The organism is Streptomyces arenae (genome assembly GCF_022343545.1).
Lineage (GTDB): Bacteria > Actinomycetota > Actinomycetes > Streptomycetales > Streptomycetaceae > Streptomyces > Streptomyces humi.
In genome coordinates this window covers 1-56,835 of the sequence record NZ_JAKQYH010000052.1, presented here as the reverse complement: position 1 = coordinate 56,835, position 56,835 = coordinate 1, and the positions used below count along the sequence as shown (strand labels likewise).

50 protein-coding genes and 3 pseudogenes (1 of these 53 only partly in view) are annotated in these 56,835 nt (G+C 68.9%); 22 read left to right on the top strand and 31 right to left on the bottom strand.

The genetic code is table 11. The annotated features are described in order from the left end of the window. The 8 genes from glnT to MB828_RS22650 all read right to left on the bottom strand — a co-directional run. Nucleotides 1–512: the beginning of a type III glutamate--ammonia ligase gene (gene glnT / locus MB828_RS22685; protein ID WP_301649806.1), read on the bottom strand. 817 nt of this gene lie to the left of the window's left edge; only the first 512 of its 1,329 coding nucleotides appear in the window; it begins with the start codon at nt 510–512; the stop codon falls past the left edge of the window. A gap of 716 nt (nt 513–1,228) precedes the next feature. Beyond that, nucleotides 1,229–1,906 (bottom strand): 4-carboxy-4-hydroxy-2-oxoadipate aldolase/oxaloacetate decarboxylase, encoded by a 678-nt coding sequence (locus MB828_RS22680; RefSeq protein WP_301649805.1) that lies wholly within the window; start codon nt 1,904–1,906, stop codon nt 1,229–1,231. Beyond that, nucleotides 1,903–3,114: an aspartate transaminase gene (locus MB828_RS22675; RefSeq protein WP_301649804.1), complete on the bottom strand. Its 1,212-nt coding sequence runs from the start codon at nt 3,112–3,114 to the stop codon at nt 1,903–1,905. Before MB828_RS22675 ends, MB828_RS22680 begins: the two co-directional genes overlap by 4 nt. Before the next feature lie 4 nt (nt 3,115–3,118). Continuing rightward, entirely contained in the window at nt 3,119–3,862 is a 744-nt protein-coding gene (locus MB828_RS22670; RefSeq protein ID WP_301649803.1) for an SDR family oxidoreductase, read from the bottom strand. A gap of 40 nt (nt 3,863–3,902) precedes the next feature. Then, on the bottom strand, nt 3,903–5,216 hold the full coding sequence (locus tag MB828_RS22665) for an MFS transporter (protein WP_301649802.1): 1,314 nt from the start codon (nt 5,214–5,216) through the stop codon (nt 3,903–3,905). Nucleotides 5,217–5,293: 77 nt separating this feature from the next. Next, nucleotides 5,294–6,289: a biotin-dependent carboxyltransferase family protein gene (locus tag MB828_RS22660; protein WP_301649801.1), complete on the bottom strand. Its 996-nt coding sequence runs from the start codon at nt 6,287–6,289 to the stop codon at nt 5,294–5,296. Next, nucleotides 6,282–6,995: a 5-oxoprolinase subunit B family protein gene (locus MB828_RS22655; RefSeq protein ID WP_301649800.1), complete on the bottom strand. Its 714-nt coding sequence runs from the start codon at nt 6,993–6,995 to the stop codon at nt 6,282–6,284. Before MB828_RS22655 ends, MB828_RS22660 begins: the two co-directional genes overlap by 8 nt. Next, the gene (locus MB828_RS22650; RefSeq protein ID WP_301649799.1) at nt 6,992–7,780 is read right to left on the bottom strand and encodes a LamB/YcsF family protein; all 789 of its coding nucleotides are present in this window, start codon (nt 7,778–7,780) and stop codon (nt 6,992–6,994) included. The genes MB828_RS22655 and MB828_RS22650 overlap by 4 nt, the downstream gene beginning before the upstream one ends. Nucleotides 7,781–8,038: 258 nt before the next feature. Between MB828_RS22650 and nac the strand changes: the two genes are divergently transcribed. The 4 genes from nac to MB828_RS22630 all read left to right on the top strand — a co-directional run bounded on the left by nac (nt 8,039) and on the right by MB828_RS22630 (nt 11,895). Beyond that, a complete protein-coding gene (gene nac, locus MB828_RS22645) occupies nt 8,039–8,989 on the top strand; it encodes a nitrogen assimilation transcriptional regulator NAC (protein ID WP_301649798.1) in 951 nt (316 codons plus the stop codon). Nucleotides 8,990–9,068: 79 nt separating this feature from the next. Next, nucleotides 9,069–10,061 (top strand): 2-hydroxyacid dehydrogenase, encoded by a 993-nt coding sequence (locus MB828_RS22640; protein ID WP_301649797.1) that lies wholly within the window; start codon nt 9,069–9,071, stop codon nt 10,059–10,061. Then, nucleotides 10,058–10,828 (top strand): SDR family oxidoreductase, encoded by a 771-nt coding sequence (locus MB828_RS22635; RefSeq protein ID WP_301649796.1) that lies wholly within the window; start codon nt 10,058–10,060, stop codon nt 10,826–10,828. Before MB828_RS22640 ends, MB828_RS22635 begins: the two co-directional genes overlap by 4 nt. Nucleotides 10,829–10,866: 38 nt before the next feature. Further along, nucleotides 10,867–11,895, top strand: coding sequence for an L-idonate 5-dehydrogenase (locus tag MB828_RS22630; protein ID WP_301649795.1), 1,029 nt, complete (start codon nt 10,867–10,869; stop codon nt 11,893–11,895). A gap of 75 nt (nt 11,896–11,970) precedes the next feature. On the opposite strand, the gene MB828_RS22625 is transcribed toward MB828_RS22630, so the two are convergent. Next, entirely contained in the window at nt 11,971–12,096 is a 126-nt protein-coding gene (locus MB828_RS22625) for a hypothetical protein (RefSeq protein WP_301649794.1), read from the bottom strand. A 304-nt stretch (nt 12,097–12,400) separates the two neighbouring features. On the opposite strand from MB828_RS22625, the gene MB828_RS22620 reads away from it, so the two are divergent. After that, nucleotides 12,401–13,297: an IS5 family transposase gene (locus MB828_RS22620; RefSeq protein WP_301649960.1), complete on the top strand. Its 897-nt coding sequence runs from the start codon at nt 12,401–12,403 to the stop codon at nt 13,295–13,297. A gap of 31 nt (nt 13,298–13,328) precedes the next feature. Here the strand turns inward: MB828_RS22620 and MB828_RS22615 are convergent, their stop codons facing one another. The 8 genes from MB828_RS22615 to MB828_RS22580 all read right to left on the bottom strand — a co-directional run bounded on the left by MB828_RS22615 (nt 13,329) and on the right by MB828_RS22580 (nt 20,636). Further along, nucleotides 13,329–13,724 (bottom strand): contact-dependent growth inhibition system immunity protein, encoded by a 396-nt coding sequence (locus MB828_RS22615; protein WP_301649793.1) that lies wholly within the window; start codon nt 13,722–13,724, stop codon nt 13,329–13,331. A gap of 269 nt (nt 13,725–13,993) precedes the next feature. Further along, nucleotides 13,994–15,679, bottom strand: a complete 1,686-nt coding sequence (locus MB828_RS22610; RefSeq protein WP_301649792.1) for a ribonuclease J — start codon at nt 15,677–15,679, stop codon at nt 13,994–13,996. A gap of 190 nt (nt 15,680–15,869) precedes the next feature. After that, on the bottom strand, nt 15,870–16,259 hold the full coding sequence (locus MB828_RS22605) for a hypothetical protein (RefSeq protein ID WP_301649791.1): 390 nt from the start codon (nt 16,257–16,259) through the stop codon (nt 15,870–15,872). 364 nt (nt 16,260–16,623) lie between these two features. Beyond that, on the bottom strand, nt 16,624–16,950 hold the full coding sequence (locus tag MB828_RS22600) for an SCO5918 family protein (RefSeq protein ID WP_301649790.1): 327 nt from the start codon (nt 16,948–16,950) through the stop codon (nt 16,624–16,626). A gap of 50 nt (nt 16,951–17,000) precedes the next feature. Beyond that, nucleotides 17,001–17,402 (bottom strand): CBS domain-containing protein, encoded by a 402-nt coding sequence (locus MB828_RS22595; protein ID WP_301649789.1) that lies wholly within the window; start codon nt 17,400–17,402, stop codon nt 17,001–17,003. 45 nt (nt 17,403–17,447) lie between these two features. Then, nucleotides 17,448–18,944 (bottom strand): DEAD/DEAH box helicase, encoded by a 1,497-nt coding sequence (locus MB828_RS22590; protein WP_301649788.1) that lies wholly within the window; start codon nt 18,942–18,944, stop codon nt 17,448–17,450. 348 nt (nt 18,945–19,292) lie between these two features. Next, nucleotides 19,293–19,496 (bottom strand): cold-shock protein, encoded by a 204-nt coding sequence (locus tag MB828_RS22585; protein WP_301649787.1) that lies wholly within the window; start codon nt 19,494–19,496, stop codon nt 19,293–19,295. Between the two features lie 390 nt (nt 19,497–19,886). Beyond that, on the bottom strand, nt 19,887–20,636 hold the full coding sequence (locus tag MB828_RS22580) for a glucose 1-dehydrogenase (protein WP_301649786.1): 750 nt from the start codon (nt 20,634–20,636) through the stop codon (nt 19,887–19,889). A gap of 271 nt (nt 20,637–20,907) precedes the next feature. Here MB828_RS22580 and MB828_RS22575 point away from each other — a divergent pair, with 271 nt between their 5' ends. Then, nucleotides 20,908–21,495, top strand: a complete 588-nt coding sequence (locus MB828_RS22575; protein WP_301649785.1) for a TetR/AcrR family transcriptional regulator — start codon at nt 20,908–20,910, stop codon at nt 21,493–21,495. Nucleotides 21,496–21,727: 232 nt separating this feature from the next. On the opposite strand, the gene MB828_RS22570 is transcribed toward MB828_RS22575, so the two are convergent. Together MB828_RS22570 and MB828_RS22565 are read right to left on the bottom strand one after the other, a co-directional pair. Next, nucleotides 21,728–22,555, bottom strand: coding sequence for an alpha/beta fold hydrolase (locus MB828_RS22570; RefSeq protein ID WP_301649784.1), 828 nt, complete (start codon nt 22,553–22,555; stop codon nt 21,728–21,730). A 290-nt stretch (nt 22,556–22,845) separates the two neighbouring features. Beyond that, nucleotides 22,846–23,178 (bottom strand): type II toxin-antitoxin system PemK/MazF family toxin, encoded by a 333-nt coding sequence (locus MB828_RS22565; protein WP_301649783.1) that lies wholly within the window; start codon nt 23,176–23,178, stop codon nt 22,846–22,848. A 166-nt stretch (nt 23,179–23,344) separates the two neighbouring features. Between MB828_RS22565 and MB828_RS46920 the strand changes: the two are divergent. Beyond that, nucleotides 23,345–23,992 (top strand): annotated as a pseudogene (locus tag MB828_RS46920) (transposase). A 192-nt stretch (nt 23,993–24,184) separates the two neighbouring features. Continuing rightward, complete coding sequence (locus MB828_RS22555; RefSeq protein WP_301649782.1) at nt 24,185–24,709, top strand: GNAT family N-acetyltransferase; 525 nt, start codon at nt 24,185–24,187, stop codon at nt 24,707–24,709. A gap of 345 nt (nt 24,710–25,054) precedes the next feature. Here the strand turns inward: MB828_RS22555 and MB828_RS22545 are convergent. After that, nucleotides 25,055–25,338 (bottom strand): annotated as a pseudogene (locus MB828_RS22545) (IS256 family transposase); the annotation flags it as partial. Nucleotides 25,339–25,443: 105 nt separating this feature from the next. On the opposite strand from MB828_RS22545, the gene MB828_RS22540 reads away from it, so the two are divergent. Next, nucleotides 25,444–26,058: a hypothetical protein gene (locus MB828_RS22540; RefSeq protein ID WP_301649781.1), complete on the top strand. Its 615-nt coding sequence runs from the start codon at nt 25,444–25,446 to the stop codon at nt 26,056–26,058. A gap of 362 nt (nt 26,059–26,420) precedes the next feature. On the opposite strand, the gene MB828_RS22535 is transcribed toward MB828_RS22540, so the two are convergent. Together MB828_RS22535 and MB828_RS22530 are read right to left on the bottom strand one after the other, a co-directional pair. Then, nucleotides 26,421–27,149, bottom strand: a complete 729-nt coding sequence (locus tag MB828_RS22535) for a DUF2625 domain-containing protein (protein WP_301649780.1) — start codon at nt 27,147–27,149, stop codon at nt 26,421–26,423. Nucleotides 27,150–27,989: 840 nt separating this feature from the next. Continuing rightward, nucleotides 27,990–28,634: a TetR/AcrR family transcriptional regulator gene (locus MB828_RS22530; protein ID WP_301649779.1), complete on the bottom strand. Its 645-nt coding sequence runs from the start codon at nt 28,632–28,634 to the stop codon at nt 27,990–27,992. A 355-nt stretch (nt 28,635–28,989) separates the two neighbouring features. Here MB828_RS22530 and MB828_RS22525 point away from each other — a divergent pair, with 355 nt between their 5' ends. Continuing rightward, the gene (locus MB828_RS22525) at nt 28,990–30,168 is read left to right on the top strand and encodes an alpha/beta hydrolase (protein WP_301649778.1); all 1,179 of its coding nucleotides are present in this window, start codon (nt 28,990–28,992) and stop codon (nt 30,166–30,168) included. Nucleotides 30,169–30,883: 715 nt separating this feature from the next. On the opposite strand, the gene MB828_RS22515 is transcribed toward MB828_RS22525, so the two are convergent. Beyond that, nucleotides 30,884–31,411, bottom strand: a complete 528-nt coding sequence (locus tag MB828_RS22515) for a winged helix-turn-helix transcriptional regulator (RefSeq protein WP_301649777.1) — start codon at nt 31,409–31,411, stop codon at nt 30,884–30,886. Between the two features lie 190 nt (nt 31,412–31,601). Between MB828_RS22515 and MB828_RS22510 the strand changes: the two genes are divergently transcribed. From MB828_RS22510 to MB828_RS22495, 4 genes are all read left to right on the top strand, one after another. Continuing rightward, nucleotides 31,602–32,348 carry an NADPH-dependent F420 reductase gene (locus MB828_RS22510; protein WP_301649776.1) on the top strand — a complete coding sequence of 249 codons (747 nt, stop codon included), beginning with the start codon at nt 31,602–31,604 and terminating at the stop codon, nt 32,346–32,348. Nucleotides 32,349–32,547: 199 nt separating this feature from the next. Next, complete coding sequence (locus MB828_RS22505; RefSeq protein WP_301649775.1) at nt 32,548–32,904, top strand: nuclear transport factor 2 family protein; 357 nt, start codon at nt 32,548–32,550, stop codon at nt 32,902–32,904. A 36-nt stretch (nt 32,905–32,940) separates the two neighbouring features. After that, nucleotides 32,941–33,792, top strand: coding sequence for an SDR family NAD(P)-dependent oxidoreductase (locus MB828_RS22500; protein WP_301649774.1), 852 nt, complete (start codon nt 32,941–32,943; stop codon nt 33,790–33,792). 218 nt (nt 33,793–34,010) lie between these two features. Next, nucleotides 34,011–35,120: a DNA alkylation repair protein gene (locus MB828_RS22495; RefSeq protein ID WP_301649773.1), complete on the top strand. Its 1,110-nt coding sequence runs from the start codon at nt 34,011–34,013 to the stop codon at nt 35,118–35,120. A 280-nt stretch (nt 35,121–35,400) separates the two neighbouring features. Here MB828_RS22495 and MB828_RS22490 read toward each other — a convergent pair whose 3' ends face one another. The 3 genes from MB828_RS22490 to MB828_RS22480 form a co-directional block, all read right to left on the bottom strand. Continuing rightward, entirely contained in the window at nt 35,401–36,066 is a 666-nt protein-coding gene (locus MB828_RS22490) for a fasciclin domain-containing protein (RefSeq protein ID WP_301649772.1), read from the bottom strand. A gap of 97 nt (nt 36,067–36,163) precedes the next feature. After that, the gene (locus tag MB828_RS22485; protein WP_301649771.1) at nt 36,164–37,795 is read right to left on the bottom strand and encodes a molybdopterin-dependent oxidoreductase; all 1,632 of its coding nucleotides are present in this window, start codon (nt 37,793–37,795) and stop codon (nt 36,164–36,166) included. A 338-nt stretch (nt 37,796–38,133) separates the two neighbouring features. After that, nucleotides 38,134–38,706, bottom strand: a complete 573-nt coding sequence (locus MB828_RS22480; RefSeq protein WP_301649770.1) for a phosphatase PAP2 family protein — start codon at nt 38,704–38,706, stop codon at nt 38,134–38,136. Between the two features lie 244 nt (nt 38,707–38,950). Between MB828_RS22480 and MB828_RS22475 the strand changes: the two genes are divergently transcribed. Together MB828_RS22475 and MB828_RS22470 are read left to right on the top strand one after the other, a co-directional pair. Further along, complete coding sequence (locus MB828_RS22475) at nt 38,951–39,730, top strand: DUF4142 domain-containing protein (protein WP_301649769.1); 780 nt, start codon at nt 38,951–38,953, stop codon at nt 39,728–39,730. A 185-nt stretch (nt 39,731–39,915) separates the two neighbouring features. Next, a complete protein-coding gene (locus tag MB828_RS22470) occupies nt 39,916–40,347 on the top strand; it encodes a hypothetical protein (RefSeq protein ID WP_301649768.1) in 432 nt (143 codons plus the stop codon). A gap of 330 nt (nt 40,348–40,677) precedes the next feature. On the opposite strand, the gene mscL is transcribed toward MB828_RS22470, so the two are convergent. The 3 genes from mscL to MB828_RS22455 all read right to left on the bottom strand — a co-directional run bounded on the left by mscL (nt 40,678) and on the right by MB828_RS22455 (nt 42,507). Beyond that, on the bottom strand, nt 40,678–41,121 hold the full coding sequence (gene mscL, locus MB828_RS22465) for a large conductance mechanosensitive channel protein MscL (protein WP_301649767.1): 444 nt from the start codon (nt 41,119–41,121) through the stop codon (nt 40,678–40,680). Nucleotides 41,122–41,305: 184 nt separating this feature from the next. After that, nucleotides 41,306–41,821: a hypothetical protein gene (locus MB828_RS22460; protein ID WP_301649766.1), complete on the bottom strand. Its 516-nt coding sequence runs from the start codon at nt 41,819–41,821 to the stop codon at nt 41,306–41,308. Between the two features lie 407 nt (nt 41,822–42,228). Continuing rightward, complete coding sequence (locus MB828_RS22455; RefSeq protein ID WP_301649765.1) at nt 42,229–42,507, bottom strand: hypothetical protein; 279 nt, start codon at nt 42,505–42,507, stop codon at nt 42,229–42,231. Between the two features lie 219 nt (nt 42,508–42,726). On the opposite strand from MB828_RS22455, the gene MB828_RS22450 reads away from it, so the two are divergent. Both MB828_RS22450 and MB828_RS46670 read left to right on the top strand, forming a co-directional pair. Continuing rightward, nucleotides 42,727–43,275 carry a GNAT family N-acetyltransferase gene (locus MB828_RS22450; RefSeq protein ID WP_301649764.1) on the top strand — a complete coding sequence of 183 codons (549 nt, stop codon included), beginning with the start codon at nt 42,727–42,729 and terminating at the stop codon, nt 43,273–43,275. Beyond that, nucleotides 43,241–43,465, top strand: a pseudogene (locus MB828_RS46670) (hypothetical protein); the annotation flags it as partial. The gene MB828_RS22450 and the pseudogene MB828_RS46670, both read left to right, overlap by 35 nt. A 168-nt stretch (nt 43,466–43,633) precedes the next feature. Here MB828_RS46670 and MB828_RS22445 read toward each other — a convergent pair. Both MB828_RS22445 and MB828_RS22440 read right to left on the bottom strand, forming a co-directional pair. Then, complete coding sequence (locus MB828_RS22445) at nt 43,634–48,376, bottom strand: hypothetical protein (RefSeq protein WP_301649763.1); 4,743 nt, start codon at nt 48,374–48,376, stop codon at nt 43,634–43,636. Nucleotides 48,377–48,397: 21 nt separating this feature from the next. Beyond that, the gene (locus tag MB828_RS22440) at nt 48,398–51,343 is read right to left on the bottom strand and encodes a hypothetical protein (RefSeq protein ID WP_301649762.1); all 2,946 of its coding nucleotides are present in this window, start codon (nt 51,341–51,343) and stop codon (nt 48,398–48,400) included. Nucleotides 51,344–52,092: 749 nt separating this feature from the next. Between MB828_RS22440 and MB828_RS22435 the strand changes: the two genes are divergently transcribed. The 4 genes from MB828_RS22435 (at nt 52,093) to MB828_RS22420 (ending at nt 56,707) form a co-directional block, all read left to right on the top strand. Further along, complete coding sequence (locus MB828_RS22435) at nt 52,093–53,358, top strand: hypothetical protein (protein WP_301649761.1); 1,266 nt, start codon at nt 52,093–52,095, stop codon at nt 53,356–53,358. A 141-nt stretch (nt 53,359–53,499) separates the two neighbouring features. Continuing rightward, entirely contained in the window at nt 53,500–54,435 is a 936-nt protein-coding gene (locus MB828_RS22430; RefSeq protein ID WP_301649760.1) for an ADP-ribosylglycohydrolase family protein, read from the top strand. Nucleotides 54,436–54,678: 243 nt separating this feature from the next. Then, the gene (locus MB828_RS22425; protein WP_301649759.1) at nt 54,679–55,584 is read left to right on the top strand and encodes a DUF6424 family protein; all 906 of its coding nucleotides are present in this window, start codon (nt 54,679–54,681) and stop codon (nt 55,582–55,584) included. A 13-nt stretch (nt 55,585–55,597) separates the two neighbouring features. Continuing rightward, on the top strand, nt 55,598–56,707 hold the full coding sequence (locus MB828_RS22420) for a DUF2235 domain-containing protein (protein WP_301649758.1): 1,110 nt from the start codon (nt 55,598–55,600) through the stop codon (nt 56,705–56,707). Nucleotides 56,708–56,835: the final 128 nt, after the last annotated feature.

The following is a 56,835-nucleotide window of genomic DNA, read 5'->3' as shown; positions in this document are numbered from 1 at the left end:
TGGTCGTACATCCGGGTCAGCCCGCGCGCGTCGTAACACGGCTGCGGCGCCGTGTCCCTGACGTCGGCGACGCTGAGCACGCCGTGCTCGTCCCGGTTGACCAGGAAGTACTCGACCTCGGCGCCCACGGACAGCGACAGGCCGTGGCCCGCGGCCCGCTCCAGCAGGCTGCGCAGGATGACGCGCGGTGCGTACGGCCACGGTTCGCCTTCCACGTGCGGGTCGCAGTGCACCAGGGCGAGGCCCGGCTTCACGAAGGGGATCGGGGTGTACGAGGCGGCGTCGGGCCGGGCGACGACGTCCGGGTCGCTGGGCTGCTGACCGAGCGCGCCGGCCGCGTACCCGGCGAAGCCGACGCCCTCGTCACGCAGTTCCTCGACGGCCTGCGCCGGGACGAGCTTGGCGCACGGCTTGCCGGTCAGGTCGACGAAGACGGCGAGGATGAACTCGATGCCGTCGGCGCGGACCAGCTCGGCGAGATCGGGTGCGTCCGTTTCCAGGTGGGTCGTCATGGGGCCCTCCTCGCTGGTGGACACCTAGCGTCCACTGATGAGAATCATCGTTTCATGCAAGTGGACCCGCTGGGTGTTACGGCGATATGACTGCGAGGAAAGCTCCCTGTAAGGAGAGGCGGTCCGGGCCTGCGAGCCGAAAGGCCGGGACTCGCCCGGGAGACAGGACCCGGCCTCGGCATACCGTCAGGCCGTGACCCGCAGGCACCTCCACCCCGCAGGCACCTCCGCCGCCGCCCACCGGAACTCGCCGACCACACGGAGCACTCGCAAGTCAGCCCTTGTTGAGAGACCTGGACATATGGTGCAAGTCGATATGAACCCGCGTAGCCGCATCGCCACAGTCGTGCCTCAGAAACCCTGGAGCCGCGACCACGGCCTTGACCTCGACGTACGCGGTGGCAGTCCGAGTTTCCCGACCTGTCCAAACGGCTCGCCCACCTCCGTCCGCCCGTCCCTCCAGGTGAGGGCGGAGACCGAAGGTGTCGCTGACACCGCGGGCGCCGGCCAACACCCCGCGTCCGCACTGACCGACCTGCCGGGTCGACGAGCGGGAGAAGGCCGACAGCCCCGCCCGCCGGCCCGTGCCGCTCCAGCGGCTGCTGGTCGACGACACCTGGGCCCGCGTTCGGCCGGGGACGTCAGGGGGGAGTTGGCCGTCGAGCGCGAGCAGCGTCTGAAGTGCCTGGCCAACCCGGACGGTTGAGCGTTCTCCCTCAGTCCTCGTCGATCACCAGACCCTTGGCGGCGAGGAGCGGTGTCAGGTTGCAGATGTCGATGACGGTCCTGCCCGCCCGGTAGGCGGAGATGTAGCCGTCCTCGGCGTCGACCCGCTCCTGGGACGCCACCGCCACCTCCGCGGCGTCCTCGCGGCGCACGACCACGACACCGTCGGCGTCCGCGCGGATCACGTCGCCGGGGCGGACGAGCTGGCCGCCGACGGTGATGGGCTCGCACATGGGTCCGACGGTCTCCTTGACGGTGCCCTTGATGCAGACGCTGTGGGAGAAGACCGGGAAGCCGAGGGCCCGCAGGTCCTCGGTGTCCCGGACGCCGGTGTCGGTGACCAGGCCCGCGATCCCCTTGGACTGGCAGGCGTTGGCGAGGACGTCGCCGAAGGAGCCGGCCTCGCGGTAGGCGCCGGCGGAGACGACGATGACGTCGCCGGGGCGGGCGTAGGCGATGGCGGTCTGGAGCATGAGGTTGTCGCGGGGTGCGCACTGGACCGTGAAGGCGGGGCCGCAGACGGACATGCGGTGGTCCACGGGTTTGATGGTCGAGTCGAGGGCGCCGAGCCGTCCCTGTGCCTCGTGGATGGTGGCCGAGGAGTAGGCGCCGAGGCGTTCGACGAGTTCCGGGGCGGGGCGGTCGAACTTGGTGCTGACGCGGATCATGACGGCCTCTCGGACAGGGTGGCGCAGGCGGCTGTGATCCGTGCGCAGGCTTCGGTGAGGATCTCCGTGGAGGTGGCGAAGGAGATCCGGAAGTAGCCGGGGGCTCCGTACGCGGATCCGTGGATCACCGCCACCTGCTGGTCCTCCAGAAGGTGGCGGGCGAAGTCCTCGTCGTTCTCGATCCGGGTGCCCGCCGGGGTGAACCTGCCCAGGTACGGCCGGCAGTCGACCAGGACGTAGAAGGCTCCGCTCGGGGTGGTGCAGCTCAGGCCCGGTGTCTCGCCGATGAGTTTGACGGTGGTGTCGCGTCGCGTCCGGTAGACGTCGACGGTCTCCCGTACGAAGTCCTGCGGACCTGCCAGCGCGGCGGCGGCCGCGGCCTGGCTGACGGAGGACGGGCAGGAGGAGATCTGCGACTGGAGGGTGTTGATCGCGGCCACCAGATCGACGGGGCCCGCGCCGTAGCCGATGCGCCAACCCGTCATGGCGTAGGTCTTGGAGACGCCGTTGGTGAGGAACACCCGGCCGGCCAGGCGGGGTTCTGCGGCCGCGAGCGACGGGTGGTCGCCGTCGTCGTACCAGATCTCGTCGTAGATCTCGTCGGTGAGGACACGGACGTGCGGGTGGTCCAGCAACACCTCGGCGAGTGCGCGGAGTTCGCCGGTGCTGTAGGCGGATCCGGTGGGGTTTCCGGGGGTGTTGAGGACGACCCAGCGGGTGCGCTCGGTGAGCGCCCCGCGCAGCCCGTCCGGGGTCAGCTTGAAGCCGTCCGACTCCGGGCAGTCGACGATGACGGGCGTGCCGTCGTTGGCGCGGACCATGTCGGGGTACGACACCCAGTACGGGGCCGGGATCACGACCTCGTCGCCCTCGTCCAGCGTGGCCGTCAGGGCGAGGAAGATGACCTGCTTGGCCCCGCCGCCGACCGTGATCTGCGCGTCGGTGTACACGAGGCCGTGGCGGCGCCGGAGCCGGTCGATGATCGCGGTGCGCAGGGCCGTGGTGCCGTTGACGGGGGTGTACTTGGTCTCTCCCGCCTCGATCGCCCGGATCGCGGCGGCCTTGACGTGCTCGGGGGTGTCGAAGTCGGGCTCGCCGACGGTCAGGTCGTGGATGGCCAGACCCTGGCTCTTCAGTTCCCTCACCCGCTGCGCCGCCGCCACGCTGGGCGAGGGGTTGATCCGGCGGACCCTCTTGGCCGTATCCATGTGCTCAGCCCTCCCGGCGCTCGAAGTTCAGGCCGCCGGGGACCTGGAAGGTGGGCAGGATCTCGATGTGGCCGATGTTGACGTGCCGGGGTGAGTCGACGGCGAACTCGATGGCGTCGGCGATGTCCTCGGGCTTGAGGGACTCGTAACCGTCGTAGAACTGCCGCTGTGCCTCCTCCATGTCGCCGAGGAGCCGGCCGAAGATCTCCGTCTCGACGCGGCCGGGGCAGATCTCGGTGACGCGGAGCCGCTTGCCGTACCCGTCGACCCGCAGCTGGCGGGAGAGGGTGTGCACGGCCGCCTTGGTGGCGTGGTAGATCGTGTTGCCGCCGAAGTTGTAGACGCCGGCGATGGAGCTGATGTTGACGATGTGGCCGAGGTCGCGCTCCACCATGCCGGGCATGAGCAGGCGTACCAGGTGCAGGACCGCCTGGATGTTGACGGCGATCTGCTCGTCGACGGCGAACTCGTCGGCGGTCAGGATGTTGCCGGTACGCGAGACGCCCGCGTTGTTCACCAGGACGTCGATCTCCAGGCCGTCCAGAACGGCGGCCAGCGCTTCGGTGTCGGTGATGTCCACGGCGTGCGGAACGCAGCCGGTGGCGTCGGCGAGGGCCGCCAGTCGTTCGGCGTTGCGGGCCACAGCGTGGACTTCGAGTCCACGCTTGGCCAGGCGTTCCACAACCGCGGCTCCGATTCCGGTGGATGCTCCCGTGACGAGGGCGGTCCTGTAGTCGGAGATGGGCATGCGGGTGCTCCTTGTTCTGTGGGGGTTTCCTTGCGGGCGGTCAGACGTCGCGCAGGGGCAGGTGGGCCCGGTCCTTGACCCGTGAGACGGCGACGAGGGTGCCGAGCGCGGTGAGGACGGCGTAGTAGGCCGGCACGTGGACGTCACCGGTGCGGGCGATGAGGTAGGTCATCAGCAGCGGGGCGGTGCCGCCGAAGAGGGCGGCGGAGACGTTGTAGCCCAGGCCGTAGGCGGAGTAGCGGACCCGGGTGGGGAAGAGTTCGACGAGCAGGATGTGGATGACACCGGTGTGCCCGGCGAACACGGCGGCCATGAGACACGCGCCGAGGACGGCGAGCGCGACGTTGCCGGTGCCGATGAGGAGGTAACAGGGGATGCCGACGACGGCCATGGCGACCGCGGCACCGGCGATGACCTTCTTGCGGCCCAGCCGGTCGGAGAGCCGGCCCATGTACGGGATGGCCAGACAGATCACGACCAGGCTGGAGGCGGTGACGAGGAGGCCCTGGACCTTGCTGAAGTGCAGCTCGGTGCTCATGAAGGTGGGCATGTAGGTGAACAGGACGTAGTAGCCGGAGCCGTTCATCAGGGGGATGAACAGGGCCAGCAGCATGGCGCGGCGGTGCTCGGCGGAGGTGAAGGCCTCCTTGAGGGGGTTCTTCGACAGGCCGCCCTCTTCTTGCAGGCGGGTGAAGTTGGGCGTGTCGCTGATCCGCTTGCGGATGTAGATGCCGGTGATGCCGAGCGGTACGGCGAGCAGGAAGGGGATGCGCCAGCCCCAGGACTCCATGCGTTCGGCACCCAGTCCGCTGGTCATGGCGGCGGCGATCAGGGTGCCGGTGAGCAGGGAGAGGAAGGAGGCGATCTGGGCGTAGCTGGTGTACAGGCCGCGCTTGCCCTCGGGGGCGTGTTCGGCGAGGAAGCTCATCGCGCCGGACGCCTCGCCGCCGACGGAGAAGCCCTGGGCGACGCGGAGCAGGATGAGCAGTGCGGGGGCGGCGATGCCGATGCTCGCGTAGGTGGGCAGGATGCCGATGGCGGCGGTGGCGAGGCTGATCAGCATGATGACGAAGACCAGCATGCGCTGGCGGCCTATGCGGTCGCCGAGGTGGCCGCAGATGAGGCCGCCGAGCGGGCGGAAGAAGAAGGAGACGGCGTAGCCGAGGAAGACGAGCTGGACGGCGTTCTCGGAGCCGGGGAAGAAGACGGCGGCCAGGGTGCCGGCCATGAAGCCGAAGATGCCGTTGTCGTAGAGCTCGGCGAAGATGCCGACGCAGCCGGCGAGGGTGATCTTCCTTGCTGTACTCGGATCGACGGTGTTGGGAACGGGTTGAGCGGCGGCCACTGTGCTCATGGCGTCTCCTGACGTGTGCAGGGCGGGGATGAGGGGGCTCGGCTCGGTGCGGGCGGGCCGTTGGGGGCGGCTGGGTGTCAGCCGCTGACGGGGACGGGGATGCGGAGAGTGTCGAAGACGGTGCGGACACGGACCGTGAGTGCGTCGATGGCGGTGCGCCGGGCGCGGTGGGCGGCGACCGCCTGGGCGAGGGTGCGGTGGCGGAAGCGGACGCTCTGGCCGGGACGGACCTGGCCGAGAGCGGACAGGCCGGTGGCGGTGACGACGGCGAGGACGGGGTAGCCGGCCGTGACACCGCGGCCTCGGTGCAGCACGAGGAGTTCTTCCCCGGTGGGCACCTCTACGGCGCCGACGGGCACGCCGCGGGAGAGGACCTCGCCGCTGGTGGTCCGGCGGGGCAGCGGGGTGTCGGTGCGCAGCCGCAGGCCGATGTGGTTGCTCTGCGGGCTCACGGTGAAGGGTGTGCCGTACAGGCGGGAGGCGCTGTCGCCGAAATCGGCCCGGTCGGGGCCGTCGGTGACGTCGATGGTCCAGCCGCCGTCGGTGAACGGGGCGGCGGGGGCCCGCAGCCTGAAGAGCGGGATGCGGGAGTAGGGGTGGTCCAGGGGCGGGCAGGCCGTGCGGAGGGTGAGTTCGTCGCCGGCGCGCAGGGCGGGGCCGAAGCCCAGGACGGTGTCGGGGGCGCAGCTGCCCTGGAGGTAATCGGCCTCGAACGAGCCGAGCACGGCCAGGTAGACGCGCAGCCCGACGCGGATGTCGCTGACGCGAAGGGTCTCGCCGGCCCGGACGGACACCGGCTCCCACTGGGAGTGGTCCGTACCGTCGACGGTGAGCCGTGCGGGCGCCCCGGTGACGGCGACGAGGATGTCGGTGGACGGGGTGCAGGCGAAGTCGAGTGCCGTGATCTCCAGGAGCGGGACGCGTTCGTCGTTGCCGCACAGGACGTTGGCGACGCGGGCCGAGTACTGGTCGAGGGCCCCGTTGACGGGCAGGCCCTGGTGGGAACGGCCGACGCGGCCGAGGTCCTGCACCGTGGCGAGGCCCGAGGCGTTGATGGTGAGGGTGTCAGCCATGGCAGGCCGCCAGGGGCAGGTCCACGAGGTCGTCCCACTGGTCCGGGGTGATGGGGACGAACCGGAAGGTGTCGCCGGGCCGGTAGGGGGTCAGCGGATCGTCGTGCAGGTCGAGGACGCGGACCGGGGTCCGTCCGAGCAGGGGCCAGCCGCCGGGCGAGGGCATCGGGCAGATCACCGCCTGCCGGCCGGCGACGGCGACCGAGCCGGGATCGACCCGGGTGCGAGGCGAGGCCAGGCGCGGCACGGGTACCGGGAAGGGCGGTCCGTCCATCATGGGCGATCCGGCGGGCGCGCCGAGGCAGCGCACGGTGAGATCGGATCCGGAGTGGAGTTCGACGACCTCGCGCTCCGTCAGGCCGAGTTGAGCGGCGACCTCGGGCAGATCGGGGCCGAACGCGCCGCCGTAGACGACGGGGACCAGGAAGCGCCGGGGCGCCGCGGCCGACCGGGGGCCGGTGCCGAGGCGTCCGGCCTCGTGCCACAGGACACGGCGGACGGTGTCGTGGTCGATGTCGGCGCAGTCGAACTCCACGAGCAGGGCGTCGTACGTGGGGACGAGGCCGTGCACACCGTGGAGCCGTAGGGTGTCGAGGGCGTCGGCCAGGCCGTGGACGAGTCGCCAGGCCGGCTCGGCGTCGAGGCCGACCGCCTTCGCGACAAGGGCGGAGTCACCGCAGTCCGTGATGGTGAGGTGACCGTTCACCCGCGGAGCCCCGTCCCGCTCAGTACGTCGTCGAGCCGGGCGAACTCCACACCTGCCGCGAGGAGTTGCTCGCGGATCCGGCGGGCGAGCGCGAGCGCTCCCGGAGTGTCCCCGTGCAGGAGGACGGTGTCGCAGTCGATCGGCAGGTCCGTTCCGTCCGCACTGCGGATCACGCCTTCGGTGACCATGCGCACGGTCCGCAGGGCGATCTCGTCCGCGTCATGGATCACGGCTCCGGGTTCGGAGCGCGGCACGAGGGTGCCGTCCCCGCGGTAGGCGCGGTCGGCGATCCCCACGACGCCCACGCGCAGTCCGCGTTTCCGCGCCGCGTCGGCGAGTTCGCCGTCCTGCGCGAGGACGATCAGCGACTCGTCCAGCGAGGCGACGGCGTCCACGACGGCCTCGGCGTAGTCGGCGCGTACGGCGACCAGGTTGCCCAGGCGGCCGTGCGGGGCGACGTGCCGCACCCGGGTGCCGTGCGCGACGGCGAACGCCTGGAGCGCGCCGACCTGGTACAGCACGTCCGTCCGTACCTCGTCCGGCGTCAGATCCATCGCGCGGCGGCCGAAGCCCACGAGGTCGGGGAAGCTGGGATGGGCGCCGACGGCCACCTGCTTCTCGACGCAGGTCCGGACGGTGGTGTCCATGATGCGCGGATCGCCGGCGTGGAATCCGCAGGCGACGTTGGCGGAGGTCAGCAATTCCAGTAGTGCTTCGTCGTCGCCCATGGTGTAGGCGCCGAATCCCTCGCCGAGATCGGCCACGAGATCGACCATGCGGGTCATGACGCCCTCCAGGGAAAGGAAATCAAAAAGGATCAGCAGCGTCTTCGCAGCGACGCCTCGCCGGGAAAGAATGAATTCCCGGTACCTGAGCTTCTCCGGTGGTACCGGACCGGCCCAGCGGGATGTTTCCCACAACGTAGTGCGCCGCTCACCAGGCCACCAATACACGTTTACTTTGGCGTTATCGTGGACCGCTATGACACCGCTCACACCCGCGGCTCCCTACGATGAGGCTCCGCTCGACCGAAGGGCCCCCGCATGGACACCAGACGTCTCTACTCCTTCATCAAGATCGTCGACGCGGGGAGCATCACACGCGCGGCCGACATCCTGCACATCGCGCAGCCGGCGCTGAGCCAGCAACTGTCGGCGCTGGAAGCGCAGTTCGGACAGCAGTTGCTGATCCGCAGCAAGCGCGGGGTCGCGCCGACCGAGGCCGGCCGGGCGCTGTACCGGCATGCCCAGCTGATCCTCAGGCAGGTGGACCTGGCGCATGCCGCCGTCGGGATCTCGGGCCGGGCGCCCGCGGGCAGCGTGTCGGTGGGGCTCGCGCCGTACAGCATGGGCGCGGCGCTCGCGCTGCCACTGCTGAAGAGCGTGCGCGAGCGGTACCCCGACATCCTGCTGCACATCAACGAGAACTTCGGCGGTGTGATCAGCGAGGCGATCATGACCGGGCGGATGGACATGGCCTTCATCTACGGCGCCGGACCGCTGCGCGGCGTGCAGTTCGAACCGGTGCGCTCGGAGGATCTGTTCCTGATCGGCGCGCCCGGCGGCGCGGTGCCGCACGGGGAGGGCGAGGTGAGCCTGGCGGACCTCGCGGAGGTGCCGCTGCTGCTGCCGAGCCGGATCCACACGATCCGGCAGGTGGTGGACTCCGCCTTCCAGCAGGCGTCGATCGGGCCGCGGGTGGTCGGTGAGGTCGAGTCCGCCCTGACCCTCGTGAACGCGGTGGACGCGGACCTCGGTGCCACCGTCCTGCCCTGGTCGGCGGCCCGGGCGATCCTCGACCTGCGCTCGCTCGTGGTACGGCGGATCGTGAGTCCGGTGATCCGGGTGCAGCTTTCCATGGTGACCTCGGACAACCAGCCGCTTTCCGAACCCGCGCTGGCCGTGCACGACCTTTTCCTGGAACTAGTCACCGCATTCGACGCGCCCACCGACGTACCCACCGAATCCGGTCCGGACGATAAGGAGAACCAATAACGTCACATCGAACCGCTATTTGTTGCCTTCGCGTTTCGTCGTTAGCTTCCTCTCCATGGTTCTCTCCGCAGCTCCCTCCATGAATAAGCGTGTGCTCCTCACCCGTGCGAATCTGCCCGGCCACGGCCCGGCCCGGCTGTCCGAGGCGGCGGACGTGGTCGCCCTGCGGGGAAGCGACAAGCCCTCCCCCGCGCAGCTCGCCGAGTCGGCGCCGGGCGTCGATGCGATCCTGGCGCTGGGCAACGACCCCGTCGACGCCGCGCTCATGGACGCCGCTGGTCCCTCGCTGGAGGTGGTCGCGCTGGCGAGCATGGGCTTCGACAACGTCGACCGGGCCGCCGCGGCCGAGCGCGGCATCGTGGTCACCCACACCCCGGGAGTGCTCGCGGAGACCACCGCCGACCTCACGTTCGCCCTGATCCTGGCCGCCCGCCGCCGGCTCCCGGCCGCAGGCGCGAGCCTCGCCGCAGGCTCCTGGGACGTGTTCCGGATGGATGACTATCTCGGCCTCGACATCCATGGCGCCACCCTGGGTCTGATCGGCTACGGCCAGATCGGCCGCGCGGTGGCCCGCCGCGCCCGGGGCTTCGGCATGCGCGTGCTGCACCACGACCCGTACGCCACGGGCGGCGAGGAGTTGTCGACGGCGGTGAGCCTGGCGACGCTGCTGGCCGAGTCCGACGTCGTCTCGCTGCACGTGCCGCTCACCGAGCAGACCCGACACCTCGTCTCGGTCCGGGAGCTGGCCGCCATGAAGCCCACGGCCACCCTCGTCAGCACCGCACGCGGCGGTGTCGTGGACGAGCAGGCCCTGCTGGACGCCGTACGGTCGGGCCGGCTGCACTCCGCCGGGCTCGACGTCTACGAACGCGAGCCGATGGGGCGGGAGTTGTCGCCGCTGGTGGCCGAGGAGCGGATCGTGACACTCCCCCACATCGGCTCGGCGACGGAGTCCACCCGGACCGCCATGGTCGACCTCGCCGTCGACAACATCCTGGACGTCCTCGCCGGCCGTCCCGCACGCACCCCGCTGCCCGGCACTCCGGCCTCCCCCGCGAAGGTACGAGTATGAGCCATCGCCTCTTCGACATCTCCGGAAAGACCGCCCTGGTCACCGGTTCCAGCCGCGGCATCGGCAAGGCCCTCGCCAAAGGCCTGCTGGAAGCCGGCTGCACGGTAGTCCTCAACGGCCGCCACGGTACGGCCCTCGAAGCGGCCCGCAAGGAACTCGCCGTCGACTTCGGCGACCTGGTCCGCACGGCGGCCTTCGACGTCACCGACTCGGCGCAGGTCCGGGCGGGCGTCGCGCGGGTCGAGGACGAAGTCGGGCCGATCGACATCCTCGTGAACAACACCGGCGTCCAACACCGCGCCCCGCTCCTCGACTTCACCGACGAGGACTGGCAGCGGCTCCTTGCCACCAACCTCACCAGCGCGTTCCTCGTCGGCCGCGAGGTCGCCCGGCGGATGGCTCCCCGGGGTCACGGCAAGATCGTCAACATCTGCTCGCTGCAGAGCGAGGCGGTCCGGCCGGGCATCGCCCCCTACTCGGCCACCAAGGGCGGCCTGAAGATGCTCACCAAGGGCATGTGTGCCGATCTCGGCCCGCTCGGCATCCAGGTCAACGGCATCGGCCCCGGCTACTTCGACACCGAGCTGACCTCGGCGCTCGTCGCCGACGACGAGTTCAGCGCCTGGGTCCGGGGGCGGACCCCGGCCGGCCGCTGGGGCGACGTCGGCGACCTCGTCGGCGCGCTGATCTTCCTCGCCTCTCCCGCCTCCGACTTCGTGGGCGGGCAGGTGCTGTACGTCGACGGCGGCATGCTCTCCGTCCTGTGACCTGTTCTGCGCCCCTTCCTGCGACCTCTAGGAGCCCCATGCACGCGTGTGTCGTCCACGGAGCCGGCGATCTGCGGATCGAGGAGCGGCCCTACGACGGTCCCGGACCCGGTGAGATCGCGGTCACCGTCGCCCTCGGCGGAATCTGCGGATCCGACCTGCACTACTACCGCCACGGCCGTGTCGGTGACTTCGCCGTCCGCGAGCCGATGGTGCTCGGCCACGAGATCGTCGGCCACGTCGCCGCCCTCGGGCCGGGCACCGCGGGACCCGCCGTGGGCACCCCGGTGGCGGTCCACCCGGCCACCCCGTGCGACCAATGCGCCGAATGCTCCGCGGGCCGCCGCAACATCTGCGCGAACGCCCGCTACCTCGGCAGTGCCGCCCGCACGCCGCACGTCCAGGGCGGCTTCGCCCGGCTCATCACCGCGCCCGCCGCACAGATTCGCGTGCTGCCGCCCGAACTCGCCTTCAACCGAGCGGTATTGGCCGAGCCCCTGTCGGTGGCCCTGCACGCCGTGCACCGGGCCGGCGACGTGGCCGGCAGGCGGGTGCTGGTCACCGGGGCCGGGCCGATCGGCTGCCTGGTGACCGCCGTCCTGCGCCACCGCGACGCCGCCGAGGTGGTCGTGAGCGACCTCCTTGACACCCCGCTGCGCATCGCCGCGGCCTCGGGGGCCACCGCCACGGTCCGGGCCGACGCGCCCGGGGGCGAAGCCTGGGCGGAGCCGTTCGACATCGCCGTGGAGGCGTCCGGAGCACCCGCGGGCCTGCGGACCTGTGTCGAGCGGGTGCGCCGCGGCGGCACGGTCGTCCTCCTCGGTCTGCTGCCACCCGGTGAGGTCCCTCTGCTCGGCAACGTCGCCGTGACCCGCGAACTGGAGTTGCGCGGCGCATTCCGCTTCGACACCGAGTTCGACGAGGCGATCGCTCTGCTGGCCCAGGGTCTGCCCGTCGACGCGATCGTGACCCACACGTTCCCGCTCGCCGAGAGCAGAGCCGCCTTCGACATCGCCCACGACCGGGCCATGGCCTCCAAGGTGCTGCTGGACCTGAGCGGGGCGTGAGCGGGACTTCCGCAACCCCGGGTCGCTTCCAGGGCGATCCCATCCGGTCCAGCAGCAGGGCCGCTACGGAGGGCATCAGCCGCCGCGGAGGTTGGTGAAGGTGTACGCCGAGGCGCGGCCGAAGCAACGCAGTTCGATGGGACAGGGCTCCGCGAAGAGCGCGGCGAGCTTCACCGCTGCCCGCAGGGAGATCCTGAACATACTGCGCCGGGGCGGCAAAGCAGCCGAGGACAGCCTGATCGCAGGGTGCGGCGCGGCTGTTCTCCGCCGCGCCGCACCCGACGTCCGGGGCAGGAGACCCATCGCGCGGGCCGCCCTCCCGTGGCCCAGCAGCATGACATCTCTGCACGTACGAGGAAGCCGGCCGACTCGTCTCCGCACCTGCCCCAGGCCCTTCAGCGGCCTGACGGGCTTTCAGCCCGTGCGCCATTCGTGCGTCACGCCACAAGAGCCAACGGGCTCCGTCACCGTCACGCGCCCCTCCCCCTCAGACCGCGTTTGAGATCTGCCGTGCCCCGTTGCTGGAGTGGTCGTTGAGCATGCGGTGAGCGGTGCTGGGGATGGGTATCCGTCGGACTTGACGGACGAGCAGTGGGCGTTGGTGGAGCCGCTGCTGCCGCCGGCGAGGGTGGGGCCGAAGGGCGGACGGCGGGAGAAACATCCGCGGCGGCGGATCGCGGATGCGATCTTCTATGTGATGCGGACCGGGTGTGCCTGGCGGCAGCTGCCGAAGGACTTCGCGCCGTGGCCGACGGTGTACTGGTACTTCACGTGGTGGCACGACGATGGAACGGTCGAACGCATTCATGACGCCCTGCGCGCAAAGGTCCGTGAAGCAGAGGGCCGCAACGCCGAACCGAGCGCGGGCCTGATCGACTCGCAATCCGTTCGTACTGCCGACACCGTTCCCGCCTCCACCAGGGGATTCGACGCGGGTAAGAAGGTCAAGGGCCGCAAGCGGTTCATCGTCACCGACACCCTCGGTCTGCTGCTGGCCGTGCACGTGGTCGCGGCGAGCGTCCAGGACCGCGACGGCGGCCGCCGTCCGCTGCTGTGGACCCGGCTCGACCACCCCGGTGTCAGGAAGATCTGGGCGGACCAGGGCTTCGCCGGCCGCCTGGTCGACTGGACCACCAGCATGCTCGGCCGCCAACTGGAGATCATCCGGAAAACCCCCGGTCAGCGGGGCTTCCAGGTGCAGCCGAAGCGGTGGGCGGTTGAGCGCACGCTGTCGTGGATCACCGCACACCGTCGCCTCGCCCGCGATTACGAGGCCAGTCCTGCCTGCTCCGAGACGATGATCCGCTGGGCGATGATCGGCATCATGGTTCGCCGTCTGACGCGCGGTTGCCCCGCGAAGCGGCCGGGACCACGCCTCCTCACGCGGCAGCCGCCCTCGTAGAAGGTGCGATCACAACGGCCGCGCCGAGCGCCTATAGGGCCAGGAATCTTCCGGTCTCCTGCGTCAAGGACGGCGGCAGATCGGTCAACTCCGAGACGATCACGCCCAGTTCTCGGCCGAGCTCGGGCCACTCGTTCCAGACGGCTGGGCTTCTGGTCACAACGGCGGACAGTAGATCGCCCTCGTACATGTCGCCCTCGGCCATCGGATCGTCGCGCAGAACCTCCAGCGCAAGCGGCAGCAGATAGCCGAGTCCCACGTCCTGCCCGATCAGCAGACGCATGCCCTCAACGGTCAGCTCGCCGATCGGCCGACGCCGCAACTCATGCACCGTCGAAACGAGACGACTTGCATCAGCCGGCGGGGCCGGCCAACAGTTGCGCTCAAGCTCCTCCAAGGAGCGGTCACGGTCTACGAGTCGAGTCACCGGTCGATCGTCCCACGCTGCAGATCTCAAACGCGGTCTCAGACGAATGCGCAGGTCACACGTCGTCGTCCACCCTCATCTGTTCCCACCCCACGAAACAGGTCGAGCCGACGAAAGAGATCAGAAAACCGCAGGTGAGCGTCAACCGCCCACCGGGCCGGCCGGGCGGCCGGTGGGCGGTTGATGAGCTGGGCATCAGGACCGACTCGTCGCGGAGTTTCACCTCGTGCACATCGGCGTCCGCCCCCGGACGCCTGCCCGGGTGCGGCTCAGGCGTCAATGATGACGGGGATGATGAGGGGCTTGCGGCGGTGGGTACGGAACGCCCAGTTGGCGACGGCCCGGGCGAGGAGCTGTTCGAGTTGGCGCGCGTCCCCGACGCCTTCCTCGGCCGCGGTGGCCAGGGTCTTCTCGATGACTGGGATGACCGGCTCGAAGGTGGCGTCGTCGTGGACGAAGCCCCGGGCCAGGAAATCGGGGGCCTCGGCGAGGGCGCCGGTGTCCGCGTCGACGATCGCCACCACCGTGACCACGCCTTCGGCGGCGAGGGTGAGGCGGTCCTTGAGGGACGCCTCGGTGGCACCGCCGACTTCCATGCCGTCCACGTAGACGTTGCCGGCGGGGACCTTGCCGGTGACGGACGCGCGCCCGTCGACCAGGTCGACGACGACGCCGTCCTCGGCGATGACGACCCGGTCGGGGTCGACACCGGTGCGGATGGCGAGGTCGGCGTTGGCCCGCAGGTGGCGCCATTCGCCGTGCACGGGCATGACGTTGCGAGGCTTGACGATGTTGTAGCAGTAGACGAGTTCGCCGGCGCTGGCGTGCCCGGAGACGTGCACCTTGGCGTTGCCCTTGTGGACCACGTGGGCGCCCCACCGGGTGAGTCCGTTGATCACCCGGTAGATGGCGTTCTCGTTGCCGGGGATGAGGGAGCTGGCGAGCAGGACGGTGTCGCCCTTGCCGATACGGATCACGTGGTCGCGGTTGGCCATCCGTGACAGCGCGGCCATCGGTTCGCCCTGGGAGCCGGTGCACACCAGAGTGATCTTGTGGTCCGGGAGCTTCTCCAGCTCCTTCGTGCTCACGACCAGACCGGAGGGGACCTTCAGATAGCCCAGGTCACGGGCGATGCCCATGTTGCGGACCATCGACCGGCCGACGAAGGCCACCTTACGGCCGTGCTGGTGGGCGGCGTCCAGAACCTGCTGGATGCGGTGCACGTGGCTGGCGAAGCTGGAGACGATGACCCGGCGCGGCGCGGTGCGCATCACCTGCTCGATGGCCGGGTTCAGCTCACGCTCGGAGGTGGTGAAGCCGGGCACTTCGGCGTTGGTGGAGTCGGTGAGGAACAGGTCCACGCCCTCCTCGCCGAGGCGGGCGAAGGCGCGCAGGTCGGTGATGCGGTCGTCGAGAGGGAACTGGTCCATCTTGAAGTCGCCGGTGTGCAGCACCATCCCGGCCCGGGTGCGGATCGCGACCGCGAGGCTGTCGGGGATGGAGTGGTTCACCGCCACGAACTCGCAGTCGAAGGGCCCGAAGCCACGCCGGTCGCCCTCCCGCACCCGCACCGTGCGCGGCCGGATGCCGTGTTCCTTGAGCTTGGCCTCCAGGAACGCCAGCGTCAGCTTGGAGCCGACGACGGGGATGTCGCGCCGTTCGCGCAGGAGGTACGGCACGCCGCCGATGTGGTCCTCGTGGCCATGGGTGAGGACGATGCCCACGACGTCGTCCAGCCGGTCACGGATCGAGGTGAAGTCCGGCAGGATCACATCCACGCCGGGCTGGGTCTCCTCGGGGAACAGCACGCCGCAGTCGACGACGAGCAGCTTGCCCGCGTGCTCGAAGACGGTCATGTTGCGGCCGATCTCACCCAGGCCGCCCAGGGCGATGACCCGCAGCCCTCCTTCGGGAAGGGGCGGGGCGGCTTTCAGTTCAGGGTGCGGATGACTCATACCCTGACGGTACCGGAGAGCGGGAAAGGTGATCCATTACCTCCTCCCGACAGGGTCGGGGCACCACAACGGATGTCCGGCGACGATCCGATCGCGCCGGCGGCCGGACAGCGAGGGGTCGAGGCGTGGTCCAGCCAAGGTGAGCTCAAAAGACGCCACGAAATGATCTTGGAGCCCTGAAGGCGGTGGGTCAGGATGCGGTAGGCATCGCGCGGGCGAACGGCGCCGGATTTCCGTACAGGGCGGCGTGCAGGGCGGCTGCGAGTTCGCAGGCCCGGCTCTCGTCTGCCACGTCGTGCAGTACGAAGTAGACCGGCCCCGTGGAGGAGCCCGAGGGGATCTCGCCGGCGCGGATCATGTGGATGACCGCGGCGCGGATGGCGTCGTACACCGAGTCGGCGACGGCGTGCTGCGGGACGGTGATCATGTCGGTCTTCACCGTCCAGTGCTCGCCCGGAGACTCGACGGCAACGAAGGCGGCGTCCTGGTCCTTCGCCTGCCGGTACGCCGCTTCGAAGGCCGCCGTACCCGTCGCGTCGGGCATGAGGTCGGCGGGGCAGGGAGCCGGCAGCGGCTGCATGAGAACCATCGTGCCAAGCGCGCGGGACGGCACGGACGTCGACACGGCAGGCGTGTGCCTCACTGGGACTGGCAGGCCGCCGAGGCAACCGGCGCGCCGGCAGGGCTCCGGCCCGGGGCCGGTGGAACCGTCTCGGACGGAGAAGGACCTCGGACACCTGCGCCAGGTTCCGGCAGCGCCCAGGGACGGTCACAGCAGGCGGCCGACCGGATCTCCGCCGGAGTCGTCGGCCAGCACGCTGGCGGCCCGGTGACCAGCTCGCTGACGGCCAGCTGGGGGGGTGCCCATCGCGCGGTCGAAGTCCAGGATGCCGTGTACTGCCTGTACGTCGGTCAGGAAGCGGCGGGTCGCTCTGCGGCTCGGCTCACACCTGTCCGTACGTCAGGCGGACAGGCGGAGTGCCGAGCGTTGCAGAAGCCGGCCCGTACAGGCCGGCCAGGGGCGCAGATGCGGCGGCAGGGCGGACGCCGCAAGTGAAGCCGAGTTGGGTCATGGCCCTGAGGACTTCGCCGGTGCTGAAATCACGCCGGTCCTGGCGGGTGACGACCTGGCCGACCTGCTTGGCGGGATAATGGCGTCGTCCGATGATGACGAACTCACCGGTGCCCAGCTCAGGTCTGACGCCCCTCATCGATTCCTCCACGCCGCTCATGGTCAGGTCGAACGGGAAGCGAGCGATGACACAGCGCACGATGCCTCCAGGGAAAAGAGAAGACGGGCCCGGACAGGGGTGACGGCGGTTCAGCGAGAGAGGGCGAGGACGCCCGGAACGTTGCCGTGTCCGTCGCCCCCGGGCGGGGCCCCGAGTCGGCGGCGGCGCATCGCACGCTCGGCTTCGGCCCTCGTGGCCAGCGGCGACGCGAAGGGCCCGATGACGTCGGCGATGTCACGCAGGCGGATCCGATCCGTGTATCCGGCACCGTCACGTACGGCCGTCAGCCCGTCCCGGGTGACCAGGCCGGTGCCCATACCGTCCTCGTCACAGACGACCAGCTGACCTGTACGGGCGGCGGCCATCACGGACAGTGCCACCTCCACGGTCATGTCCTCCCAGACCTGCGGTCCGGCCGCGTCCGCGGGATCGGCCGCCGTCTGCACGGTGTCGGTACGTGTTGAACGGAACTGCGTCTGGTCCGGCGTCAAAGGGTGCCTCCTGCGAAGTTGGGCGGGCTTCCTGACACGAAGGTTCTATGCCGCCGCACCGGCGGTGGACTGCCGTGCGGACGCGCCGCGGCCCGCCGAGACGGGGCGGCGCCGACCGCGTGAGGTGGCGCCGCGCTTCTTGGGGCGTTCGACCACCGGTGCGGTGATGACGACCGGGATGCCGGAGGGGGCCTGGGCGCCGGTGATGCGGTGCAGGGCCTCTTCGCCGAGACGGACCTGGGTGGTCTGCGGGACGATGCCGGCCGCTGCCATGAGGCGGGTCATGCCGCGGCGCTGGTTGGGGGTGACCAGGGTGACGACGCTGCCGGACTCTCCTGCGCGGGCGGTACGGCCGCCGCGGTGGAGGTAGTCCTTGTGGTCGGTCGGCGGATCGACGTTGACGACGAGGTCGAGGTTGTCGACGTGGATGCCGCGCGCCGCGACGTTGGTCGCTACCAGCACGTTGACGTGTCCGGTCTTGAACTGTGCCAGTGTGCGGGTGCGCTGCGGCTGTGACTTCCCGCCGTGGAGGGCGGCGGCCCGTACCCCGCTGTTCAGGAGGTGTTCGGTGAGGCCGTCGACGGCGTGCTTGGTGTCGAGGAACATGATCACGCGGCCGTCGCGCGCGGCGATCTGGGTGGTTGCCGTGTGCTTGTCGGCGCCGTGAATGTGGAGCACGTGGTGCTCCATCGTCGTGACCGCGCCGGCCGAGGGGTCGACGGAGTGCACGACGGGGTCGCTGAGGTAGCGGCGCACGAGCAGGTCGACGTTGCGGTCGAGAGTGGCGGAGAACAGCATGCGCTGGCCTTCGGGGCGGACCTGGTCGAGGAGGGCGGTGACCTGCGGCATGAAGCCCATGTCGGCCATCTGGTCGGCCTCGTCGAGGACGGTGATGGAGACCTGGTTCAGTCGGCAGTCGCCACGGTCGATGAGGTCTTTGAGGCGTCCCGGCGTGGCGACGACGATCTCGGCGCCGGCGCGCAGCGCGCCCGCCTGTCGGCCGATCGGCATTCCGCCCACCACCGTGGCCAGCCGCAGCCTGACCGAGCGGGCGTACGGGGCGAGGGCGTCGGTGACCTGCTGCGCCAGCTCACGCGTGGGTACGAGGATCAGCCCCAGCGGCTGCCTGGCCTCGGCGCGCTGCCCGGCCGTACGGGCCAGCAGCGCCAGCCCGAAAGCGAGGGTCTTGCCGGAGCCGGTACGGCCACGGCCCAGTACGTCCCGGCCGGCGAGGGAATTCGGCAGGGTCGCGGCCTGGATCGGGAAGGGTACGGTCACGCCTTGCGAGCTGAGCGCGCCCAGCAGCGCGCCGGGCATGTCGAGATCGGCGAAGCCCTCCACGGCGGGGAGCGCGGGAGTGATCGTCTTGGGCAGCGCGAACTCCCCCTGGACCGCGGCGGGCCGGCGGTCGTAACCACTGGAACGGCCCGGGCCGCCGGAGCGGCTCCTGGCCGGCGAACCGAATCGGCTGCCGCCCCTTCCGGATTCGGCACTGCCGTTACGGGTGCGGGCGGAGCGGTCGTTCGTGCGTGTGCGGTTCATGCGGAACCTTCCTCGATGCGGCACATATCAAGGAATTACCGCAGCGATCAGCAGCGACGGAGAATTGCAAGAATGGACCGGTGTAATACGAAAGCGAATCTGACCGACGAAAAATCCGTGCGGCGCAGGAGCTGGAATGAGTGGCGCGAAGCGGACGACGTGTTCGGCCGTCCGCCGCGATGAAGCTATGAAGGGATGCGTGCACCGGTGAAGGATGCCTCGTATGCGGTGAGCCGACAGGTTTCCAGGTTGTCGTCTGCAGGCGAAACCGCTTCGGAAAAATGCGAGTAGCTGGGGCCCGCACCCCGAAGGACGCGGGCCCCAGCTACGACTACGCGACAGTCAGCGTCAGGCGACAACGATGTTCTCGGCCGTCGGGCCCTTCTGGCCCTGCGCGATGTCGAAGGTCACCTTCTGGCCCTCCTGCAGCTCACGGAAGCCCTGGGCGGCGATGTTCGAGTAGTGGGCGAACACATCAGCGCCGCCACCGTCCTGCTCGATGAAGCCGAAGCCCTTTTCCGCGTTGAACCACTTCACAGTACCAGCAGCCATGTCATTTCTCCTTTGGGGCAGTGCATCGGGATCCGCACCGCACGGACCCCGCGTCGCCGTGATGATCACCCCGTCCGGAAAAAGACCGGATAGCAAAAGTGCTTCCAGTGGCACAGGCGCCGCCCGGAGGGCACTTGAAGTTTTGGGAACCACAACTGCAACTGAGATCGACAGTAGCACGCCGAAGCGGCCTGTGTACGGTGCAGAATCCGACTCCACTTAATCCGGTAGGGAATCTGTCTGCCTGTGCCGTTGAAATCTCAGGTCGCGGGCACAGATTTTGACCAAGCCGGAGCGCATCGTTTCGGGAAAATTCGGGGGCGCCCCCAGCCTTAGGGCTGCTCCCCAAGGGATGGTGGGGGCGCAGCAGCGTGCCTCTTTCAGCTGCGATCAGATCTGATTGAGTCCGCCGTCCACGAACAGTTCGGACCCGGTGACGAAGCTGCTCTCACTGCTGGCGAGGAACAGCGCGGCAGCAGCGGCCTCGTCCGGGTGCCCCATCCGGCCCAGCGGAACCTGGCTCGCGAAGTCGTCCCTCATCTTTTCGGCCTGGTCGGCGTCGGCGGCCAGGCCGGTGATGCCCGGGGTGACGATGGGGCCGGGAACCAGAGTGTTCACTCGGATCGCGCGACCCCTGAGTTCGTTGGCCCAGGTGCGGGAGAAGGAACGGACCGCGGCCTTGGAGGCGGCGTATACACCGAAGGCGGCGCCGCCTGAGGTGGCGGCGGTCGATCCGGTCAGGATCACCGAGGCGCCGTCGTTGAGCAGCGGGATGGCCTTCTGAACGGTGAAGAGCATGCCCCGCACGTTGATGTTGAAGGTGGCGTCGAAGTGCTCCTCGGTGACCTGCTCGAGAGTGGCGAACTCACCGCCGCCCGCGTTGGCGAACAACACGTCGATGGGCCGGCCTCGTTCGGCCACAGCCGCGTAGAGGCGATCGATGTCCGCGAGGTCCGCGACGTCACCCCTGACGGCGGTGGCTTCGCCGCCGATCTCGGCCAGCGCGGCGTCGAGAGCCTCCTGCCGTCGGCCGGTGATGAACACGTGTGCGCCTTCACGCGCGAATCGCCTGGCGGTGGCCAGCCCGATTCCGCTGTTGCCTCCGGTGACGACTGCCGTCTTCCCGTCAAGCTGTCCCATGATCGTTACCCCTGTCCGGTGCGAACGCCAGAAGTCGTGCACCAAGTGTCACTGCGGTGTCAGAGCCCGAACCGGACGGCTCCGGGCTACTTATGGACCATACGGTAAAGAACCCCGTTATGGACCGCACGGACAAAAACGTGACCGCACACACATCTTCGAGGCGCGACGCAACCGCCACTGCCGACTCACGGGTTGCGCACCGCCGCCGTCCGGCAGACATCCCTCACGATCTGGACCGATAGGTCAAGAAGAACGTATGCTGTTTGACATGGGACGACCTCGGAAGTTCGACCAGAACCAGGTCTTGGAGTCTGTGCGGGAGCAGTTCTGGAACCAGGGCTATGCGGCCACGTCACTGCAGGACCTGACGGACGCCACCGGACTGGGCAAGGGAAGCCTGTACGGAGCCTTCGGCGACAAGCGGCAGCTGTTCTTGCACGTACTGGACGGCTACCGCGACGAACAGCTGAACGGCGTACGAGCGGTCCTCACCGGCCCTGGTACCGCCTTCGAACGCCTGACCACCCTCGTCGAGGGGGTGGCCACGGGATTCACGGAGGACCCGCAGCGGCGCGGCTGCCTTCTGGTCAACAGCACATCCGAACTGCACAGCAACGATCCGGATGTCGTCTCCCGGGCCCGGACCACCTATCAAGCGGTCGAAGATCTTCTGATCGCCTGCGTGAAGGAAGCCCAGGACGACGGGACGGTCGAGCCGAGCGCGGACGCCCAAGAACTCGGGCGACTGCTCCTCGCCGTCATGCAGGGCATCGAGTTCCTCGCCAAGACCGGCATGGGCGGCTCAGCTCTGCTGCAGATAAGCCACGCCGCCCTCAAGCAGTTGTCCCGACACTGACTCATCCCGCGGGCCGGCACCGTCCACAGATGTTGCGCGCCACCGGCCGCCGCGGCTGCGCAGCCCGGGTCCGCGACAGCCGACCGGAGAGGCCCTGCACACGCATCCAAGGCGCGCGGTCATGGGCGGCTCTCCCGGGCGGCCAATTCACAGCGCCGCTTCCGAGTGGCGCCCTCGCCGGGCGGCGGTGCTGCCAGATGCCCCGTTCGCGGAGGCGCGTGCCCGCCCGCCGCTAACTGCGCGCGAACTCGAGCAGATCTTTGTTGAAGATCTCGGCGTACTTGGGCACCATCGCAAGGCCATGCGGTGCGCCCTCGTAGACCTTGTACTGTGCGTCCTTGACGATCTTGGATGATTTCTCGCCGGCGGCGACGATAGGAACGATCTGGTCGTCATCGCCGTGCACGATCAGGGTCGGCACATCGACCTTCTTCAGATCTTCGGTCGTGTCCGTCTCGGAGAACGCCTTGACGCAGTCGTAGGCGCCCTTGATGCCGACGGTCATGCTCCACAGCCAGAATTCGTCACGCGTGCCCTGGGACACAGTCGAGCCCTCACGGTTGGCACCGTAGAACGGCGCGCTGAGGTCCTTGTAGTACTGCGAGCGGTCCGTGAGCACACCCTGCCGGATCTCGTCGAACACCTCGACCGGCAGACCCTCCGGGTTGGCTTCCGTCTTCAGCATCAGCGGCGGGATCGCGCCGAGCAGGACCAGCTTGGCCACCCGTGCCGTACCGTGCCGGCCGATGTAGCGGGTGACCTCGCCGCCGCCGGTGGAGTGCCCGACCAGGATGACATCGTGCAGGTCTTCGGCTTCGATGACCGCGGCGAGGTCGTCGGCGTACGTGTCGAGGTTGTTGCCGTCCCAGGTCTGTCCGGAGCGGCCGCCACCGCGCCGGTCGTGAGCGATGGCGCGGAATCCGTTGTCCGCCATGAGCTTCAGCTGGGGGTCCCAGGCGTCGCCAGTGAGGGGCCAGCCGTGAGAGAAGACCACAGGCTGGCCGGAGCCCCAGTCCTTGTAGAAGATCTGAGTGCCGTCCTGGGCGGTGGCGAAGGGCATGATTGCATTCCTCTCGAAGTCCGCTCGCGGCATGGCACACGTTCCGGAGATGGGACGGAAGCGGCACCGCAATAGCTCCATGTAACCGCAGAGGAGCCGACTCAGCGCGTTGGGAATCAACGCGCTGGTGGGAGTGGAACAGCCTTGCGTGACAGGCGAAGAAGTGGCCGCTAATACTCCAGCCGTAGATCGTGGTCCCGATCATGAAGGACGCCGAGGAGACAGGTGGTCGGCGTCGATCATCTGGACGAGATCGACCACGCCATCAGGAGCGTCCGTTCCTTCTCCGCCTAGCCGAGTCCACCGAGGCGGAGGGCATCCTCTAGCTCGCTGAGCTTCGCGAAGGACAGGACCCCCGCTCGCTCGATCAGGTCGTCCCGGGACACTGTGGTCAGCCACGTGCAAGGGGTAAAGCCTGGACGCGGGAACGCGGTCCGCAGCACGCCTTCAAAGGGCAGTCCTTCCATGGCGCCTACTGCCACTTCGACGCCCAGACCGCTGATGTCGACGCCCGCCGGAGCGACGACCTGCATCACCCGGATCCCGGACGCGTCGTCTCCCGACAGCAGTACGACCGGCCGCCGCTCGTCGAACGCGACCCACCAGACTTCGCCACGTTGCACATGTCCTCCTGACACAGGACGGCAGACGGACGCTGCGCGACCCTGACGCGTTGGGGAGACGGCTGCGGCCACCATTGATCACCGGTGTGTGAAGACTGAAGCCCATGCGGTGGCCGCGGGTCACAGCGTAGACCCTGCCCGCTGGCAGGAGGCGTTCAAGGTCCTGATGGGCCGGACAGCGGGCGGGTTCGCGCGGGTTGAACCCCGGCGCCGGGGATGGAACTTGGTGCTGGGACTGCTGTCAGACCTGCCGCGCAAGAACTGCTGGAGTATCGCCGAGTGGGCCGGGGAGGCCAGTCCGGACGGCATGCAGCACCTGCTCGGCCGGGCCAAGTGGGACGCCGACACCGTACGCGACGATGTGCGCGAACACGTACTGGAGCAACTGCGCGACGAGGATGCGGCGCTGGTAGAAGCTGTCGGCCGAGGACGGCGCCAAGGGACACCGCTTCTACGACTGGGCCGTCCTCGGCCTGGCCGAACCAGCAGCCGGCAGTCACCAGCTGCTGATCCGCCGCAACCGCACCACCGGCGAACTCGCCTACTACCACTGCTGGTCGCCCGCCCCGGTGCCCCTGGCCATGCTCGCCCACGCCTTCCTCGCCGTCGTCCGCGCCGACGAACACGCTCGCCATATCCCACCCCGGACAGGCTGATCCCGCTCGCCTGCAACGAAATCCAGCAACTGTGCACAGCACTCGTCCGGCCCATGCGCGACGTGGCCCACCGGCTCGGCTGGTCCGCCTGGCGACGGCGCCATCAGGCCCGAACTCAAGCCAGCCATTACCGCAAGCAAGCCGCGAATCAGACATGAAGATCACGATCTACGGCTGGAGTACTAACCTGCATCTCCAGTGGCGGACGACAGCAAGATTGTCGTCGGTGCTGGTCCAGCGGGACCGCTGCTCGCAGGCGACCTGGCCGAAGCCGCGCCGCACCGTTGTGGAACGGAGGCCCCCTTGCGGCCGGTCGATGCAGGGGCGTACGCCTGTGCGAAGATCGCGGCGTGAAGGATCTACGCTTCCGTCTCGCTGACGACGCTGATCTTGCCGCCGTCGTGCGTCTGCGCGACGACGCGTCCCGCTGGATGCTTGCCCAAGGCGTCACTGGTCAGTGGCACCCTGGTGAGCTGGGCGTGGACCACTTCCGCCGGATCATGGAGAGCGGAGAGGTATGGCTTGCGGAGGCTGCCGATCGTGTGGTCGGGGCCTGGGAGCTCTGGTGGGAGGACGAGGACGCCTGGGGGCCGCAGCCGCCGACGGCCGGGTATGTGCACCGGCTGATGGTGGACCGCAGAAGTGTCACGCCCGGGACAGGGCGGCAGCTTTTGCGAGTCGCGGAGCGACGTGTGGCGGAGGCGGGACGACCGTTGGTTCGTCTGGACTGCCTGGCCACCAACGCCCGCCTGAGTGCGTACTACCTCAACGCCGGCTATCGGGTCGTGGGACGCAAGGAGGGCAAGCCGCAGCCGGGCGGTACGCCCAAGTCGTTCACGCTCCTGGAAAAGTCTGTACGGGATGAGTTGAGATAGGTCAAGCGGCGCGGGCTCCGGGACGCTCAACGAGCTGGCCGCGCTCGAAGCGGGCTCCGGCGCGGACGAGGGCAACGAGGTGGGGTCCGTTCACGGCCCGCCAGCGAGCCTGGGCGGACTCGACGAGCTTGAAAGACCATGACCAGGGCCGAGACCGCATTGTCGGCGCCTCGGGTGACCTTCGGCGTCCGTCCGACAGCTCAGGCGACCGTCACCATGGGCATCCGGGCCGCACCGCTCTCAGTGGAGGCCCCAACGGCCAGGGCCCAGAAAGGCGTTGCAGTCCCGCGCTCGAACAGTCCGACGCAGGTGTGGTCCCCGCTGCTGGAGCTGTCCACAAGGAATTAGGTAGAGCAGCGGCAACACCTGGCTGATCTACGGGACTTGCGGCACCATGACGGCAGGATCGACGAGGCAAACCTCTTGCGCTCGCGCGTGGCCTCGTCGACGCGCTTGTCGTTCACACGCGGAGCCTGCACCTCGACCACCCCGGCCGCCGTGGTGACGCCCCGCGGCTGCTGGTGGCCGTTGCGGACCACCAGGCGCCGGCCGTTCTCGTCTCGCTGGTCAGCCAACTCGGCTGCGTATGCGCTGACCTCGGCCTCCAGCGCGACGGCCAGCATCCTGCGCTGCCGATGTCAGCAGCAGAGGCCCACAGTGACTTGACTGAGCGGCCAGGCACAACAATCGCTCCCCACTGGCGACGCACAACGATCGGCCAGCAGAATCACGCCATGGACGCAGGACTTGCAGGACTCCTCGGCGGCGTCATCGGCGCCGCCGTCGGCGCAGTCGGCGCTACGGCATCCGCGTGGATCACCGGAAGGAAAGCAGAGCAACAGGCCAAGATCCAGTCTGAGACACAGTTGGGGCAAGCCCGCCTTCAGATAGACGCTGAACGGACTCGTGCTCTTCGAGAAGCGCGCAAGAGTGCCTACCTGGCCTTCGCCGAAGGCTGGAGCCAAGTACACGGGACGTTGGGTGAAGCAGCCGTCAAACTTGGCGGCATTGCAGCAAGCGACCCTCCTGAAGAACGCGAAGAGCGCCGCCAAACCGCCCGCCGCCTCTGGAACGAGGCACGTGCTCTGCACAGCCACCTCAGCCGCCTGATGCACGTCGTTTTCGTGGAAGGCCCCTTGCGGATGGCCGATGCGGCGCAAGTGGCAAGTGGCGCCTTGGTGTCGGATTTCAGCACAGTCATCGACTGGCTGCATGCGGTTGACGATGAAACAGAAACGCCGCAACACGGGGCAGAACAGGAAAGAGCGCACGGCGACGCATACGGCAAGCTCCTGGAGTTCCTCTATGCCGCCTCGGACACCACCTTGCCGGACATCCAGGACCGGTGAGCCCGGGGTGTTCGGGAAGTTTCGATACTTGCACGCGCCTTCGGGATCCCGTGCATTCATGAGCACGCATGCATCAGATGCGCGCTCCTTCGACCTGACCCGGCCCAGCGCGCACGGCTTACTGAGATCCGCGACAACTTGCTCGCCCGAATCACGGAAGCCGACCACGAAGGCCGGCTCGGTGAGGTCGAAAGACTCCATGTCAGCCTCGCCGGAGCCGAGGACAGGCTCGCCCACATGAACCGCAGGCCCCGTAACGGCCCTGCCGTCGACCTTGGCCTGCCTACCCTCCGAGATCAACAGGGTGAAGCGCCATGACCTCCCAGCCGAAGACAGTTCGTCGAACGGGTCAGCCCACTGACCTATACCGCACCAAGGAATCCCGGATCGATCGGGCCCATCTGTCGGGCGAAGTCGGCGGCAAGTCCATGGACTTCACGCATCGGCACGCCACGGCGACTGGTGGCCGCAAGATCCGCCTGAGCCTCCTGCGACCACAAGAACGGAATCACCGAGATGCCCTGCGAGAAGGACAACGAGGCCGCCTCCGCACGCCAGCCTGGCCAGCGCAGCCCTTCATAGAACTTCTCCAGCCGACCGGACAGCATCCAGGAGATCCATACCGAGTGACCCATCTCCATCGCTTCCCACTCCAACGTATCGGGGGCGAAGTAGGTCATCTGTCCTGGGACACCGGGTCGGCCCACCGCCTCCGGTTCGTGACCGTTCAGCGCGAACACCCCGCCCAACACGTCGTGGCCGACGACCAGGCCTCTCGTCGGATGCCAGGCAGGATCGAAATTGGCCGGGAACGCATTGACCTTGGCAAGGCTTGGCAGACTGCCGTCGTCTTCGCCCGACCCGCCGCCGAACACACGCACCCATCCGTCATCGAGGACCAGGCCGCCGCTGTTCAACGCCACGGCGCCGAGCACTGATCGCGCCGTGACTTGCATCTGCAGCAGGCACCGACGGCTCTCGCCCCGGTCAACGGGCAGCACCTTCACCGGAACAGCGCTGGCCGCGAACAACTCCTGCAGCTCGGGCCAGGCCGGGTCGTCCACGTTGATCAGCTCATCAGTTCCACGCACCCGATGATGATCCCAGTGCTGCCCGACGTGTCCTACGCCAGGCCCGAGGGACAGATTCCCATGGACGGTGGGCGACGCAGGATCCCGAAGTTCAGAGAAGCCTGCGTCCGCTGCCGGGGCGGAGGACAAACTCGCCCAGCTCGACCGCCGCCGCGGCAACCACATCGTTGTCGACCTCGGCACCCCCACTCCGCGCAAGGCGGCGGTCAACCAAACAGAACAGTGACCCCGCGTTGATCAAGCACAGGGAGCGTCAGTTCACCCGGGACCGGTCATGACTCGCACGGGGCATTGCCGCCCGAGTCCACTGGACAAGGCGGTCAAGAACCGCCAACACGACTTCTTGGCGCTGAGACGGAAGAAAGGGCCACGTCAGCCACGCCGGCGCGGACAACAACACGACCGTCAGGAGAGGAAGCAGGAACAAAGCAACGAGAAGCGGGCGCGACAGCCACATGGGCATGCGTCAACCTCCAGGACTCCACCCGGAAAGGGAACCGTGCTGGATGGCGACGCAAACTGGGCACGCCAGGCGCACACGCGCATGGAATCTCCGGCCAGAGCCGACATCCAGATATCGCTCGGACCATACCCTCAACTTTAGGTACACAAACGCGATTTCAGAGAGTATGGCTTCGATGCCTTCTACTGCCAGCCTGGCGTGGACGCCGCCCATGAAAAGGGCGGGGTCGAGCTTGGGGGCGGCCGGTTTCGCCAGTCTCACCCGGTTCCGGTTCCCGAAGTCGACACCCTGGCCGACCTGAGGGAGCAGCCCGGGCGGGCGTCGACATTACCGCGCGGGGCCCGGCTGGCGGGCCTGGCCGGGCGGCTGCGATGAGGCTACTGGGCGCCTGCGCTGTCCCGGGCGTTGCGGACGCCCGCCGCGTCGATCGCGTCGAGGACGGCACCGTCGTCGTCCAGGCGCGGCAGCGGCGCGATGTCGGGCCGGGCGCGCAGGCCGTCCAGCAGCAGGTGCAGGTAGCGGCGCCACAGGTCGGGGTGCCCGGTGTGGTCGGTGACCGCGGCGACCATCAGCTGAATCATGGGCATGTCGATCGGGTGGGCATCGGCCCTCAGTGCGCCCTGTTCCTTGGCGCGCTCGATCAGTGCATCGACGGTCGGCGCGATCCTGGCGCGGACCTGCTCCTGGCGCTGAGGGCCGCGCCCGGTGCCCAGGGTCACTTCCCGTAGGCCGCGGTCGAAGGCCTGGATCTCGCAGACCTTCTCCAGGCTGGTGGCCAGCCCCTGCCAGGCGTCGGGATTGGCGGCGGCCTCGTGCGCGAGCTCCTCGACTCTGTCGATCATGTCCTCGACGAGTGCGTCGACGAGCGCTTCCTTGTTCGCGAAGCGGCGGTAGACGGTACCGACTCCGACGCCGGCGTGGGCGGCGACGTCGTCGAGGGTGGCGCGCATCCCGTGCTCGCGGAACACCTCGTGGGCGGCGGCGATGATGCGCTGCCGGTTGCGCTCGGCATCGCGCCGCAACGGCCGTGTTCCGCGGGGCGAGGTCATATCGGCGGTCGAAGCTCCCGAGTGTGGGGATGTCGTCTCCGCTTAATGCTACAGACCCCCGGCGCGCCGGATCCCCTGGTCCAGGCCGCGGAGCGCACCTGGGGCGGGCTTCTTGGCCCGGCCCAGCGGCCTGCGGACAGTGAGTGGTCTCCGGATTTCCGGCCGAGACAGCACGGGCCGGGCAGCTTATCCGGAGATGCGATCTCCGCTTCCGTGTTACGGTCGAGCTATAAGCGGAGATCACATCTCCGGTTGATGGCGGGCGGCACAGTGCCGCCCTCGGCGGGGCTCACCTCCCTCCCCGACACCTCCAGGAAAGAGGAACGTCATGGCAAGACTCCGCATGGTCCCGATGCTCGCCGGGGCTGCCGTCCTGGGGCTTACCCTCACCGCCTGCTCGACCGGCAGCGGCAACGGCTCCTCCAGCGCTACCGGCGCCGAAGCGGCCACCGCCACACCGGCCAAGGCCTGCCCGAGCCCAACGGGCATGCAGCCGCCTGGGAAAGCGCCGCAAGGCGATGCGCCCGGCGGGGACGCCCCATCCATCCCGACAGCCACATCGGTCGCCAAGAGCGACACCAGCACCAGCGAGGTGGTCACGCCCGACGGGCCGCAGATCCAGTGCGGCGCGACCGAGGTGAAGACCTACAGCGACCTCACCTTCTCCACGCCGACCACCAACGGCAAGAAGACCGAGCTGAAGCTGGACGTCATCGTGCCCCGTACCGCCGGCAAGAAGCCGCTGGTCATCTACATCCCCGGCGGCGGCTTCGTGATGGCCGACAAGGACGGCTCGCCCGAACTGAGGACCTACATCGCCGAGCAGAACTACGTGGTGGCCGGCATCCAGTACCGCACCACGATGAACGGCGCCACCTACAAGGACGGCACAGCAGACGTGAAGTCCGCCGTGCGCTACCTGCGCGCTCACGCCGCCGAGTACGACATCGACACCGACAAGGTCGCCTTGTGGGGCGAATCGGCCGGCGGCTACCTCGCCGCGATGGCAGGCACCACCAACGGCGTCAAGGAGTTCGAGACCGGCGACAACCTGGAGCAGAGCAGCGACGTCCAGGCCGTGATCGACAAGTTCGGCGCTTCCGACCTCTCCAAGCTCGGTGACGACTTCGACGCCAAGGCCAAGGAAGAGAACATGGCACCGGGCAACGCCCTCGCCCAGTTTGTCTATGGGCCGGGCACGAAGAAGTCCGTCGAGGACTACACCGCCGAGGTCAAGGCGGCCGACCCTGCCACCTACGTGGACGGAGACGACCCGCCCTTCGCCTTCTTCCACGGCGACGACGATCGGCTCGTCTCGCCGAGCCAGACCCTCCTCCTGCACAACAAGCTGCAGAAGAGCGGTGTGGACAGCACTCGCTACGTCATCAGCGGCGCCGGCCACGGCGACCTGGCCTTCATGGGCGACCCCAAGGCCGGCCTGCCCTGGACGACGCAGAAGGTCGCAGGCGACATGGTCAGCTTCCTCGACAAGCACCTCGGCAACTGACGGGCGGCCCCATCCGGCGGCTGATTTCCACGCCCGGCACGCCGCCTGCCAACACCGGTACTTGATGGCCTGCGGAACTCAGCCTTCGAGCCCCACCGGGTGGCGGCGCCTACAACACGGCCGGGGACACGCGTGATCACTCGTGTCCCCGGCCGTTGTCATCTTCCGGACCAGAAAGACCAGCATGGTGCACCGCAACGCACCCCTGGCCGAAACCGGCCGCCTGCGCCTGGCCCAGTGCGTCAGGTACTGGGCCGTCAGGCCGGCCGCAAGGGACCAGGCACACGGTCACGAGGCGGCGCTGCTCAGCCATCAGCTGCCGATCTGGATCCTGCGGTCGTGCGTGGAGGGGGCGAGGCCGTGCATCTACTGCTGGCGCATGGCGAGTCGGGCTGGATCACCGACAGGGACGTTCCGGACACCGGAGGCCATGGTGGGGGCTTGTCGTCGGCCGGCTGTGTGTGTTCGACGGCCGAGGGGGCGATGGAGCCGAAGTCCTCGCCGTCCGGGCGCGCCCCGCAAGGACGCGGGGCGACGGGCCGCAGGTGGATGCGGGCGTCGAGGACGGTCCCGGGTGTGGGGTGGAGGGTGATGGAGCGGACCGAGGAACTCGATGCCGCGCGGGCGGCTGACCGGGAACTGACCCGTGCACTGAACCAGGCCCGTTGACGCATCTGCGGCAGAGCGCCGGCAGATCACTCAGCTGCCCTCAGGACTAGACCGACTCACGCTCGCTGTGCTCCGCGCGCCGTCGGTGATCGAGCTCGTCGTAGCGGGAACGCATTGCCTCACTGGCGGCCGGGCCGGCGGTGAACACGTACGCGGCACCGTCGTCCAGGCGCTTGCCGGTGCGTGCGTCGACCACGACCGGTTCGGCCTCCTCGCCAGTGGCGGCGTCGACCAGGATCATGGCGCGGTCCTGCGGAGCGAGTTCCTGGTTGCCCCACGCGGCCAGGGCGACGATCACCGGTCGCAGCGACCGGCCGCGCTCCGTCAGTACGTACTCGTGGCGCACCGGGTTGGTCTGATAGGGCCGCCGCTCCAGCAGACCGTCGGCCACCAGTGTCTTCAGCCGGGTGGTGAGCATGCTGGTCGAGATGCCCAGGCTCTGCTGGAACTGGTCGAAGCGCGTATAGCCGTCGAAGGCGTCATGCAGGATCAGCAGGGTCCACCACTCGCCGACGTGCTGCACCGTCGTCGACAGCGGACACTCCCGGTCCTCCAGCCGAATCCGGCTCGCCATGACACCTCCCAAGTCACTTCGATTATAGAAGCCAGGGGTCACCACGATAGCAGCAGCGGTGCGGCCTGTGCGAAATGCCATCCCAGGGCGTTACTGCTAGATTGAAAGTGACTCGCTTTCGTTTTGGAAGTCACTCGGGTGCCCGGACCTCCGGGGCCGGCCGCCCGTCATGCCGTGAAGGGAAAAGGCAATGCCTCAAACACTCGGACTCATCGGCAGCGGAGCGATCGGCTCGACCCTGGCCCGACTGGCCGTCGCCGCGGGAATCGATGTCGTCCTGAGCAACTCGCGCGGGCCCGAGAGCCTCGCCGACCTCGTGGCGGAGCTCGGCCCGCGGGCCGGCGCCGCCACCCCTGAGCAGGCCGCCCGCGCCGGCGACCTGGTCGTGGTGACGATCCCGTTGATCGCCTACGACCGGCTCCCCGCGGATGCGCTCGCGGGCAAGACCGTGCTGGACACCATGAACTACTACCCCCAGCGTGACGGCCTGATGGACGAGTTCGAATCCGACCGGATCACCTCCAGCACCCTGGTGCAGCAGCACCTGGCCGGCGCCACCGTGGTCAAGGCCTTCAACAACATCGCCGCCCACCAGCTGGGCACCCTGGCCCGCCCGGCCGGAGCACCCGACCGCAGCGCTCTGCCCGTCGCCGGGAACGATGCGCAGGCCAAGCGTGACGCCGCCCGCCTGATCGACCGCCTCGGTTTCGACACGGTCGACATCGGCACGCTCGAGGACAGCTGGCGCAGCGAACCCACCACCCCGGTGTACGTGGCGCCGTACCAGGGCACGCCCCCCACCGGCCTGGGCGAGGCCGAGCGGTTCCACTGGGGCCTGCAGGCCCCTGGGGTGCCGGTCCCTGCCGCGACGGTGCTCGAACTCGTCGGAATGGCCGAGCGCGGGCCGGTACGTGCCGGCATCGTCCCCGGCGTGTGACTGCCGGGTCGCCGCCGCGCCAGTGGCTGCTAATATAGAAGTCAGTCACTTCTGATTTAGAAGTATCTAGCGGCGCGAGCCTCCACCCCTCTGGGCGGACCGGCCAAGACGCCACTTCGCCTCCGGCGACCCCGTGCCCCTCCCTCCGCAGTGGACCACCGGGGCCTCCCCCACCCGATCAACTCGCGTAAGGCACGACATGACCGACAGCACCGTCCCTATCGACATCACCGAACTGCCCGCCGTCATCCAGCAGTTCCTGACCGTGCTCGACACCCGGGACCCCACCGGAGTAGCCGGGATCCTGACCCCGCAGGCGAGCGTGACCGATGAGGGCCACACCCACACCGGCATCCCCTCGGTCACCGACTGGATCGCGAACGCCGCATCCGAGTTCACGTACACCACCACGCCGGTGGCCGCCGAGCGCACCGGCACCCACGGGTTCACCCTCACCCAGCACCTGGAGGGCGACTTCCCCGGCGGCAGCGCCGACCTCAACTACCGCTTCACCCTCGAGGGCGCACTGATCAGCAGCCTGGTCATCGCCCCCTGACCTGCTGTCGCCTCGCACACGCCAAGGAAAAGCATCATGAAGACATGGTTCATCACCGGCGGTACCGGCGGTTTCGGCAGGGCCTTTGCCGACGTCGCACTGGAGCAGGGCGACAACGTCGTGCTGACCGCACGCCGACCCGGACAGCTGAAGGAATGGGCCGACCTGCACGGCGCCGAGGCGCGTGAGCGGATCCTGCTGCTGGAGCTGGACACCACTGACCCTCAGCAGGTCCGGGACACGGTCCAGGCCGCGGAAGCGCACTTCGGCGGGATCGACGTACTGGTCAACAACGCCGGCCGCGGCTGGTACGGATCGGTCGAGGGCTCCCCGGAGGCAGATGTACGCCGAACCTTCGAGCTGAACTTCTTCTCCGTCGTCGACCTCGTCCGCGCGGTGCTTCCCGGAATGCGGGAGCGGCGCAGCGGCTGGATCGTCAACATGTCCTCGGTCGCCGGGATCGCGAGCGTGCCCGGTTTCGGCTTCTACAGTGCCGCCAAGTTCGCGGTGGAGGGCATGACCGACGCGCTGCGCACCGAGGTGGAACCGTTCGGTATCCAGGTCCTCGCCGTGGAGCCGGGGGCCTTCCGCACCCAGGCCTACGCCGGCTTCGCCGAGGAGCCGGTGACCGAGACCGTTGAGGCCTACCGGGCGTTCGTGGAGACGGTGCGGGTGGACATGGTCAGCCAGGACGGCCGCCAGCCCGGCGATCCCCGCCGCGGAGTCAAGGCCGTGGTCGACGCCATGCGGCAGGACTCCCCGCCCCGCCGCGTCGTCCTGGGCAACCGCGGCTACGACCGCGTCCACGACCAACTACGCGGCGCCCTGGACGAACTGCGCGCCCAGGAGACCGCCTCCCGGGCCGCGGACTTCCCCGAAGCGGCCTAGCCCGGAGCGGCCTAGTCCGAGTGTGCCGGGCGCGCCGGGCACGCACCCTGCGGCGGCCCGGCGCACTGCGGATATGGTCCGTCGAGGGGTTGGTCGTGGCGGCGGAACATCCGTTGCCGCAACCAACCCTTCGATGTGCTCGCACCCTGCCACGCCCAACGACCCCCCGCACGCCTGCCTGAACATCCGACTCACATCTCATTCCGCCTGGAGGACCAGTGCCCACCGCCGACGAGCTGATCAGCCCCGGCAGCATCCGCAGCCTGGCGTCGATCCTCCAGGAGACCTCACCCGGGACCTCGTCGTGGCAGACCGTCGCCGAGAGTGCACGGACGCTGGCATCGCTCGGCCTAAGCGACCGTGCGCGTACGGTCGGTGAGGCGCTGCTGGCCGACGCCGGCCACGACTACCGCCGCCTGTCCCGCGCGGTCCGCGCGGCGCTCCCCCGAGAAGATCTGACCGGCTGGATGGTCTGGCCGGTCACCGAGGCCGTCGCCACCGCGGCCACCGGCTCCGGCACGGGCAAGGACCTCGACGACGGCCTGACCCTCATGGCCGCCCTCACACCGCGGCTGACCAGCGAATTCGCGCTACGCACCTTCCTGAACGCGGACCTGGAACGCACCCTTGCCGCCGCCCGGACCTGGACCGCCTCACCCGAGGAGGCCGTGCGCCGACTGGCCAGCGAAGGCACCCGGCCCAAACTGCCCTGGGCGCGCCAGGTCCCCGCCCTCAACCACAACCCCGCCCTGAGCATCCCGATCCTGGACGCCCTCTACCCGGACAACTCGGCGTTCGTACGCCGCTCGGTCGCCAACCACCTCAACGACGTCTCCCGCCTGGACGCCGGCCTCGCCGGCCGCACCGCCGCGCGCTGGGCCGAAAACCCGGAAGACACCACACCGGCCCTGATCCGCCACGCGATGCGCACCCTGGTCAAGCAAGGCGACTCGAACGCCCTGCGCCTGGTCGGCTTCCACGGCGGCCGCGACGATTTCACGGTCGTCGGACCGCTGCCGGAAGAGACCGACATCCCGTTCGGAGGCGCGCTCATCTTCACCGCCCGGATCACCAACATCTCCGGGCGGCCGATCACTCTCTCCATCGACTACGTCATCCATCACATGAAGGCGAACGGCAGGACCGCCCCGAAAGTCTTCAAGCTTGCCAAACGCACCCTGGACCCCGGCCAGTCGACCGAGCTCACACGCGAGCACTCGTTCCGGCCGATCACCACCCGCGTCTACTACCCAGGCGCCCATCAGGTCCAACTCCAGGTCAACGGCCACCAGTTCGACGCCGCCGACTTCCGGCTGCTGCAACCCTGACAACACAAACGCACGGGCCCCCTGCTGATGACCGAGACCCTTGTAGCACCACAGGCACCACAGGCACCACCGGGGCGGTACCGCCGATCTCAGCGGCGCCGCCCCGGCCGCGAGCGTGATGTCTCCCTCCCCCAACGGGTGAAACCCTTGGATGAGGGGCATCCGCCAGGCCCTGCCGGTGGGGTGGCTGGCGGATGCCCCGGATGGGAGGACGCGCGCCGCCCGACTCGCTCCCGTCGAGGCGGCCGGGCGGGGCGTGTGTCCTCGGCCCGTGAAGGAGTCAGCTCTTGGGCATCAGGACGGTGTCGATGATGTAGACGTTGGCGTTGGCGGTCTTGACGTTGCCGCAGACGACCTTGGCGGAGTCGTTGACGGTGTAGGACTCGCCCGAGCCGGAGGTCGTGACCTTCGACTTCTCCAACGTGTCGAAGGAGCCGTTCTGAAGGTCCGTGGGGGTGAGCTTCTGGCCGACGACGTGGTAGGTGAGGATCTTCGTCAACTGGGCTTTGTCGTTGAGGACCTTGTCCAGGGCGGCCTTCGGGATCTTGTTGAAGGCGTCGTTGGTCGGCGCGAACACCGTGATGTTCTGCGCGTTGTTGAGGGTGTCGACCAGGCCGGCCTTCTTCACCGCGGTCACCAGGGTCGACAGGGCCGGGTTGTTGGAGGCGGCGGTGGCGACCGGGTCCTTGGCCATGCCGTCGAAGGAGCCGGCACCGTTCTTCGGCACGGAGGCACAGGCAGGGCCGAACGGCTGGTCCACGCTGCTCGCGTTGCCGCTCGAGCCGCCGCCCATGTCGTCGCTGCTCCTGGTGGCCGGAGCCGACGCCTTGTTCGAGGAGTCGGACTTGCCCGAGTCGCTGCTGTCTTGGGAGCAGGCGGTCAGGGCCAGGGGAAGTACGGCGGCCGCGGCGAAGAGTCCGGCGGTACGGCGGATACGGGTGTTCATCATGTTCTCCTGTTGGAAGATGCAGCGTGATACGGCTGCGTCGGGGTGTTGCGGAAGGGTGGTTCAGGGGAAGGGCGCGGTGCCCATGTGGTGGGGGTCAGTCGACGGTCACGACGACGGAGTGCCATCCGCTGGCGCCGTCGGGGATCGTGCGCGTGCGTTTGTCGCTCTGCACGGCGCCGGTCCGGTCGGTGGCGCGGACGGTGAGGGTGTGGCCGCCCGTGGCGGCCTGCCAGGGCAGCGACCACTGGCGCCAGGTGTCGCGCGTGTCCTCGGCGGCCAGGTCGGCTTCTTGCCAGGGGCCGTCGTCGATACGGACCTCGACCTTGTCGATGCCCCGGTGCTGGGCCCAGGCGACCCCGGCGATCATCACCGCGCCGGCCTTGGGCCGGGCGAACGGCTTGGGGGTATCGATGCGTGAGGCGGTCTTGATCGGGGCCTTGCGGGCCCAGCCGCGCTTGACCCAGTACGGGTCGTAGGAGTCGAAGGTGGTGAGCTCGATGTCCTTGATCCACTTGCAGGCGGAGACGAATCCGTACAGGCCCGGCACGACCATCCGGACGGGGAAGCCGTGGTCGAAGGGCAACGGCTCGCCGTTCATACCGAGGGCGAGCATGGCGTCGCGGCCGTCCATGACGTCCTCGACCGGGCTGCCGATCGTCATGCCGTCCACCGACCGGGACACCAACTGATCCGCCGGCCCGCCACGGGACGGAGGCTTGACCCCGCATTCGGCGAGCAGGTCGGCCAGCCGTACGCCGATCCAGCGGGCGTTACCCACATAGGGGCCGCCGACCTCGTTCGAGACGCAGGTCAGGGTGATGTCCCGTTCGATCAGCTCACGGTGCAGCAGGTCCTCGAAGGAGTAGGTTCCAGGACGCTGTACGCCCTTGCCGTGGATCCGCAGCCGCCAGGCGGTGGCATCCACCTTGGGCACCACCAGCGCGGTGTCCACCCGGTAGAAATCCGCGTTGGGGGTGACGAAGGGGCTGATCCCTCGCACGCGCAGTCCGGCCCGGCTGGGGACCGGTTGAGCCCGTGACCCGGGAGAGGGCAGTACGAGCTTCCTGCGGGAGGCGATCGCGTCCTGGCCGTGGGAGGCGTTCAGGGACCGGCCGACCGCGCCCACCGCAGCAGAGGCCGCTGCCGCGGATGCGGCCGCGAGGACAAATCCCCGACGGTCCCAGCCCGCAGACGCAGGCACACCGTCTCCCGCTTCCCCGGCCGCCAAGTCGGATGTCGACGCTGCTCGTCGCCTCACCACGGTCAGGCGGCCCACCAGCACATACAAGAGCAGCGCCCCGGCAACGGCCCCGATGACGGACGGAAGTGCGTCGGTGAGGCCGCTGGAGTCGGGGCGGCTCACCGCGGCCACCGCCCCGACGCTTCCGAAGAGAAGGACCCCGGCGGCCCCGACCCGCCGAAACCGCACCGCCAGCGCACCCAGCCCCAGAGCCAGCACGGCCAGCACTGCGAGGATGCCGAGCTGCAGCACGAGTTTGTCGTTGGTGCCGAAGTGGCGGATCGCCCAGTCCTTGACCGCAGCGGGAGTTGCGTCGATGGACGCCCCGCCCACCGCGATGACCGGACTGGACTGCGGACGCACCACCGCGGTGACCACTTCGGCCACCGCCAGCGACGCGAAGCCGGCCAGCGCCCCGCTCAGCGCACCCAGCGCCACACGGGGCCAACCCGGCCGTACTCGCTGATACTTCTCCTCGTCCCTCACGGGGGGAATCCGGTTCTGCCAGCCGGGCGGATTGGTCCCATACCTGATCAGGTGAAAAGAGATCCCCGACCAATCCACCCCGCATTCCGCTACGGATCACTCAGTTGGGCGCCAACGCCTTCCGCCGTCACTGCCGTGCCTCGGGGCGGGGGCGGGGGGCGGAACTCAGCCACGCCCACCCGGCCTGCTGCGGTGGCGCCGACCGCTCTGCATGCCGGCGTGCCAGCCGGCGTTGACGCAGGCGTTGCCGGGCAGGTGGGGCTGCGCCGGTACACCACCCCGGCCCGCTCGAGCACGTTCCGGGCGGGCCGGCCGCACGAGCCGCGACGGCCCCGGTGTCAGCCGCCCCGGCGCGCTCCGGGGCAGGGCCGGTGGAGCCGGATGAGGCGTGGGGCGTGGCGGGTGAGCCAGGCGCCGGCCAGGCCGATGACGGCGCCGGCGGCGACGTCGCTGGGGTAGTGGGCGCCGCTTTGCACCCGCTCGAGCGCCACCAAACCTGCCGGGACGGCGCACACTGCTGCGGCGGCCGGCCACGTGGGCAGCACGGCGGCGGAGAACGCCACGGCGGCGGCGGTGTGTCCGGAGGGAAAGGAGGAGGAGTCGGGGCGGTCGTCGGCCTCGTCGTGCGGGAACCATTCCTTCGGCGGCCGGGGCCGGTCGGCTACCTGCTTGCACACGCCGTTCGCGATCAGCTGCGCCACGGCCAGTGCGCCCATGCCGACGGCCGCTGCGTTGCGGCCGCGCCACCCGCCCAGCCCCGCCATCACGGCGGCAGCCGCGCACCACAGCTTCGTACTCTCGGCCGCCTCCTCCACCGCCGACAGTGTCTTGCCGACGCGCGGAGGAATGCGGTCGGCCGCCCGCCTGGTCAGCGACCGGTCAGCATCGCGCAACTCCGCCATGAGCCTCATGAGAGGCGGATATCCCGCAGTTCAACGGCGTACACCCTGAGATCAGCGGGCGACCGGTCAGCCCCCACGCCGGCGACCACCGTCAATGTGCGTTGCCTGCGGGGACCACCCGAACGACGACAAGGCCGATCCTGGTCTGCTTCCTGTGAACCTTTGCTGAAGCTGTCGAGTCTTGTTCGTCCTGCGTTCGTACTGCTGCGTAGACCCCCGTCCCTGGACGGCTCTATGAACTACAGGAGGTCCAGTGCGCTTCTCGTGGAACGTGACGGGAGCTTTCGTCATCGGCGGCGCGGTGAGTCTCGCGCTCGCGACGCTCGTCTACCCGAACACATGGGGAGCCGGCACCGCGTCCGCCTCCTCCGACCCCGTCATCGCCCAGACACAATGGGGCCCGCTGACCGAGTCGGACCGGGACTTCGTCGTGAAGGTACGCGCGGCTGGGCTGTGGGAGTACCCGGTCGGCCAGATCGGCTTGCAGAAAGGAACTACGAAAGCCGTTGTGACCGCGAGCCGACACCTGGTCGACGGACATGGCGCACTGGACGTCACTTGCCGCCGGATCGCGCCCATGCTGAACATCACGCTGCCCAATGTGGCCAGTCCTCAACAGCAGGGCTTCGTGTTCTCCCTGACGGCCGAAAACGGCGCGCAGTTCGATGCGGACTTCGCCAACATCCTGCGCATGACGCACGGATCGATCTTCAACACGGTGGCGAAGATCCGGTCCACCACCAAGAACACGCTCGTCCGCGCCTTGGCCGACCAGGCCAACGACACCGTTCTCGATCACATCACCGTCATGGAAAAGACTGGCCTGGTCAACTTCGATCAGACGCTCTTGAAACAGACCAGTCCACCCACGCTGCCTGCGTCCGACCTGACCCCGCCACCGCCGTCCTCGATGGAGGTGGTCGTGCTCACCCCGCCGCCGAACGCCACTTCTACCCCGGTGGACATCGACACGATCGCCGGAGGCGGGGTCGAGGGTGGCACAGTGCCCAGTTCCGCCCCGACAACGGGCTGAGAACTCCTCGGCCGTGGTCGGCGGCCGGTGCCTCCAGTTGCCCGGCGATCTGACAAGTGACCTCGGAGGATGCCCGGGTTCCGGGCAACGTTGGTGCTCCAGTATGGATCTGCGGCGGACTGGCACGTCGGCCTCGGAGCCGGAGGCCAGCAGTCGGGTCCTGTTGCGCCGGTAGGTTGGGAGATATGGCACTGGCGCACATAGTTCTCACTTCAGGCCGCTCGATCGAACTCACTGACGTGCGACTGTCCTCGACGTATGGCGGGATGTTGGAGGGATACCCGTTCCGGCGCTGGAACGACCTCAAGCTCGAGCGCCTGCTCAGGAGCGTCGAGAAGGACCGCCCCTCGATTCCGGTGCACCTGGTCGCGCCGGTCCGGGAGTTGCCAGACCTCCCTGCTGGTGGCTTCGGCCCGGTCGAGATGCTGCCTGCCGTGACGTGCGTCGGGTCCTTCACCTCTCAGCCGATCGATCCGGAACGAGAGTCGGTGCTGCACTACTCCGCACTGACCGTCGTATGGTTCCAGGCGACTCCCGGCATCCCGTCAGGCGAGGACGCCGATCACGGTCTCCGCAGCCTCTGCTGGGACGACGCCGCGAGAGACTTCGAACGTTAAGAAGTTCAGCTCCAGCGCGTTCCCAAAGCTGGACAGGCCGGCGACGACTGCGTCCTGGTCCCGGCGAAGGCCGGCGACCAGGGAGTGCATAGCCGGCAGATCATCGGTGAGGACACGGTCCATCCAACCGGGCAGCAGGTCGCCGCGTTGGTCGTGAAGCATGGCGTCGAAGTCGCGGACGTGTCTGGCCGCGGCGTCCAGGCGTGGACAGGAGCCGGTTCGGCATCGGACGCCGTCGGTAACTGCGGTCACCACGGACGGGCCCGCGACGGTCCGCGACGGGCCCGGCCATCCAGGCCGGGCCATGGAGGTCGGGCCATGGAGGTCGGGTCACCCGGCGCGCTGGGTTGTCTCTCCGGCCTGAGCGGGTACGGGGGGCAGGGAGACGGTGCAGGAGGCGCAGCGTCGGGCCTGGGCGGGTACGGGGCTGAGGCATTCGGGGCAGTCCCGTTTGGGGGCCTGGACGTCTTGGTGCGGGGCGAGGCGTTCGTGGAGCTTGTTGATCGGGAGCACGACCAGGAAGTACAGGGCGCTGGCGAGGAGGAAGAAGCTGATCGCCGCGTTGATGAAGGTGCCGTAGGGGAATTTGGTGGCCCCTACGGTGAAAGTCTTGCGGCTCATGTCGCCGGTGACGCCGGTGGCCAGCCCGACCAGTGGTGTCAGGAAGGCACTGACGAAGCCGTTGACCACGGCGGTGAACGCTGCCCCGATGACGATGCCGACGGCCAGATCGACCACGTTGCCGCGCAGGATGAAGCTGCGGAAGCCCTTCACCTTCTCACTCCTAAGGAACTTTTCACGTCGACGGGCGGCACCAAGAACGCGGTCAGCCCACTTTCTTCACCCCGGATGCCCTGCCACCCCTCGCGCATGCCGGCTCCGCCGCGCGGCGCGGTGATGTGCTGGCTCGACGAGGGGTGCCCTCTCCACCGTGCGCTGTGACCGCTGAGCGTCGGGGTCAGCCACCGGCAAGTATCGGGCCGGTCGGGGCAGAGAGCGTCTGGTGAGTGTGAAGGCAGGGTGTGGCAGAAGCGGTGGTGGGAATGCGCATCCGACGCAGGAGGTCACGGGTGGTGCGCTTGCGCAGCGTGCTGCGCCAGGTCAGTCCCGGGTGGCGGGACCGTAGGTGTGACAACGCACGGGTGCCCAGGCCGGTGCTGTGGAAGCGCTCGTCGATGACGACGGCGGTGATCAGGCCCTGGGCGCAGTCCGTGCAGATCCGGTACCGGACCTGGCCGACGACCTGGCGGGTGTGGACGAGGAGCAGGCATTCGTCGCCCGGGCCGGGGTCGTCCGGGATGTGCGTGGACAGGAAATCGATTGCCCGGTAGGCGAGGACCCGGCGGCGCAGGCGGCCGGTGCGCCGGCCTCGGCGTGAGTGCTTGGCGCCGTCGTGACCGGACGGCGATGTCCCGGCTGTGGAGGCCTGGCCGATGAGACTGCTGCTGGTGGGACGCGCATGTTGTCCGTGCATGCCGTCTCGGGTGCCCGAACAGCGGAAGGATACCCATCCCAGCGCGCCGGGCACCCCGCCCGGGGACCCTCTTGTCTTGGGACGGCTGGAGCAAAGCGTGGCCAATGCGTTGGGTCATGGCACAGCGATTGAGCAGCTCGGCAGCGTCCGAGATGTGGGCATCAACCGCAAGACGGGGAACCGGTGAAGATGGGGACGGAAGGTCGTCGACCGGTCCGGCCGTGAGCACGGCGTTTGCCGAGCACGTTCCCGCAGCAGCGTGTCACTGCGTTGTGGGCCGGCCTGGTCGAACGAGCCGCGGACGGCCCCCGGTCACCGCGGGCCGCCGTAATCCCGTCGAGTTTCGACCGTGGCGCGTTTCTCGGCCACGAACAGGACGCGTTGGGCCGGGGCTGCGAGGGTGGCGATCAGGTCGGCGATGTCTGGCTCTTGCCCATTCCCGGAGGTCCTTCGATCACCAGGTGGGAGCCGGCCAGAGCGGCGATGACCGGGTGGTCGGCCAGCCGTTCGGTGTCGTTGCACAGGTCGTGGACCATGGGCGGCCGATCGAAGTTGAAGACCCCCGCCACCATGCCCGCCACCATGCGTTCTTCCAGTTCAGCCGTCAGGTTGCTCTGGACTGGAACGGCCTTGAGGATCTCGTATGCGAGGGGATGCGGTCGGCCGGGTCCGCGCAGCTTCACCATCCTGCGGCGCAGGTTCCGTACCCGAGTGGACGACCCCGGTGCCTCTCCACACGGAACACACAACCCCAGCTGGTGCCGCATCAGCGAACCTTTGTCCCGCCGGAGCGAGCGTTCCGTTCGGTTGCTGGTCCGGTGTGCAACTGAGCGGTCACTGGCCGCGTGTCCTTCCGGTTCCAAAACCGTGTGCGAGCCGCCCGGAGGGGTCTTTACCCTCCGGGCATGGATCTTCGCGAAGAACTTCCGAGCGACAGGCAGGCCGTGCGGGATGTTCACCTGCAGGCGTTCGGTGACCATGGCCTTGTCGTGGCCGACCTGGTCGATACCCTGCGGGACACCATCACACCCCAGGACGGTCTCTCGGTGGTCGCCGAGCACGACGGGCAGGTCGTCGGGCATGTCATGTTCACCCGCAGTCTTCTCGATGCGCCTCGTCGTCTGGTTGACGTGCAAGTCCTCAGTCCTTTGGCCGTGATGCCTGAGTTCCACAAGCGGGGTATCGGCTCGGCCCTGGTTCGGCACGGACTGGGGGTCCTCGCCGAGCGGGCTGTTCCACTCGTCTTCCTGGAGGGTGATCCGGGCTACTACTCGCGTTTCGGCTTCATGCCCGGTGGTGGCCTGGGCTTCCGAAAGCCGTCCCTGCGCATCCCGGACGGTGCCTTCCAGGTCATCAGGCTCCCGGAGCATGAGCCATGGATGACGGGGACGCTGGTCTATGCGGAGCCGTTCTGGCGGCATGACGCAGTCGGCCTGCGTGAACCCAACGTCTAGTGATGCGAGCGCCGATACCCCCGAGGACAACAAGGGCAGGCGCCTGCTGCGGATCATCCGCGGAGGTACTGGGTCGGTGGTGACCTGGCGGCGGGCGCAGATGGTGCTGCTGTCCGCGCTGGGCGTGCCGGTGGCGAAGATCGCCGAGGTGACGTTCACCAGCGCGGACCGCGTGCGGGATGTGATCCACAAGCCCAGTTCACCACCCTGCACTACTTCGCCCTGGACGGCACCGACTACGCCAGCCACACGGAGCAGGGCAGCATGATCCGCCGCCACATCATCTGGCGGAATGCACACGCCGAGCGCCAGCAGGTGCCTGCAGTTCCTCGCCCTCACCAGGCCAGACCACCGCGGGTCAGTCGTGACGGAACCCGCCGGATCCGCCACCGTGGTCACCCCGCCCACCGTGCTCGTGGTCACCCGGCCCACCGTGATCGTGACCGTCGCCGCGGTCGTGGTCGTGGTCGTGGTCGCCGCCCGGGCCGCCCGGTCTCGGTGGGAGTTCGACGGTGTCGCAGTAGATCACCGGCCCCGGCGTCGTGAGCGAAGCGGGGACGTCGGGGCGGATCCCCTCGGTTTCGAGGACCAGCACCCGCAGCGGCCCACGCCGTCCGGGCGGTAGCGGGATCTGGCCCTTGTAGAAGGGCGTGTGGGAGGACTCCGCGTCCACCGAGGTGAGTTGGGTGGTGGTGTCGTCGAGGGTCACCCAGCCGAGGTCGTCGTCGTCGACCAGACGGTTGCGGCGTTGCAGCGTGGCGGTGATGCGTGGCGGCAGGGAGCCGGTGGGGTCCCAGGAAGGTCCGCTGACGCTGACCGTCAACGGGTCGCCGAGCGTGACCCGCAACTCGCGGTCGGGCAGGGTGCGCACCAGGTCGGCGAGGACCGTCTTGGAGATCTCGGCGCCGGGAACGGAGTCCGGCTGGTAGCGGACGAGGGCGAGCCGCACGAAGGGAAGACACGCGTCCCCGGTGTCCAGATCCAGGTCACAGAACCAGCGGCCGGCCTTGTCCGGGTCGTCGCCGGGCTTCGGAACGGCCTTCTCGAACTGTGGGGCGAAGCCGACGACCCGTACGAGGAGGTCGATCGAGGGTGGATCGAGAGGGAGCGGCTTCGGGGCCAGGTGCACCGCGTTGGTGAACATCTCCGGGGTCGGGGACACGACCGGTGCGGAACGGTGGATGGGGTCGCGACCCATCAGGGTGACCCAGGCATCCCGTACGGACGTGGGGTCGCCCCCCGGCGGTTCGCCGAGAACCACGCCGAGCAGTTCGCCGTCTCCGGAGGAGTACCAGGGGCGGTCCAGGTAGACCCGGATCCCGCGACCGTGCCGACGGTGGACGATGACGCCGGGCGGTCCTTGGACCTCCTCGAGGGTGAGGGTGGGCATGCAGTACTGCAGTCGCGGCGCCGTGGGGCGTGCACTGCTCGGTACGGAGTGTTCCTGCGGCTGCCCGGCCACGGTCAGCATGTTCTTGCCCGGCGCGGCGAACTCCGCCGGGAAGTAGTCGGCGAACTTGCTGCCGGCCACCGGGTGGTAGCGCACCGCCCGGTGTCTGGTGTCGCCGAACTCGTGCTTGCCGGGGTTGGGTTGGCCGGGGTGCTTGTCCGGGGCCGCCGCCGCGTCCGCCGCGTCATCCGTCGCCTTCTTCTCCGTCGCTTCGGTGTTGAAGGTCAGGACGTCGGCCCGGAGGATGGCGGGTTCGGCGCCCGGTTCGCCCGTCCGGCTCGCCGCCCACGCCGTCAACAGGTCGAAGACCGGGGCGTTCATCTCGCGGGTCTCGCGGCCCTCGCGGCCGGCGTCCCGCACCTCGGTCCACTCGGCTATCAGGTCGACCCGGTCCGTACTGGCCTCGTCAAGTGCGATGGCCCCGGAGAGGTGTTCCGCGGTCGCTCCCAGGGGACGCAGGGTCGTCGGCGGCTGCACGAGGCTCAACACCGGTGTCTTCAAGGGCTGTTGGACCGCGTGGACCAGTGTCAGTTCCTGCCAGGGGGTGAACATCCAGTGCCGGCTGGCGGCTGCCAGTGCCAGCACGTCGTCGGTGCTCCGCGCTGCCGCCGCCCCGTTCTCCGCACCTTCCCCCTCACCCTCCCCAGCGAGCCTCGGTGCCGATTCCTGCTGCTTCCGGCACCAGCCGGCCACGCCCATGATGTGCTCGTCGAAGTCGATCCTGGAACACACCCGGACGGTCGCCACGGCGCCCTTCGGCAGCGAGACGGTCAGCACCCGGGACGCCTCGTCGAAACGCGGCGGCGCGGTGCCCTCGGCCAGCCGCAGCCTGAGGGAGCGCGGGCGGTGCCAGACGTCGCCGTCCCAGGGGACCGGGAAGGGCTGCCCCTCGGGCATGCCCGGCAGGTCCAGGAAGACGGCGCCCGTGGACAACGGATCAGGGAGGTAGGGGAGTTCGACCTGCTGACCCGTGTGCAGCACGGTGTTCGCCGGATTCTCGGGGTCCGCCGCCGGCGACTTGATCGTCGTCACTTCGACGTCCGGCTGGGACGGGTCGCTCAGCGAGCCGCTCTCCCGGACGGCCAGGTCGTAGACCGCGTTCTGTACGTTCGCGTCCCTGGAACCGATGGCGTCGTCCAGCAGCCCGTGCCACTCGATGCAGCGCAGCGAGGTCTTCGGTGCCACCACATGGCGTTCGTCGGTTCCCCGGTAGGGGGCGTGGGCTCCCGACGTGACAGGCGACGACCGGTTGAAGTCCGCGGCGTACTGCTCCGCCGTCATACCGGCTCCGGTGCCGGCCGCGGTACCGGTTCCCGTGCCGGTGCCGTCGCTGCCGCAGTCGACGACGGTGAAGCCGCTCTTGCGGCCGAGTGCGACGAGAGTCGTACAGCCGGGTTTGCCGTCGGCGTCCCTGCCTCTGAAGCCCTGGGCGCGTTGCTCGTCGGCATAGGCGGCCCTGGTCTGGTCGCCGAAGAATCCGGTCGGGCCGGCCGGGAGGGGATGTCCCTGGTCGATGAGGGCCTGCTGGACGACGCGTACCTCGTCGTTGGTCATGCCGGGCTGGACATTGGCCCGGTGGACGGTGACGACCGGCGTCGTACCCGAAGTGGCCGGCGGCGGGCCGGATCCCGGGCTGCTGCGGATCACCAACCGGAAGTCCGAGGCGCCTTCCCCGAACGGGAACCTGGCCACCACGGTGGGCGCCAGAACGGGCTCGAACCTCTGGAAGGTCAGCAGCCCCGCGTCGTCGGGGAGCAACAGGGCCTTCCGGTCCTCCAGCCTTTCGGCGGCCGCCCCGTCCCCGTCCCCATTCCCGTCCGTTCCGTTGTCCGCCAGGTCGACCAGCGCGTCGGCCTCCGACTTGGCGAGCCCGTTGCCCGCCAGGTCGACGGTGCGCAGGCGTACCCGGTACTCGTTGCCGAACCGCAGCCTGGGCAGTGTGCCGGCTCGCACATTCGGCGTGATCTCCAACGGCAGTTTCGTCTGCGCCTCGTTGTCGAGTGGCACCGGCTCGTTGGGGTGGCGGTCCTCGTCCAGCGAGCCCGCATCGGCGTCCAGCACCAGGCCCGGCCGGGGCGCGGACAGTGACCAGCCGTCCCAGGTGACCAGTTGCTCGGGCACGTAGAGGTGGTCGGGATGCATCGCCTCAGGGGGCGGTCTCAGCAGGTGGGCCTGGAAGAAGCCCTCGTCGGAGGCCGTGAGCAGGAGCGGGCCGCCGCGCGGCTGCCGGTATTCCACCTCGCGCTCGTGCAGCGAGAACCACTGGCCCCGGGTCTTGTCCCAGATGTCCAGCCGGTGGCCGCGCACCAGGTTCTCGGCGAAGAGTTCGGGGGCGGGCACCTGGTCGGCCGAGGTGTGGGGGACGGCCCCCGGATTCTGCGGGTCGGGTGTCGCACCTTGCGCCTTCTGCTGCTCGACCACCCGGGTGAACGCCGCGTCGTGCTCGGCTGCCCGGGCGAACTCCTGCTGAAGGCTGCCCATGCGATCGTCTCTGACCAGCGCGATCCCATGGGTCCGCACGGTGGCGAGCCCGGTGGCGTTCTCGGCGGGCCCGATCATCTTTCCTGCGGCGGCGTCGATGTCGGCCGGTTCGAGAGTGAACTTCCCCTTCAGTTCCACCAGGCCGCGGGCGGGTGGCGTCAGCGGGCCGTCGGTCTGCACCCCTGCCCGGGGGGCGAAGACACGGTGGTCCGGAAGGAAGACATATCGCGTGCGGGGCGACACGTCGTGCGACGCCTCTTCTCCCAGTTCGGACTTCCAGTGGGGGATGACTTTCAGGAACAGCTGCCCTGACGAGACGGGGAGCAGGCCGGCCGGAAGGCGGAAGTCCAGAACGAGTCCGAGGTGCCGCAGCAGGGTGGGGTGATCGCCGAGCCAGGTGAGCATCTCGTGGAAGTCGGGGTCGTGCTTCGGGGGTCGCGGTGGTGGCGGCGGTTCTTCGCCTGCGAGGGTGGGTGACTGCGGTGGCATGGCGATCGTGTGGAAGTCGTGCAGGCGCTGGAGCTCCGATGGCATCGGTGGTTCCTCGTCCTCGGCGATGTCGCCGACCGCCGTGGGCGCGTCCCTGGGGCCCACGTCGCCGGGACCCGCGGCGCCCCCGCCGTCCGTAGGGCCGTCGCTGGGTGGCATCACCAGATGTCTGGTGGGGGGCGGCGCCGCCTCGGGTGAGGTCATGGCCGCTGCGGCGTATTTGTCCTTGACGAAGGTGCTGACCTCCTTGGCGGAGTACGTCTGGCAGACCTGGTCCGTATGCCTTTCGAAGGTGTAGGGATCGAGCGGCGTGCCGGCACCGAAGAGCGCCTGCCACAAGTGCACGTCGGGCAGCGGGCCCTGCGGCTTCAGCCCGGTGGCGAAGGGCGTCGAGGGAGCGGGCGTGGTGTCGGGTTCCTCGTCCGCCTCCGTGGATGTGGAGGGCTCGACGGTGCCCTCCCCGGTGGCGAAATCAAAAGTGGCGAGTGCGATCTTCTCCGGCCAGCGGAGGAAATCGGGGAAGTGCGGGGCCAGCGTGAGGCGTCGCGTCGGGTCGGGCGGCTCGGGCGGGGCAGGCCCCAGCAGCCGCGGCGCGATGAACACCGACACCTTGACCTGCGTGCCGTCGGCCGTCAGCCCGGCGGGGAGAACGGTCCAGTTGATCTGCTGTTCGAAGTCCATGGTGGTCTCCACGCGGCTCGCTCACGCGGCGAACGCCGCGCAGTACTTCGGCCAGTCATGCTCCTTCGAGAAGCACTGCGCGAAGGTCGGGTCGACCGGCGCGCCGGCGAAGCTCCGCTCCAGTGCGAGCGAAACGGACTTGCTGAAGAAGGCGATCCGTACGCTGACCGTGAGGGTGCCCCTGCCACGGACCGTCGACTGCTTGCCCTTCTTCTCGTACGTGAGCTCCAGATAGAATTCGACGGACACCGTGACGATGCCCAGCACCGTCAGGAAGCCGTTGCACCGCAGGTAGCCGGACAGTTTGACCTCGTCCTTGTCGACTCCCTTGACGAGCGTGAAGCGGATGCCCGCCATGATGGAGACCCCGCCGCTCGCCACTCCGAGGTCCAGCGCCGCGGCGCCGCCGAATTCGATGGCACCCTGGACCTCACGCACGCCACTGGCGTCGACCAGCAAGGAGAAGTAGCCGCCTCCGCCGAACAGGGAGACCGTGAGGTTGAAGGGATGCTTCTGCTCGCAGACCGAGAAGCGGAAAGAGACCGGCTTGCCGTCGAAGGGGATCGCCAGCTCGGCCGCCAGGGAGAGGTTGGCCAGGTTGAAGACGCCGAGGGAGAGGGTGGGAACGGCGAGTGTGTATCCGGCACGGATGCCGGTGGTCTGGACGTCGATGAACGCGCCGGCGCCGAAGACATCGGCGGGCAGGGCGCTGCGGAGGGTGTTGACGAACTCCATGGCACCCCGGAATTTCAGCTCCACACCGGAGGCCGTCACTTCGGGCTTCTGACCCGGGCCGGTCTTGAACCTCAGCTCCTCGAACTCCACTCGGGCCATGCCCAGGAAGTCCAGCGCGAAGTGGCTCAGGCTGCCCTGCACCGTTGACTTGGCGACGGCGTCCGTCGAACGGACGGTCCGGGCGTCCAGGATCAGCGACGCCTTGGACACGTCGATCAGGGGGGCCGCAGGCGGGGCCAACGCCGGCTTCCACACATACCGCAGTTCCTTGCCTTGTCCGTCGGCCAGGTCGCGCATACGCAGCACGGGCGCGGGCAGCAGACGCTTCGCGTCCGTGAGTATGTTCTCGATCTGCTCGTCGGTCAGCTGCCGCAGCGCGCCGAGTTGGTCCTTGGGAGGGTCCGCCAGGTACTTGCTGAGGTCGATGCCGAGCAGTTGTGCCCCGCCGAAAGCGTCTCTGATGATTTCGATGTCGCGAGCACCAGTCACCACTCCGGTAGGGTCCGTCTTGAAGACGTCGGGGATGATGCCCGCCTGGCTGGTGATCGTCTTCACCATGGCATCGGGGCTGGAGAGTCCGCCCGCCTGCGCCGCGCCGAAGACGAGCTTGAGCTGGTTCTTCAGATCCAGGTACGCCCCTGCCGGATGCCCGTCCATGGTCTGCCGCAGATATGTGTCGTTGAACTCGACCTTGAGGTAGCCGGCGTTCGGGGTGAACTGCTCCACGGCGGGGACGCGGACCTCAGCGGCCGCGACGCAGGGTTGGCCCACCACCCTCGTGCCGTTCGACCCGAGCTGGAAGGTCAGGGTGTCGACCGCGTGACTGGTGCTGCCGGGAGCGCCGGGCGGGGGCTGCGCCATCGCCATTACCTGGCCATGCAGCTTCCGCGTCTGGCGTTGCTCCATCTTTTTGGGCTCGGCCTGTGTGTTTTCCTTCTGCGGATCGTAGAGGTCGTTCAACTGCTTCTGTTCATCGTCGCCCAGTCCGTCGGGAACGAACACCAACGGCATGGTGAAGCTCACCTTGCGGGCCTCGGAATCCGTGCCGATCAAGGTGAATTCATGGTCCTTTCCGGATTCCTTGAGACGCACCCAGAAGGCCGTGAGTTCCGGCTCGTCCTGTTCGGGGGGCGGCGGGGGGTCGGGAGGGGGCTTGGGCGGAATGATCGGCGGGGTGACGCGGTCGGTGATGCGCAGCACCTGGAACGGCATCTCGCGTCCCCCGTGCTGGAAGCCGTTGCCCGCTCCGTACGTCTTCTCCGGCTGCTTGACGATGATGCGGTCCTCCCGCTGTAGGTAGGCGACGATTCCGTCGTCCGGACGCGCGATGAAGAGTCGCTTGTACTCCTGCATGTGCAGGGCCTCATGGCCTGTGGACAAGTGGCCGTGGTGGACGATGCGGACGTACTGGTCACGCCCCAGCCCTGTGATGTGGTCGTAGGCCACCAGACCCGGGACACGCCGGCCGACCTCTACGTAGCGGGCGACGGCGGCACGATCCGTCAACGGATCCCAGGCACCGTGCAGATGGGCAGACGTGCCCATAGGCGTGATGAAGAACTGCTCCGCGCGCAAGGGATCACTGTGGACCTCGAGCGGCCCGCCTATTCCTGGCAATGGGATGCGGCTGGTGAGAGTCACGAGGTCCTGCAGGACAGGCGCTGTGTACGGAGCACCGGGTGGCAGCGTCCCGCCGTTCGTGACCGTCGCGAAGGCCCGCAGCCTCACGCTGCCGTCAGATGCACCGAGCCCGGCGCCGTCCGGTGCGGGGTGCAGCCGGACATGCCACAACGCGGTGCGGCCGTCGGCTTGTTGGGGCTGCGGCGCGCCCGACCAGTCCACGGGCTCGTCGTAGCTGATCAACAGCCGGGTGGGGAACTCGATGACGCTTCTGGGGATGCCCTGGAAGACCGTCGTCCCCGGCGTGTCCGGGACCTGTTGGCCATCGGGCACCCTGAGTGGCACCAGGCGCTCCCAGTCGAGCAACTCGTCCAGCGACAGGTCGAGCTCCTTGATGTCGTCCGGCACGGAGAAGGCCAGCCGGGTGGAGCCGGCGGTGACCGCCTGCATGGGAGCAGTGACCTTGTTCAGATGATCGGGGACCTCTTCCACCACGTGCTGCGGCGGCAGACCGACGAGGATGAAGGCGTTCGGTGCGTCGGGGGTGCGCACGAGACGGTGGCGGGCGCCGTCGAAGTGCAGGCCCATCAGTGTGATGTCGACGACAAGCATGTCCGCCGGCCGCACCACCCGGAACGGCCCCTCCGCGACGTCCACCTCGTGCGGCGGCGGGGGTTCCGGGGGCCCGTCCCCAGGATGAGGACCAGGACCGGGGCCGGGATGCGGACCAGGACCAGGGTGCGGACCGGGACCAGGGTGCGGGCCGGGACCGTGCGGGGGGCCGGGGTGCGGGCCGTGCCGCGGACCGGACCCGCCGCGTCGGCCGCCACCACCCCCACCGAATCCGCCTCCCCCGAACTCCCTCCCGGGATGGTTGCGCAGCTCCTCCCCCAGCCTGAGGGACACGGGACGGCGGGTACGGAATGACATGAGGAACGCCTCACCCGGGCTCATGGGAAGCTGAAGAAGGAGTCGTGGGTGCGGTGAGGTGCGACGACGGTGCCTTCACCGCTTTTCCACGCTCTCTTCCATGCTCACTCCGGTGGCGGACGCCCGCCACTGGGGAGCGACAGCCGTCGACGCGACGGCACCACCCGGCCCCGACCGCCGTCACCCCTCCTCGACGACCAGGCCGGACAGCTCCGTTGCCGCATCGGCGAGGGCCGCGGGGTAGGCGTCCCCCGATCAGCGGCCTGTCCAACCACGGTGAGGCTCCGTCGAGTTGCCGACGAGCGCGGCCGACGGCGATCGGGTGCGGGCCCGCACCCAGGGGTCTAGCGTGGAAAGGGAGCCGCCGTGCCGCCCCTGACCCGGACGACGTCCCGGCCCCCACCCTGCTCCTCTCCCCCAGGCGGATCGCTATGTCCTCCACCGTTCGCATCGCCGGCGCGCTGCCCACGCCGGACGCCGACCCGAGCCTGAGCGTCGTCTTCGCCGGCGGCTGGTCGGTGGGTTACGACTGGGCGGCGGACCACGTGGTCACCGCGGGTGCGCCGACCCAACCGCTCTTCCCCGCGCCGTTCGACCGTGATCTGGACGGCGCGCTGCTCGGCCAACAGGCCTTCAGTGACTTCGAGTACGTCTTCCAGGGCGGCAACTACCAGCGGATCAAGCTGGTCGGACTGCAGCCGGACGGCGACCCCGCCTCGACGGCGGACAACTGGTTCCTGCCGTCCGACTGGACCACGCTCGACGCCGTCTTCCCCGGCGGTGGCGTGAAGAGCGGCTTCGCCTACTTCTTCCACGGCTCGGACTACATGCGCTTCGACTGGCCGGCCAACGCCGCCTCCGTCGGCTACCCGAAGCCGATCGGCCCGAACTGGCACACCAGCGGCGACTTCACCCGCGACCTGGACGGCGAGATCACCGGCCTGCGGGCCTTCGGCACCAAGGCGTACCTGTTCCGGACCGTCACCACCATGGTGAACCAGGACGGCCGACGGACCTCGAGCGGTGGCTTCGTCGTGAATGCGCCGGTCTACTGCCGTTACGACTTCAACCACGAGGTCGTTGACAACACCGTCACCGATCCGGCCGACGTCGTCGAGCAGTGGAACGGCCTCTTTCCGCTGCTCGACGCCGGACCCGCCATCGAGCTCGCGCTGGACTGGATCGGCCGAGCCGAAACAGCGGCCGCCGCGACTCCGCTCGATCCCGCCACCCTGACGGCGTTCGCGCATCACTTCATGACCGGGTCCCCGGACACGACCGTGGTCAACACGGTCCGCGACCGGCTCCGGCAAATCCGCGAACGGCTCACCGCACTTCCGGACCAGTTCAAGTGGACGGCGGACCTGGGGTTCGCGGCAGCGACCACGCCGGGCACACTGACCGAGATCGGGAACGAGTTCTCGAATTTCCACGGGCCCAACGGCCGGGCGGCGGCGCTGATCCACGAGGCGAGCCACTTCCGCTTCGACGCCGGCGTCGACGTACCGGAGTGGTCGGGCGAGGTGGTCGCCGGAGTGCAGCAGGGCCCGGCCGTGATCAACGGCGTCACCATGCCCCGCTACAGCACCATCCCGACCGCAGACGCCCTGGTCAACCCGAGTTCGTACGCCGCGTTCGCCCAGGAGACCGCGCTGGGCGAGGACACCCGGTTCGGTGCCGCCCGGCCCCAGCTCTGAACGTGGCGCTCATGGGCACCCATGCGGCACTCATCCAGCACCCGCCGCCTCACCCGGCGCCGGCGCCGTCCGCACGGCCACCGGGTACTCGCTCGGCGACATTTCCATGTGACCTGTGCGGGTGTCTCATAGCCTGCGCGAATGAAGCGGATTCAGTGGGCCGCCGGCGCGATCGTCGGCGCAGCGGTGGGCGACGCGCTGGGCGGGCCCTTCGAGTTCGGTCCCCAGGGAGCGTTCTCCGCGCGGTTTCCCGCGTCTGGTGCCGGTGGCGAGATGTGCGGAGGCGGTGGCTGGGACCCCGGCGAGGCCACTGACGACACGCAGATGGCCGTCCTGGTCGCGGAGTCGCTGCTGGAGCAGGGCGGACTGGATCTTCCCGACATCTTCGCCCGTTTCCAGCGGTGGGCGGCATCAGAGCCCAAGGACATCGGCCTGCAGACCGAAGACGTCCTGACCAACGGCATGCCCTGGGACCTCGCCGCCGCGATCCATTTCCAGGTCAACCAACGAGCGGCCGGAAACGGCTCCTTGATGCGGGCATCGACCTCCGCAGTCCACTTCGCGGCCGCCGGCCAGGAAGCCACCATGGACGCCGCGCGCCGCATCGCCGCTCTCACCCACGGTGACCGCGCGGCCTGGGAAGGAACCGCGATCTTCCACGCACTCATCCGCGTCATGTTCGAGGACACCGACCCCCTCACCGCGCTCCCGGACATCCTGGCTCATGTCCACCCCGACCACCGCAGCCGTTACGCCACCGTCCTCTCGCCCGACTGGCACCCCGATGAGGCAACCGAGTTCAACGGTGCCGTCTGGCCCTGCCTGGGCTCCGCTGTCTGGGCCCTGCGCACCACCACCGGGTTCGAAGACGCGATACGCGCGGCCATCGACCTCGGCGGCGACACGGACACCGTCGCCGCGGTGACCGGAGGCCTCGCGGGGGCGTACTACGGGCTGGACGCCATCCCCGCCCGCTGGACCCAGCCACTCCATGTCCCCCTCCCAGGCTTCGACGGACGGGTACTGCACCTGGCAGATCTGCTCCACCTTGCACACCGCCTCGGAGGCGGCCGTTGACAAGGTCAGTTGAACGGGCAACCGCTAATAGCGGAACGCCAGTTCAGCGTTTCTCGCACGGTTGCGATGCCATAACGACAGCCATAGGGTTGTGACTGGCGGATATGCCACAGAAAGGCTCCATCCTGGCAGTTCCCGCAGTGGGCCACGGCGGCGAGACAGCAGGACATTTTGGAGCTCTGGGGACTCGGTAATGCGGGTCGGCGCGTGCAGGCCCGTGCGGTCGGCGCGAGGAGAACAACCATGACAACCTCCCATGCCCCAGCACCGCACAGAACTCCGGCCGGGCTGAAACTCGGCGGCGTGGAGTCTGAGCATCATCCCTGGAAGATACGCCTTGTGGATCACCCCAAGCGCTTCGAATCGGCGTACTTTCGCGCGGCCAAGGGGACGGCGCACAAGATTCTCGCGGAAATGGACAACGACGACCTTCCTTATGAGCCCCGGCCCTCCGGTGCCCAGCATTGGGAGATGCACCACGGTGGCAGCCTGTGGGTCAAGGGGCGTGACGGTTGGCGGATGTATCGCGCCAGGGTCGGAATCGAGTGGAGCATGCAGTTCTGCGCCGAGCCGTCGAAGGTGGATCGGCTGCGCCGGGATGCGGCTGAGCTGGTCGACGCCTTCCCTCTCACCCTGCCTGCTCTGGCGGCGCTGGGGTACGAAGAGTCGGCAGACCTGCTCCGGACCCCGGTCACGGACGCCGATGGCGTCGAGCGGTGGACCGACTGCCTGTTCAACGCCTGTGTGCCGATGAGCCACGGCAACCACCAGGGAGTCCTGCCGCAGGTTCCCGGGGAGCACCACTACCCCTGGCCCGTGAAAGGCGCGGACTTCGTCCGTTATGAGGACTTCGAGCTGTGGGTGACCCTGCCTGACGGGACTCACGGCGCCGTCGCTCCGGTGGACCGGCGAGGCTCGGGTGACGGTCACGTACGTCTGGTCCACGTGCCGGAGGAGAGCGAGGCGGCGCAAGCGTTCGTGCAAGCGCAGGAGCAGGGCAAGATGGCGGTATTGCCGCCCAACAGTTCCGTGGCGCTACAGGCGTTCGGTCAGCAGATCGAGCCGGATCGGCGGACTGCGTCCGGCCCGCTGGTGTCCCCGTCGCGTCGGGCTCGTACATCGAGGCGGGCCGCCAGCCATTCGGGGTAGCCGAGGTGCAGACATGTCGCGCAATATCGTCATCTGCTTGGACGGTTCGGGCAACCAGGTGGGTGCCAGTCACCCCACCAACGTGGTGAGGCTGTTCGAGATGCTCGAGGCGGACCACCCCGAACGTCAGCTGCTCTACTACGACCCGGGCGTGGGCACCATGTCGTCGGCCACCGCGCGCGGTCCGGCCAGTCGCTGGCTCTCCCGCATGTGCGGGCTGGCCTTCGGCACCGGGCTGAAGGCCAACCTCACCGAGGCGTACACCTACTTGATGCAGCACTGGCAGCCAGGCGATCGTGTGTACGTTTTCGGCTTCAGTCGCGGCGCGTACACAGCCCGCGCACTCGTCGGCATGCTCAACAAACCCGGACTCATGCGCCCCGGCTCGGAAAACCTGGTCGCGTACGCCGTGGCGAAGTACGCGTTCAATCAGGACATCGAGGCGAGCCAGGAGCAGGTCGCCCGCTTCTCAGGCGCCTTCTGCCGGCGGACCGAGAGCGAGCCATTGTGGGCAGCGGTGAAACAGAACAACCCGCGGCAGGTCTCACACCATGCCCTGCCGGTCGCCTATCTCGGCCTCTGGGACACAGTGAAGGCAGCCGGTGTGCTCCGGCTGGGCAATCTGCGCTGGCCCTACACCCGTCAACTGCCCAACGCCGCGCGCATCCGCCATGCCGTGTCCCTCGATGAAAGACGTCGCCCTTATCGCGAATACCTCGTCACCGCCCGCGAAGGACGTCTGCGGGACTCGGCTCAAGAGGTGTGGTTCGCCGGTGTCCATTCCGACGTGGGCGGCACCTTCACACATGCCGCGGGCGCACCCTTGCTCTCCTCGATACCTCTGAAATGGATCGTCGACGGCGTCCATCAGGAGCTGGATTTCGTGCCCGACGCCTACGCCGAAGCCTGCGCCCTGACCGAGGACTTCGCCGACGCACCCCTCCACGACAACGGACCGCTGTGGATCCTGGCGGGTCGGCGCACCCGCCCCGTACCGAAGGATGCGTCGCTGCACGCGAGCGTCAGGCTGCGGCGCGAGCACGATCCCGGCTACCGCCCCGACCTCCCCGGTCCGCAGGAGGCAGGGCGCTGGGCCGACCCCGACTGGGCCAAGACGATGTGAAAGCGCGTCCCCGACTCCACCGTTCCGCGCCGCTGGGCGATTCCTCGGCACCGAGAACAAGCCTGCCACCGTCCAGGGTGAGGGCGGCCCTGTTCCCGGGCCCGCCCCCCCCCCCGGCCCGCCCCCCC

Bases quoted from the DNA above. Each gene is read 5' to 3' on its own strand.
- MB828_RS22490 (WP_301649772.1), bottom strand. From the start codon at position 36,066: ATGAACACCCGTATCCGCCGTACCGCCGGACTCTTCGCCGCGGCCGCC.
- MB828_RS22500 (WP_301649774.1), top strand. From the start codon at position 32,941: ATGAAGACATGGTTCATCACCGGCGGTACCGGCGGTTTCGGCAGGGCC.
- MB828_RS22445 (WP_301649763.1), bottom strand. From the start codon at position 48,376: ATGGACTTCGAACAGCAGATCAACTGGACCGTTCTCCCCGCCGGGCTG.
- nac (WP_301649798.1), top strand. From the start codon at position 8,039: ATGGACACCAGACGTCTCTACTCCTTCATCAAGATCGTCGACGCGGGG.
- MB828_RS22525 (WP_301649778.1), top strand. From the start codon at position 28,990: ATGGCAAGACTCCGCATGGTCCCGATGCTCGCCGGGGCTGCCGTCCTG.
- MB828_RS22660 (WP_301649801.1), bottom strand. From the start codon at position 6,289: ATGGCTGACACCCTCACCATCAACGCCTCGGGCCTCGCCACGGTGCAG.
- MB828_RS22470 (WP_301649768.1), top strand. From the start codon at position 39,916: ATGGCACTGGCGCACATAGTTCTCACTTCAGGCCGCTCGATCGAACTC.
- MB828_RS22435 (WP_301649761.1), top strand. From the start codon at position 52,093: ATGTCCTCCACCGTTCGCATCGCCGGCGCGCTGCCCACGCCGGACGCC.
- MB828_RS22430 (WP_301649760.1), top strand. From the start codon at position 53,500: ATGAAGCGGATTCAGTGGGCCGCCGGCGCGATCGTCGGCGCAGCGGTG.
- MB828_RS22440 (WP_301649762.1), bottom strand. From the start codon at position 51,343: ATGCTTGTCGTCGACATCACACTGATGGGCCTGCACTTCGACGGCGCC.
- MB828_RS22505 (WP_301649775.1), top strand. From the start codon at position 32,548: ATGACCGACAGCACCGTCCCTATCGACATCACCGAACTGCCCGCCGTC.
- MB828_RS22515 (WP_301649777.1), bottom strand. From the start codon at position 31,411: ATGGCGAGCCGGATTCGGCTGGAGGACCGGGAGTGTCCGCTGTCGACG.
- MB828_RS22625 (WP_301649794.1), bottom strand. From the start codon at position 12,096: ATGTTCAGGATCTCCCTGCGGGCAGCGGTGAAGCTCGCCGCGCTCTTC.
- MB828_RS22635 (WP_301649796.1), top strand. From the start codon at position 10,058: ATGAGCCATCGCCTCTTCGACATCTCCGGAAAGACCGCCCTGGTCACC.
- MB828_RS22630 (WP_301649795.1), top strand. From the start codon at position 10,867: ATGCACGCGTGTGTCGTCCACGGAGCCGGCGATCTGCGGATCGAGGAG.
- MB828_RS22650 (WP_301649799.1), bottom strand. From the start codon at position 7,780: ATGACCCGCATGGTCGATCTCGTGGCCGATCTCGGCGAGGGATTCGGC.
- MB828_RS22510 (WP_301649776.1), top strand. From the start codon at position 31,602: ATGCCTCAAACACTCGGACTCATCGGCAGCGGAGCGATCGGCTCGACC.
- MB828_RS22460 (WP_301649766.1), bottom strand. From the start codon at position 41,821: ATGCACGGACAACATGCGCGTCCCACCAGCAGCAGTCTCATCGGCCAG.
- MB828_RS22665 (WP_301649802.1), bottom strand. From the start codon at position 5,216: ATGAGCACAGTGGCCGCCGCTCAACCCGTTCCCAACACCGTCGATCCG.
- MB828_RS22480 (WP_301649770.1), bottom strand. From the start codon at position 38,706: ATGAGGCTCATGGCGGAGTTGCGCGATGCTGACCGGTCGCTGACCAGG.
- MB828_RS22670 (WP_301649803.1), bottom strand. From the start codon at position 3,862: ATGCCCATCTCCGACTACAGGACCGCCCTCGTCACGGGAGCATCCACC.
- MB828_RS22425 (WP_301649759.1), top strand. From the start codon at position 54,679: ATGACAACCTCCCATGCCCCAGCACCGCACAGAACTCCGGCCGGGCTG.
- MB828_RS22640 (WP_301649797.1), top strand. From the start codon at position 9,069: ATGAATAAGCGTGTGCTCCTCACCCGTGCGAATCTGCCCGGCCACGGC.
- MB828_RS22590 (WP_301649788.1), bottom strand. From the start codon at position 18,944: ATGAACCGCACACGCACGAACGACCGCTCCGCCCGCACCCGTAACGGC.
- MB828_RS22455 (WP_301649765.1), bottom strand. From the start codon at position 42,507: ATGGTGAAGCTGCGCGGACCCGGCCGACCGCATCCCCTCGCATACGAG.
- MB828_RS22570 (WP_301649784.1), bottom strand. From the start codon at position 22,555: ATGCCCTTCGCCACCGCCCAGGACGGCACTCAGATCTTCTACAAGGAC.
- MB828_RS22680 (WP_301649805.1), bottom strand. From the start codon at position 1,906: ATGATCCGCGTCAGCACCAAGTTCGACCGCCCCGCCCCGGAACTCGTC.
- MB828_RS22420 (WP_301649758.1), top strand. From the start codon at position 55,598: ATGTCGCGCAATATCGTCATCTGCTTGGACGGTTCGGGCAACCAGGTG.
- MB828_RS22450 (WP_301649764.1), top strand. From the start codon at position 42,727: ATGGATCTTCGCGAAGAACTTCCGAGCGACAGGCAGGCCGTGCGGGAT.
- MB828_RS22540 (WP_301649781.1), top strand. From the start codon at position 25,444: ATGGACGCAGGACTTGCAGGACTCCTCGGCGGCGTCATCGGCGCCGCC.
- MB828_RS22585 (WP_301649787.1), bottom strand. From the start codon at position 19,496: ATGGCTGCTGGTACTGTGAAGTGGTTCAACGCGGAAAAGGGCTTCGGC.
- MB828_RS22580 (WP_301649786.1), bottom strand. From the start codon at position 20,636: ATGGGACAGCTTGACGGGAAGACGGCAGTCGTCACCGGAGGCAACAGC.
- MB828_RS22610 (WP_301649792.1), bottom strand. From the start codon at position 15,679: ATGAGTCATCCGCACCCTGAACTGAAAGCCGCCCCGCCCCTTCCCGAA.
- MB828_RS22675 (WP_301649804.1), bottom strand. From the start codon at position 3,114: ATGGATACGGCCAAGAGGGTCCGCCGGATCAACCCCTCGCCCAGCGTG.
- MB828_RS22605 (WP_301649791.1), bottom strand. From the start codon at position 16,259: ATGCAGCCGCTGCCGGCTCCCTGCCCCGCCGACCTCATGCCCGACGCG.
- MB828_RS22575 (WP_301649785.1), top strand. From the start codon at position 20,908: ATGGGACGACCTCGGAAGTTCGACCAGAACCAGGTCTTGGAGTCTGTG.